Genomic DNA, 57671 nt, shown 5'->3' on the forward strand with positions numbered 1-57671 from the left:
AGGGGATGCCATTCAAACGGCATAAAGCAAGTAAAACGCCCACATATTCCCCACAGGAACCAATGCCCCGCTCTAAAACTATATCTGGTGTATCAATGTAGGGTTTAATACCATAGGACAGTTCATCGTAGACGTAGTTGCGGATGCTGTACATTTTCCGCAACACATTAGTTTCAGTACCAATTGCTTCACGGGCGGCACGGCGGACAATGGGAGTATCCATTGCTAAATCGTCATCATCAACTAGGTAGCGAGTTTGCAATTCTGGTGACAGTTCGGGAATATCTTCTACATCTCTGGGCGTGATGCGATACTTAATCCCGCGAACTTCTAAAAGGGCTTTCCAGCCAAATATGTGACGTTCGCCTGGAGTGAGGGCATCAAATTTAAATACTGCTACACGTTGCCCGTCTATAACTTCTTCGGTAAAGGGTAAACCGATGGGTTCAACGTGTTTCACCTTTTGACGCTCAGTTTCGGATGGAAGGGCAATGCGCCATTCGACTTCTGGTAAATAAACCTCGTCTAAGGGAGCAATTTCCTCAGCATAGGACATTTCAATAAGATAACCATTGGAGAGGGCGTAATGTTTATCTGGCTCGTAATGATAATACAGAGGGTGAATAAAAGTCCGATCGCGGTAAGTTAACTCATGATTTGGGTCTGCATTTGGATTATCCCGGATATAAGGCTCCTCAGAGGCATAAGCGATGTAGAGGCTTTCCTGACTTGTATCGCCATTTCTATGTATCGCTATCCCTGTGGGGGATTCAAACGGCGTCAGAACGCTGAATTTGACTTTTCCAGTTGCTCTATCCATCGCGTAAACTGTTTGTTCTGTGCGATCGCAAATCCAAAGCGTTTCCTGGCTGACTGCTAAATTTTCTACTCCAACTCCAGGAGCATAGAACCTGGTAATTTCTTTTCGAGTATCGCGGTCAAAAACCAGAATGTAACCTAATTTTTGCGAGCTGACGTAGACTGTCGATTCCCAAACAGCAACGCCGTCAGCTAGATAAGGCAATGTAGTAAAATGTTCCAGACCTAAAGCAGTGAGTGTGCATAAATAGACACTTTGATCACGAGTTACCCATAGAGTGTCTTCCCACACTGCTAGTCCAGTGACATCACTAAATTCTTTTACTTGATGGGGATTAATAATTTTACTGTTATCAGAAGTAGGATCAATCTCCAGTAGATGCCCCTTAACACTGTCAATAGCAATGAGCCTATCTTTAATGAAAGCAATGCCACACAGGGTAGCAGCAGTCAGCGGTCGAATTATTTTTTGCCCAAACATTTGGCTGGCAGTCAGACTGGGGGGTGCAAAACTCATATTAAGCATGTTTATTTAACGGTTTAGCACGCCTAAAATTAATTGTGGCATATGCTCTGTAACCAAACTTGAAATTTCTATTACTCACAATTATCGGTACAATGTGTTCCGAAAAACTCCTTCGTGAGAAATAACACTATGTCAAAAGCGGACAAATTTGCAAATGTTAAGAATTACATCAATATTTGTTTAGCTTAGTAACGGCTTTAATGTAACTTTAGTTGATGGTTTTCCATGCATCACTAAATTATGATCAAATTTTGTAACCATTTCCTGTGACGTACACGATGTCTGCTAATTCTCTGCCTGAAGGTGCCGCCGTTTGGCATAGTTTAGAAGTTGATAAAGCGCTAGACCTGCTTGATAGTAATGCAGACAGTGGCTTAACACCCCAAGAAATTCAACAGAGGTTGCAAAAATACGGCCCCAATGAACTAGAAGAAAATGCTGGCCGTAGTACTTGGGAAATTTTGCTCGATCAGTTCAAGAACATTATGTTGTTGATGCTGATTGGCGTAGCTCTAATTTCTGGGGTTTTAGACCTCATGGCTTGGCAAGCGGGCGACTTGAAGCCTGGTGAAGTGCCATTTAAAGACACGATCGCGATTATGGCGATTGTAATTCTCAATGGCATACTCGGCTATGTCCAAGAAAGCCGTGCCGAAAAAGCCTTGGCAGCCCTCAAAAAGCTGACTTCTCCCTTAGTGCGAGTCATGCGCGACGGCAGACTAGTGGAAATAGCAGCTAAGGAATTAGTCCCAGGGGATGTAATGCTGCTAGAAGCTGGGATGCAGATAGCCGCAGATGGACGCTTGATCGAACAGTCTAATTTACAAGTGCGAGAGTCGGCACTAACAGGTGAAGCCGAAGCGGTGAGTAAACAGGCAACGCTAAAATTGCCGGAAGAAACAGATTTAGGCGATCGCATTAATTTAGTTTTTCAAGGAACTGAAATAGTCCAAGGACGAGCCAAAGTTCTGGTGACTAACACCGGAATGACAACAGAACTGGGTAAAATTGCTGCCATGTTGCAGGCGGTGGAAAGTGAACCGACCCCCTTGCAACAGCGAATGACTCAATTGGGCAATGTCCTAGTTACAGGTTCTTTGATTCTTGTCGCGATCGTTGTGATTGCTGGTGTCATCCAGGCAAGAGGTTTTAGCAATATCCAAGAACTCTTGGAAATCTCCTTGAGTATGGCCGTTGCTGTAGTGCCAGAAGGTTTGCCTGCCGTGATCACCGTCACCTTGGCACTGGGAACTCAGCGAATGGTGCGCCAGAATGCTTTGATTCGCAAATTGCCAGCAGTGGAAACATTGGGTTCTGTTACTACTATCTGTTCTGATAAAACTGGCACCCTGACTCAAAATAAAATGGTGGTGCAATCGGTTTTCACCAATAACAGGACTTTTCGTGTCACGGGAGAAGGTTATGCTCCCACAGGGGATTTTCAGTTAGATGGTCAAAAAATAGCCGTAGATGAGCACCCAGAAATTTCAGCTTTGCTAGTTGCTTGTGCTGTTTGTAATGATTCAGTGCTGCAACAAAACAATGGGCAATGGACGATTTTGGGAGATCCTACAGAAGGTGCATTAGTAACACTGGCGGGAAAAGCTGGAATCGAAAAAGACCAGTGGAATAGTAAATTACCCCGCGTTGGTGAGTTTCCCTTTTCCTCAGAACGCAAGCGAATGAGTGTGATTTCTCAGGTGGAGGAAGTAGCGTCAGGTGGATCGCCTTTGACAGCAGTTGACCCTGCGATCGCTGGCTTTTTAGAATCTGAAAAGTACTTAATGTTTACCAAAGGTTCTCCAGAGTTAACTTTGGAACGTTCCGCTAAAATTCATCTGGGCAATCACTCAGTCCCCTTAACCGATGAGCAACGCCAACAAATTCTCGTAGAAAATGAGCAAATGGCGAGCAAAGGGTTGCGGGTATTAGGTTTTGCCTACAAGCCTCTTGCAGAAATTCCGCCGGAAGGTTCGGATGAGACATCTGAGCAAGGCTTGGTATGGCTGGGATTGGTAGGAATGTTAGATGCGCCACGCCCAGAGGTCAGAGCAGCAGTACAAGAGTGCCGGGATGCAGGCATTCGTCCAGTCATGATTACTGGCGATCACCAGTTAACAGCAAGAGCGATCGCTACAGATTTAGGAATTGCCGAGGAAGGCTCACGCGTCCTCACAGGTCAAGAATTGCAACGGATGAGTGACCAAGAACTAGAGCAAAACGTTGACCTGGTGAGCATCTATGCAAGAGTTGCCCCAGAACACAAACTGCGAATTGTCCAAGCGCTGCAACGCCGAGGCAGATTTGTCGCCATGACAGGTGATGGCGTCAACGACGCCCCAGCCCTCAAACAAGCTGATATCGGTATTGCAATGGGCATCACCGGCACAGATGTGAGCAAAGAAGCCAGCGACATGGTGTTACTTGATGACAACTTTGCCACCATTGTCACTGCTACCAAGGAAGGTAGAGTTGTTTACACTAATATCCGCCGCTTTATCAAATACATCTTGGGTAGTAACATCGGCGAAGTGCTGACGATCGCCGCTGCGCCCTTAATTGGTTTGGGAGGCGTTCCCCTAACTCCTTTGCAAATTTTGTGGATGAACTTGGTTACAGATGGTTTACCAGCTCTTGCCTTAGCTGTGGAACCCCCAGAACCAGATGTTATGAAACGTCCGCCTTTTAGTCCCCGCGAAAGTATTTTTGCTAGGGGATTGGGTTCTTACATGATTCGCATTGGCATCATTTTTGCTATCATCAGCATTTCCTTGATGTGGTGGGCTTACAACTATACCCATGCAGCTGGGTATCAAGGTAATCCCGACGCTTGGAAGACAATGGTATTTACTACCCTGTGTATTGCCCAAATGGGTCATGCGATCGCTATTCGCTCCAATAACCGACTAACTATCGAGATGAATCCCTTCTCGAATATCTTTGTATTGGCGGCTGTTGTCGTGACAACTATTTTGCAGCTGATGCTAGTTTACGTCCCACCCCTGAGAAATTTCTTTGGCACTCACTGGCTAAGTCCAACGGAATTGGGGGTTTGTATTGGCTTCAGTTCCTTAATGTTTGTTTGGGTTGAATTGGAGAAGCTATTTTTGCGGTTTATGGGCAAGAAGGCTGTGTGATGGGGCATTTATTGGGCATTGGGGAAAGGGAAAGGGGGAAAGGGGTAAGGGGGAGGAAAAACCCTCCACTTACCCTTTAACCTTTTCCTCCTCTTAAGATTCCCTAGTACCCAATTCCCAGTACCCAGTACCCAATCCCCGCTATGTACCTCAAAACCCTTCACCTCCGACAGTTTCGCAATTACCAAGAGCAAAAGGTTGAGTTTAGTGCTGCCAAAACAATTTTGGTAGGTAATAACGCTCAGGGAAAGTCTAACTTGTTAGAAGCAGTGGAGTTGTTGGCAACATTGCGATCGCACCGGATGGCACGCGATCGCGATTTAGTCAAAGAAGGGGAAGTCATATCCCAAATTAATGCCACTCTAGAACGACAAACGGGTGTTAGTGAACTGACTTTAACTCTCCGCCGTAATGGTCGCCGTAGCGTTGCAATCAATGGCGAATCTGTACGTCGGCAAATGGATTTTCTTGGCGTTCTGAATGCAGTACAGTTTTCCAGCCTAGATTTAGATTTGGTACGCGGTGGCCCTGAAGGTCGCCGCAACTGGTTAGATACCCTACTAATCCAACTCGAACCAGTTTATGCTTACATTTTGCAGCAATATAACCAGGTATTGCGGCAGCGCAATGCTTTTTTAAAACGCCATGTAGAGACGTTGCATGCAACCTCTCTACACTCCGAACAATTAGCCGTGTGGGATGCACAGTTAGCTACCACAGGAACACGAGTCATTAGACGACGCGATCGCGCCATCCAGCGACTAGCTCCCATCGCTACTGCTTGGCACGCCAGTATCAGTGGTAGCACAGAAGTTTTGCAAATCAAATATACACCTAGTATTCCTTTAGAGCAAAATAATCCAGAAGAAGTACAACAAGCTTTTTTGGAAAAAATTCAACAACGAGCCGTTGCCGAACTTCATCAAGGTACTACTCTTGTTGGGCCTCATCGCGATGAAGTAGAATTAACTATTAACCAGACACCTGCACGTCAATACGGTTCTCAAGGTCAACAAAGAACGCTAGTTCTAGCCTTAAAATTAGCAGAATTACAACTAATTGAAGAAGTCGTCAAAGAGCCGCCGCTACTATTGCTTGATGATGTTCTCGCCGAACTAGATCCATCTCGCCAAAATCAATTGCTTGATGCTATTCAAGATCGCTTTCAAACCCTGATCACTACCACTCATTTAAGTTCTTTTGATTCTCAGTGGTTAAACTCCTCCCAAATTCTTTTTGTGAAGGCAGGAGAAATATCACCGAAGTAGTCATTAGTCATTGGTTCATCACAAATAACAAATGATAAAAGACAAATGACAAATGACAATTCATATATACCTAAAATAAATGACATAGTAGATGAAAATGAAATTGCATCACTAGGTGCATCATTACGAGCAATTGAGCAAAATTCACTAAAACAAGGATCTAAAACTGCTACAAAAAGAATTTGGTTTCAAGGTGAAGAACCTTATTTTGATGTTTTCTTGGAATTACATAATAATGAAATAATATGGTTTCAATTTACATTACGTGGTAAATCGCTTTCTTGGGATATTAAAAAACCTGGATGGCAAACAGGTAATACTGACGAATTAAATATTAACGATGTTAGTTTTTATGCAGCTACTAAAACAATTGAAAGTGACAATAAAGTTGATGAAGAATTTATCAAGTTAGTAAAATCAATTCTTCGAACTAGGGCGGAGGAAACAATTTTTTCGAAGATGTTGGTGTTATTTCATTAGTGATTCGTCCTTTGTAAGGATTAACTAATAACTATTGACGTTTTTCTAATCTTTTAAAAACGTTGAGAACTAAATAAGTTAGTACAGCACCAATTAATCCTAACTGCCACAAACCACACCCAGCAGCTATTCCCAAAGCAGCCGAAACCCAAATAGCCGCCGCTGACGTCAGTCCTTTAACTTCAAATTGCTGTGATTGTTGGGAAGAATGGCTTACAATTTCCCCAGCACCAAGAAATCCCACGCCAGCGGCAATACCCTGTATTACACGACTGAGAGCATCAGGACTAGATTGCAATCCATCTATCTGTAGAGGTATAACAGTAAAAATCGCTGAACCAAGACTTACTAGAATATGAGTTCTTAATCCAGCTGGTTTGCGCTTAGCTTCGCGCTCTAAGCCGATAATTGCTCCGATAAGCAACGCAATACACAGCCTGAAACTTATATTCAGCCAATCGTGACTTGAAAGGTAGAAAGTGCTTGACAATTTAGCTTGGTCTGGTACGAAGAAGCCTTAATATTTTAAGTTAATTAGTAATTTATTTCAATAAATACTATAAAAATATTCCTTCCATTTATGGAGTTTACTAAAACAATGTATGTATCTTTTGGATTAATCCCATTGGAAAAAACTTTTTAACGCATGAATCAATCTCCTCAATTTGTTTAATTTTTCTGGTTAAAGGTTTATTTTTGCCAATAAATATTTAAATAAGTCAAGACTTTCAACTTTATTAAAAGGTTTTTTAATCATTTTAAATGATTAACATAAAATATTTTATTTCAAACGGTTAACTTTAATCATACACTCAATAATTAAATACGATATTGCTATGTACAACTTGCTCAAACAACTAAACCACTCATAACAGGGAAGGAGGTGAATAAAGAAAAAAATGTTTGATAAAAGAGTTGAATGACAGTGAGACATCATGTAACTAGCAATTAACCACTAATTAGGTTGACACAATTGAACGTAAATACTGGAAACTCGTCCTAGATAAGGAGTCAGTGGATTGATGGCTGACAATTTACCAGGAGGCAATGGCTGTGGCTACAAACTGACAACTAACAAATTGAGTGGACAAACTTTACTGGCTTGACCAAATTAAACTACAAGACCGCACCGAAGTGGGTGACAAAGCATTTTACTTGAGCAGAATTATGCAGCGTGGCTATCCGGTAGTGCGTGGTTTTGTAGTTCCGGCAGAAATTTTGCGACAATTTCTCGAAAATCTCAACAGTTCAGAGTCATTAGTCGCTGACTTACCATATTCTTCGTTGCACTTGGATGTAGCTAATTGGCGTCAACTTCAACAAGTGGCTGGTCGCTTGCGTCAGGAAATTATCACTGCGAAAGTGCCACAGCAGTGGGTAAATACAATTTTCAAAGCGGCTAGAGAATGGCAAACTGGCTGTTTGATTTTTCGACCTACTGTGGCTGTATCAACAACTACCCAGGTTAAGGCAAATGTATCTGGGTTGTTGGAGTCAGTGTTTTGTCATTGTAATCAGGAAGATATTGCCCTTGCATTAAAGCGTACTTGGAGCCAGCTATTTCGTGCTAGAAGTCTCCTATATTGGCAGCGCACAGGAATTAATCTGCAACAAATTAATTTAGCGGTATTGGTGCAACCTGTTGAAAATGCGATCGCCAGTGGCGTATTTAAAGCTAACTCCTCTAGGTATGAAATTAAAGCTACTTGGGGATTAGGAATAGCGATCGCTCACGGTGAAGTCATACCAGATGTCTACTACATTCAAAATGAAACTGGGGTTGTACAAGAGCAACATCTGGGCAATAAAATGCTGGCTTATCGTGTTGATAATGAGACACAACTGGCTTTTACACAGCATGTATCAAAGCCAGTGTTAACGCCAGATCACACTTGTCTAGTTGCCTACCTACTTGAGGAATCCCAACAAAAACAATACGCTTTACAAGAAGAATACTTACAGCAAGTAATAGCTCTGGGGAATCAACTAGTGAGTGAACTAGGTAAAGAGTTTACCATTAAGTGGACTATCGCTCAGGGAACTCTAAATAATAAGCTTTACATCACACAAGCTCCTGCTCCCCAATCTGTAATTCCCAATAAGCACTTCATCAAGGGATTAGGGGCGGCAGGAGGACGTATTGTAGCGACTGCCCATGTGATAATCAATTCACAACAAAAACCAGAACAACTACCCAAGGGAGTAATTTTAATAATATCAACGATTACACCTGATTGGCTACCGTTACTTCAACAAGTTGCTGGTATTATTACGGAACAGGGAGGATTAACCAGTCACGCTGCGATTTTAGCTAGAGAATTGGGTCTTGTAGCAGTAGTGAGCGCCACATCTGCCACAAGTTTAATTAAAACTGGCGAACGACTGCTAGTAGATGGCGACAGGGGAGAAGTTTATCGGATTAGAGGAGAAGGAAATGGGGAGAGAGGAAGAGGGCGAGATAGGGAAAAGGAAAGAGGGAAAGCAGCAGAGAAGGGAAGAGAGGGAGAAAATTCTCTTTTCCCTTATTCCCCCGCCCTTCCATCTCTCCATCCGATTACTCCTTACCCATCCATGAATGCTACACAATTGCTGGTTAATTTGAGCCAGTCTAACTTGATAGAGCAAGTGCAAAACTTGCCTGTGGATGGTGTGGGATTATTGCGTTCAGAATTAATGGTATTAACTATATTAGAGGGACAACATCCTAATAGTTGGCTCTTAAGCGGGCGTCAGACAGAATTGTTAGAACGCTGGTCAGAGCAGATAATGCAGTTTGCTCATGCTTTTGCACCAAGACCTGTTTTTTATCGTTCTTTAGATTGGCGATCGCAGGATTTACCATCATTGAGTGATATAAAATATTTACCACAGTCAATGTTGGGTGAACGTGGCACTTTTAGCTATTTACGAAATCCCGCAGTGTTTGAGTTAGAATTGAAGGCTTTGGCGACTGTACAGCAAGCTGGCTACAGCAATATCCATTTACTATTGCCTTTTGTTCGGACTGTGGAAGAGTTTGTCTTTTGTCGCCGCAAAGTTGAGCAAGCAGGGTTAAATGAAGTGTCCCAGTTTCAACTGTGGATGATGGCAGAAGTGCCAAGCGTACTATTTTTACTTCCAGAATACGTCAAAGCAGGTGTAGCCGGGATTTCTATTGGTACAAATGACCTGACACAATTGTTGTTGGGAGTAGATCGGGAGCATGGACAACTAGCAAAAGTATTTGATGAACGTCAGCCGGCGGTAATGGGTGCGATCGCCCAACTTATCCAAATGGCGCAAAGTGCGGGGATACCTTGTTCAATCTGCGGTCAAGCACCAGCTATCTATCCAGAAATCATTGATAAGCTGGTGCAATGGGGCATTACTTCTATTTCCGTTGAACCGGAAGCAGTAGCGCGAACATATCAAGCGATCGCTCGTGCCGAACAACGCCTGATTTTAGAAGTGGCGCGACGGGAATTGGGAGAGGGCAAGTGGAAGAGTGGAACAGTAGGGGAGTAATTTAGAATTTTGAGTGTATTTTTACTTGATGTATCCAGTTTCGCGTAAAAATTTACGTAAATCTGCGAAGTATTTAGTACGATCTCGTCCTTTATAAGTTTGCTGTACACGTTGCCAACCATCCTGTCCTTGACCCAGCATATATTTATTTGCCAAGTAAGGAGCTAAAAAGCCCTTGCCGTCATCACCTTGCTTGCGCGCTTCTAAAAAAGTTTGCCATAACTCAGAGGCGTCATTGTAGATTAATTTAGGATAGCGACGGGTAACATCAATCATCTTGCCTTGGCGATACTGCCAAATTTGTAAGGGATAGCCAGAAGCGGCATAGCTACTAAAAGCATAGGCAAAGCGATCGTCTCGACTTTCAAACTCTGGTAAACCGTCCTGATCTAAATCTCTGAGTCGATAGCCACCATTACCCCATTCGTGGCGAATCTTTTGATACTGCTTAGCTTGACTGTTGTAGCGGTAAATTAATGAATAAGTACAACAGTGTGCTCCACCTGTATAGAAATCAGCAATTACTTCCGGTTCTTTATTGCCGTCCAAGTCTAACACTGGCAACTTGTTTTTTTGTTCTTCAAACAATCCTCCCACAGGTCTGTCATATTCATTTTCTTGGGGTAACTTTTGCTCAAAAACACTATTACCTGCTCGAATAATTTTTAACCTAACATTTTTATACTGGTATTCTTGTGGCTGATCGTAGGATATTTCTGCCCGCACATTGCCCGATTGTCCAGTCATTGTTTCTGCTATAGCAGGCTGGCTGAATCTAGCCGCCGCACTCAAAAGAGCTAAACCGATTAGAGATTGACTAATAGAAAAACGAATAGTCTTCATTAGTGGTGTTGTATATAGTACAGTTAAATTTATACAACACCGTCAGAATGTTTAATATCGGAAAATCGCCGCAACGGGTGTGCTATATGGTATTTGTTCTGGTGGAACAGCGTAGACCGTACCACCATTTAGTAAGGTATGAGCGGCAGCAAAATCCAATAAATCCTCATCACCGGTTTCTTTATCCTCATGTAGATAAACCGTTTCCGAACTTGGGTCGAATAAACCCCATTGCTGTTGAGCAACTGCAACCAATAATGAATCTACTCGTTGGTAGTAAGCCGCTGGGATAATTTCTTTGAGATTGTTGGTGGCTTTGCCAGTATCACCGCCAAACAGTTGATGGAAACGCTCTAAAACATCTTGTTGTGACTTTTGGAAATCAGCCTCGACAATGGGCCAAGCTTCGTGATGTAACTCTTGAGCACTGAGAATTTCTGGATTACCAGTAATACCTTCTTCCATTAAATGCTGGTAAGTACTTGCCTGTCTGTATAAAGGTAAGAGATACTCAACTCCAGCCAGCACCAAAGGCGCTTTTTGCTCTCGCAGTTTTTCGTGCAATACGTCATCAATGATATGAAAGAATTCTAGGATGTCTTCTTGGTGCTTGTCCCTGTCAGGGCTTCCCTGTCCATGAAACTCACCCGGTTGTGAAGAAGAACTGGAGGTTCCTCCTCTAGATATTCTGCTCCGAAACTGACCTTCTTTGGCAGTCTCGTCTTTTTGGAGAGCTTCATCTAGACTTTTAGGCAGATTTTCTATCTCCACCTCGTTGATGCTATAGCGTGTTGCTTCAAAAAATCTAACATCTTGTTGACTCAAAGCCAACAGGTAAAAACGACCATCGCCATTTAAAATCGGTAGTAACGGTTTGATGTGAAACCGATCTGTCACCACGACCAACTCTTGAAAATTGAGTGGCATAGTATAGTAGCGAAAAATATCTTGAGAAATAAAAATCGCTAGTCCCAAATCTACCGTTTGCTCCCAAAAATCTTGGGTATCAATTTCATGGGCTTTTTGCAACAATGCGATCGCTTGTTTCTGTTCTAAACCTGCATCAATTAAGCGCTCCTCTGCCTCTTTGACCAAATTCTTAAGCCGAATTGGGTCTTGTCGCACTTCCTGCCCGGCTGGGTGCGTTGACATATAAATTGAAACACAATTTCCTTTTGGCTGTTCTAGTAGTGTCTTTATCTCCTCTCTAGAAATTAATTGCATATCATATCTCTCCTATCAAAGTGACTAGCTAAATCAAACAAGACCCACAATATCAACGGTCTGATAGGACAACGTTATTCTCAAATGATGGCGATTTACGTCCAAGTGTTTGATTTATGTTTATTTCACCTCAAGGAGAGTTTAGTTTCATCTTTCTTTTGATAAGAAATTACCTAGTGTATGTACTATTCTTTAGGTGGAGAAATAGAAGACAGGAGTCAAGGGTCAAACCAATTCGCTGCGGGGCTACTCCTCCCATTTCTAAAATACCAATTCAGTATTCAAGATAGGGGCGAGAAAAAGCGATTATTTCATAGAGACGTTGCATTGCAACGTCTCTACAGTCAACGATAATTGGTTATTTTACCGAAAATAAATCGGGTTTTTACGATTACTGAATCGATGCTCTAGTCCCCAGTCTCCCCTACTCCCCCTTCCAAACTAAATGTATATCAACTTGAAGTGTTTTATGTCGGTCAAATGCTACGAATACATAATATAGTTATAGATGATTTAGCTGTGCTATTTTCTATTGCTTATAAGTTTTGAATTATCCAGCATTCGGGGTATTAGAATTTGCTTGTTGTGTCTTGATAGGATAACTACTTTGTGGTTGCCTAACAAAACCCAAAGTTACTCGTTTCATGATCCAGTACAACCCAACAAGTATCACGAAAGTAATAGCGATAATTACCAATGGCTGTTTACCGAGAATTTCCTCTACACCTCTAGTTAAAACAGCATCGGGTTGAGTAATAAAATCCCAACTGTTAAAACGCAAAAATCGCCCCCAATAAACACCAACAGCACATAGAAAATGGGTAATTAATTCAACCCATAAAATCCATTGGCTCTTGCCAATACGGTGTAAATAGTAACCCCAATTAACTAAGGATATAACGTAAGCTTCAAATCCAGACAGAATTACTACCAAATAAACAGGAATAAGTACCAGTGTAATCATCCACACTGATTGAATTGTGCGGATATCATCTATCAAGTGAATTACATCAGTCAACAAATATGGTGCATTCGGCAAGAAAGCATAGAATACTAAGAATCCCAACCACCACAGCCAAGAACGATTGCGCCTGATGCGAAATAGCCACACACTTAAAGCTAAAGGTATAAAAGCCAGAAATAAATTCCAAGTCATCCAACTCATATTAATTCGCAAGACTTGCAAAACTCTGGCTAGCAATTCTTCTTTCATAGTTACTTACTCTGAATATGTGTGATTTATCTAATTTTGCTCTGTAGTATTTGTGTGGTCAGTGATTAACTAATAAATTTTTTGTGGTCTGTGGGAAATTTATTTGCTCAAACTCTAAACAAGATTTTGTGTCAGTTAAATAGCAAATGCACACTGATATATGTCGGAAACATAGAGTTTTTGGGTGTTTTATAGTGGGGGCTGACATTTATCAATCTGCTTAAGTCACTAGTATAGCCAGAAAATCATTAGGGTAAAATCTACCACAAAAAGGAAGTCTGAGCCGCAAAACTGCTACCGATAACTTCGGGTGGAATTTCCTAACTGGATGTTGCCCTTATCCTAGCTATGATATTAGTTTCATTCTGTCCTGCTTAAGTTCCAGAACTATACAAAGCTTTTGCCTTAAGTTTGAAATAATTGTGCAACCCTTTGTCAACTGATGATGCTACATGACTAACGCAATAGCACTCGGCTGCGAGGGCCGATCGCTTGCTTGGGTAAAGAGGATTTTATACAGCTATTTCCAGAATCCTGTGAACAAACACCCGAAGCAAGCGTTGATGGGTTGACAATCACTCGATTAACTCCAGAAGAATTACTGCGACTCAACTCTATATTGGGTGTAGCAGGCGATAGAGAATTAGATTCAGATGTGTACACTGTAGGCGTTGGTGAAATTAATGTCTGGGATACAGTTTCGGCGATCGCACTATCATTACTAACTACAGGTAAAGGTGTGGGTATGCTACCACCGCCAATTACTGGTGTGGGAGTGGGTGTACTACCGCCAACTACTGGTGTGGGAGTTATGAGAGTTGCAGTTGTAGGTACTTTGATTGTCAATCTTGCCAAGGGGGAGTTAGTCATGTTCAAGGAAGTGACGCTTGGCGAACCTGGGATATCGGACTTGAAATCAAACACTGTGGGAGTTGCACCACCATTGTGATCGCTATATCGCACTCCGTATCCACTCACTTCAAAAGTACCCTGATACTGGTTTCCAGTTTTTGGATCAGTAACAGTTCCAGTGTATAAAGCCTTTGTGAGATTAAATTCATCTTGAACTACTCCTTGAAATGTAGTTCCTGCTAATCTTCCCTGATATTTATAAGGCGTTAATTCACCACCTGAGAGAACTGGTGAAGTGACAACACCATTGAAAGAGACAATAGGAATGCCTTTAAAGTCAACATAGTAATGTAGACTACCATCTGAGCGTGTTCTTACAGCTACATAATCTGACTTGTACACAGGAACGTAATTGGGATTATTTCTAGAACCTATATTCCGCGAGTATGTTCCTGTGGTATCAGTATCTACACGTGTAACGCTCTGATTGAAATTGGGATTAATGCTAGGAAGTTGAATAGTTCCTGACAATGTACCAGTACTTTGAATTGTGATTTGAGCAGAAGCGCTTGCTCCACTTAAACCGATGATGACTGCGACTAAACTGCTGCTGCTAACAACTGCACAACCTAGTTTAATTGATGAATTTAATTTCATGGAAAGTTTGCTCTTTTTATCACTTATGAAAAAAACACGCATGGATTTTTAGGCAAGTTTTCCTTGCTTATACTGCGTGACGCTAGTATTCAACACTGAGTACAGCAGTATAAATCAAGCATATTTTATTACTTTTACACCAGTACAAAATTAAAACCGGAAAGTTGCTCTTAGCGCTCCGACTACTAAAGGCTCATTAGCAGCGTTGTGATCAGGATTGAATATGACGAATACGCCTGGAGTCAAGGCAATATTGTCATTCAACTGAGCGCGGTAAAAAAGTTCTACATGAATTGATGTGTCCCTGCGATCGCCTGCTGTCCCACCATCAGAAAAGTTAGGAAAATTAAATCCTTCAGGTAAAGTACTGGAAGTAATTTTGGGAGGTTGTCCTACGAGAACACCCCCTAAATTGCCAGGACGCAGCAAATTGGGAAAAGCAGCGAACACCAGCCAATTTGTGGTTTCCACACTTCCAGAAAGGTTAACTGCTTGGGAAGAAGAAAAACCACCCCAACCACCCAACTGCAAATTAGGGTTGATCCGCCAAGCAACGGTAGCGCCAACAGCTTGAGTATCGAAAGCTGTTGCATCTGCAAAAGGCGAAAGCAACTGATTATCGCCGATACCAGTTCCTAGTAAGCCATCAGGGGAGTGGGAGTAAAGATAATGCACTCCGACATCAATGTCATTGGTGGGTGCTAAGCTTAGCTGAGCGCCAGCAGTCCATCTACCACCAAATAGACCAGCTTGGTTGCTATTACCTGGAAAACTGGGAATTTCTGCACTATAAACGCCCTGTAGACTGATGCGATCGCTAATTTGCCAGTCAAAACCTATACCACCAGTACCGTTACCAATGCCTAAAATCGGGTTACGCTGACCAAATAAAGAAATTGCGCCGTCGCCAGACCCTTCTAAAGGATTAATACCGCGAAAAGTATTAACTGGGTTGACTCCCGCTGTACCTACAACAACCCCGAAGTTATTTGAGAGTGAAAATCTATAAGACAAGTCACTAATAACTAGATTGTTGTCTGTATTTGACTCGAAACCCAACCGCCCCATATTTGTAGATACTAACGATGCAGTAGAACCCAAATTACCCGCAGATAAGCCTGTTAGCAATAAATCTCGCCCTGTAAACGAAGTTGCTAACGTTAGTTGCACACTATTGGTGAAAGTAAAATTAGTTTCTCCTTTGCGTTCAGGTACTCCATCTCTAGGAAATAAATCTACATCAGTGCTATTAGTTCCTTGCACGCTAAAAATGGCTTGACCAAACAGTCTAGTAGTTGTGGAAAACTGATTCGGCTGTAATTCGTCTGTTCGGTCTTGAACAGTCTCTAAACGCTCCTGTAATTGCTGCAACTCTCCTTGAAATTCGGCTTGCAACCTTTGCAGTTGAATTAAATCTTCATTGTTAACAGTATTAATTTTATTGTTAGTAATAAATTCGTTAATCCTCACCAGACAAGCATTTAAACCAACAGCAAATTCATAACGGCTGATGGTACGGTTGCCTAGATAAGTGCCATTAGGGTATCCAGAAATGCAGCCATAGCGCTCTATTAAAGACTGCAAAGCAGCAAAAGCCCAGTTAGAGGGTTGCACATCTTCAAGTTGCGACACCGATGTAATTTCAGACATCTCGTTGTCTGAGTCTGAATTTATAGGTTGTAGAGAAGAGAATTCTTTTGTGTTTTCTTGATTCTGTGCAACTTCTATTACAGGTTGAGAATTTTTGAATTCAGGTAAGTTAGGAGAACTTTGGAATTGAATTTTTTCTCTACTTTTTTTCAGTATATTTTTGTACTTAGTTTTTATAGCTGATGAGGGAGTTGGGATTCCATCTAGTTGTATGAACTCGGGCGGTGTAATTTCAGCAGGCGGAACGACTTGAGGCAAGTGTTCTTGCGCTGACTGCTGCACCAGCTTATCTGACTGAATTACAGGCTGTTCTGGTAAATTAAGCGCAGATATTGACGCTGTTGTTAGCACACCCGTTATCAGTAGACTCATATCACTCCTGGTATTTCATTTGACTTGCACCAATATTTCTTTTGACAAACAAAGTTGGTGCGCGTCAGGAATATTTCTATAAAATTAGTGATAAAAGTTACTAAGTCCTCTGCATGTGCCAAGAAGTAGAGACGTTGCATTGCAACGTCTCTACATGTTTTATCTGTCACATTCTTGTTTTTAATCGGTATAAAGTCGTCTAAAGACGACTATTAATGGGAATTTTAAATTTTCTGGTATCAAAAAGACGTGAGCTTCTAACGAACGGCATTCGTTAGAAGCTCACGTTAATTTAGCTGAAAGCCTTTATGGATAGGGGGAATACATCAACAAAAGTAAGTATTAACCGATTTCCTAGATGGATTATTCTGGCTGACTACAATATTTATTCAGATCTCTCACTAATACATCCGATCGCTTACCAACAGTTGTGGCTGCTGTTGTCAGTGCTGAGTCAATTTCGGCTCTAGACTTTTGGATTTTTTCCCTACCCGATACTGAGTCTTCGGCTGTTTTAGCTGCGCCCAGAGCCTTAGCCGCCTTGGCGATCGCTTGATAGAGAGTTTCAAAAGCTTTCACAAAACCGTTTTGAAATTCTTTCAACTTGGGATCTTTTAAGTTCAGTTCCTTAATCGATTTAGTAATGTACTCTAAATCCTTAGCCAGTTGAACGCTGGTTACGACCTGCTTTCCTTTATTTGCATCCATCAGAGAAGTTCCTGCATTGACGAGCTTAATTAGTCGCTGACATTGGGAGGCCTTATTATCGTTGCAACTAGTAACCAACAATGCAATGCTCAGACTAACAGGAGCAATAACAGTACATTTACGCGATACAGATGTTAACACTTTAATAGCAGTTATACCTAATTAATAGTATTCAATCTTACGAGCAAAAGTAGTATTTGGGGTAGAGGGCAGGGGGGCAGGGGGGAGAAGAAGGAGCAGAGGGGCAGAAGAAATATATTTTACTGGACTTACGCAAAAACCTTCTCAAACTCTTATTACTTTTCTGCGTTCGCGTAGCGTGTCGTAGACAGACGCTCCGCGAACGTGTCCTTTGCGTCCTTTGTGGTTCGTTATTCCATTAATTTGCGTAAGTCCTAATTTTAGAATGCAACAATGAGTCTTTGATATTCGCGAACGAGTCTTTGATACTCGCCTCCCCTGCTCCCCCTGCCCCTCCCCTGCCCCTCTACCCTCTATCTCCTACCTCTTCACTCTGGCAAAATCACCAGTCTATCGGCAAACCCAACTGGTCTAAAGTATCCCCATCTTGCAAAAGTGACTGAATGTTGCCGTCTATTTGAATGCGACCAGCAGATAGTACCAAAGCACGTTGAGTGACTCTGCCTAACCAATTTAGATCATGGGAGGCAATTAACATTACCTGCACAGGCAACTTTAACAATACCTGCGCCAGGTGACGCCGCCATGATGGGTCAAGACCGTTAGTCGGCTCATCCAAAATTAGAATTGTCGGTTCTAGGGATAAAATCGCAGCTAGGGCAGCAAGGCGTCTTTGTCCACCAGAAAGTTCGTGGGCGGAACGGTTGGCGTAAGCTTCTAAGCCAAAATCAGCTAATAATTGTCGGGCCCGATCAATTGCGATTGCTGGTGGTACGCCATAGTTGCGTGGCCCAAAGGTTACATCTTCTAAAATGGTGGGCATGAATAGTTGGTCGTTGGCATCTTGGAAACTAAAGCCAATTTGACGACGTACTTGGGGCAGAGTTGTAGGTTCTACTGGGATGCCATTAATCCAAATTTTGCCAGTTCGTGGTTGTTTTAAGCCAATCAGGTTCTCCAGCAAGGTGCTTTTTCCAGAACCAGTTGCTCCCATTAATGCTACGCGATCGCCTCTGTTCAACGTAAATGAAATTTCTTGTAATACTGGTTCTTGCTGGGAATAGGCATATCCCAAGTTCTGAACTTCGACCACAGCAGTGTGGGAGTTACCGATTGGAGTTTGGGGATTAGATGTCAAAGATTTCAAGATTCACAACTCAAAATGCACAACTGAGCTAAATTCTGTAAGAAGTTAAGGTCAAACAAGCAGCGATCGCCCAGGCTACTAATATGGCAAGACGCTCTTTTGTTCTGAGGGTGGAATCTATGGGCAGTTGTCCATTGTAACCACGAGTTATCATTGCCGCGTAGACTCGCTCTGCCCGATCTAAAGTACGGAGATACAAGGCTCCAATCATGGCAGCACTAGCGTAACGCAGCCATCCGGTAGTTCCATTCAAACCGCGTAATTGAGCGCTGCGCTGCATTCGCGTTACTTCTGAGAGCAAAATTTCCATATACTGCCCAGTTAAGAGCAAGTTTTCCTTTAAAGGTGCTGGTACTGGTAAGCTCTTGAGGGCAATGCCGAAACTGTGTGGTGGTAAGGTTAACAAAAAACTATTCATAGTGATTAGACAAACAAGGGAACGTACCAGCAAAAAACTGGCTCGTTCCCATCCCAAGGGTAACGCCAGTAATGACAGGAAAATCAATTCTGTACCGAGTAATCCCCCCATACGGCGAATTGGTACGCGCAATAGTGCAACCCATAAAAGAGCGATCGCGCCATAGACACACAAGCTAGACCAAGCATGATACTTTAACAAAGCTGCCCCCACCACAATCACCAGGGACAGTTGCAACCGTAAGGGCAAAGAAAGTTTAAGCATTATTCGGTTTCACAACCTTGGCAATTCCAAAAGCAACGGCAAAGCAAACCGCAGCTCCCAAAAGTCCAGCAATACTAGTGCCAATAGGGCCCAAACCCTCAATACTGTAGTCAGCTAACGGTGTCGGTACAATTACCCGCACTTGCTCAGCTAAGTCGATGAAGCCTAAATTCTCAGCAACTCTTTCTAAGCCATCAGGCCATGCTGAGGCAAACAGTGACAGCACACCTGCAATCAGAAAAATGCTGACAATGGGCACTGACCAGCCGCGAAACTCGTACTGTTCCCCTGGTAACAAATCTGGTCGCGCTGTAGACAGGTAAGTCAGCACACCCCCAGTAATCAAACCTTCGCCAATGCCAATGAGAATATGCACACCAGTCATGGCTGGTAAAACTATGGTTGTGGGCGCAGTTCCAGATAGAACTAACTCAATGGCACAAGCTAAAGCTGCTACCACTACACTCACGCCAGCTGCTATGCCAGCAGCCAAGGGTAAACGCCCTTTAGAACCCCCAAACAGCCGTTGTAAGGTTTGAGTTAACCCCCAGCCAACCCAAACACCAATTACTGCCATGTTTAAAATATTCGCTCCTAAAGCTGTAATTCCACCGTCAGCAAATAGCACAGCTTGAATAATTAAAACCGTGGCAATGCACAACGTTCCCGCCCAAGGACTGCCCAAGATGATCGCTGCTAAGGTTCCCCCCAATAAGTGACCGCTAGTACCTCCTGCTACAGGAAAATTGATCATCTGAGCGGCAAAAATAAAAGCGGTGGTCAGACCTAGTATGGGAGCACGACGGACACCAAAGGCCTGTTGCGATCGCCCAAAGGAGATAAAAAGCGCTGCCGCACTCAATAAACCAGTAGCCGCTGCCACTGGTGGAGATACAAACCCATCAGGTATATGCATAATTCGTCACTTATTTAATATGTTTATTTAGGCAAAATAATACCAATTCTCTGTAAACTTGCACTTCATGATTACTCTTCCATCTTGACGTACTTGGCGTACTTGGCGGTTCGTTAAATAAATATTAAGTACATCCTCATAGCAAATTGGTCTAAGTAATATAACTACGGTATCAAATTAATAACAAACAAGATTTCCCCTCCTTTTGCAATGCCCTACTGGGGGATTTCTATAGTGTTACTTAAGATAGATAGACAATAAAATCTGCGTCAAATAAGATACTTGTCTTTTTTAAAATAAATTTTTATTCATCATATTTTTTGATTGAGCATTCAGCGCTAGAAAATTCAAAAAATAGAAAAAATTGAGATTTCAGTAATTACTTTAAAAGTTGCCTACACTTAATTAAATTTAGTATTTCAGACTTTCGACTCAAAAGTAACGGAACAGACTTAATATTCTCTGCCGCAACCGTTCTAAAACTGGCCCTTCCTCAGCTACTCCTTCAGCAAATAACATCTCATATATCAACGGTACTCCTAGCTGTAAATCTTCAAGAACACCACGTTGAGTAAAAACATCCTGCGGTTTCCCCTCAATTACAAGTTGTCCCCGATCCATAACAAAAATCCAGTCTGCCCAGCGATAAACTAAATCAAGGTCATGGGTTGCCATTAATATTGTTGTGCCAGCTGCATGAATCTTTTTCAAGGTTGCCATTAAGTTACGAGTATGTAACCTATCTAAATATGCCGTTGGTTCATCTAGCAATAGCAATTGTGGTCTTAGCACCATCACATCAGCTATAGAGACTCGCTTTTTTTGCCCTAAACTGAGATGATGTACGGGTCTTTGTGCTAGTTCAATCAGTCCAAATTCAACTAAGGCCTGCTCAACTCGCTGTTTAATTTCTCCTGTAGGCAATCCTAAATTGCACAACCCATAAGAAATATCTTCTTCAACAGTGGAGGCTACTAATTGTTGCTCTGGATCTTGAAAAACTAGCCCGACTTGTTGGCGTAATTTCATCAAAGATTGACGGTCATATTGCAGAGGCTTATCTTGCCATCTCACACTACCTTTATGTGGTTTATATAAACCATTAGCTAATAAAAATAGTGTGGTTTTACCGCAACCATTTTGACCGATTAATGCACATCTTTTATGAGCAGGAATTCTCAGATTTAAACCATTCAACGCTGATTGCTTTGCGCCGGGATAAGTGTAATATACCTGCTCAAATTCGAGTAAAGATTGCTGCATTATACCAATCCACTGCTATTAATATTGCACAGCCGATAATTGCTTCTATTGCATACCGCTTGGATAGATGATATCGATGAGGATGCCAAACCTGAAATTCTCCATTGAAGCCTCTTGATGCCAAACTCAAGGAGATTTGACGGTAGTTCTCTAGAGTGCGCTTGAGTAATTGGCTAATCAACAAAGCTAAACTTTTCATCGCAATATTAAAAGTGCGGTAGCCACCACGAGCTTGTTGAGCAATCCATAACTCGGCGGCTGTATTTAAGAGAACGAAAATAAAACGGTACATCAGTAATAACAGGTCTGTTAAAAGTACAGGTAAACCGATGCAACGTAAAATTTGTAAAAGTTCAGTAAAAGGGATAGTTAATATGATGAAATATAAGCAAGCAAGAGATGCGATCGCTCGTGTCAAAATTGCCAATCCCTGCCCAATGCCGTGAACGCTGATGTATACATAATAAGAACCTACGCTCAGCCCAATTATTGAGTCATGTTGTACTGAATGCAGGTGAGCAATATCTATGCCATTGATAATTAAAGCTGGTAAACTTGTTAACCAGAAAAGAGTAGCAATGTAGACTAATTTTAAATAGGTTTTTGCAGGAATTCCTGCATAGATGATTGTCCAAGCACTAATCCAGATTGCAATCAAAACTTGAGCTAGAGGATGAGTAAAGGCAGTGATGATTAGCAGAGCGATCGCAAATAGCAATTTCTGCTCAGGCGCTAACCACCGCAACCGATTAGTGTAAGCTAGGGTATCTATTTGCAGAGTCATTCCTTATTCCTTTGCTGCTGGGAACGTCCCTTGTACAATCCAATCACATAACCAATAGCTCCAGCCCCTAAAGCAGCTTGAGAGGTAAATAATAAGCTTTCCACTTCACCACTGGGTGGTTCAAACAGTGGCTTAAACCAGGGTTGATATCCGGGTTGCACTTCACTAATTGCTTTTTCGGCTTCGCCATCCGAACCAGTAAATTCCGCCCCACGCACAAATATTAAGGGCACGACTGCTAAAGCTATCACTGCCAATACCAATAGCCAGTTACTCAATCCCTTTTTAGACTGATTCATTGTGTTGAGGTTCCCGTTTAATTAATTTCAATAGTTCTAGTTCTTGAGGTGTGTACGATTGTAACCAGTTCCACACCAGCACAGTCAACAATCCTTCACTAATAGCTAGAGGGACTTGGGTAATTGCAAAAATCCCAGCAAATTTGATAAATGAAGCAATAAACCCACCTACAGGCGAGGGGAAAGCCAGAGCGAGTTGCACTGAAGTAATGAGGTAAGTAAGTAAATCTGCTAAAGCGGCTGCTAAAAATATGGCGATTTTTTGCTTACCAGTTAGTCTCATCATCAGATGATATATCCAGTAAGCGGCAAATGGGCCAGCGATCGCCATCGAAAAAGCATTTGCTCCTAATGTCGTTAAACCACCATGCGCTAAAAGCAACGCTTGAAACAGTAAAACTAGAGTACCTAGCACTGACATCGCTAAAGGCCCAAATAGCACTGCGCCTAATCCTGTGCCTGTAGGATGAGAGCAACTACCTGTGACTGAAGGCAATTTTAATGCTGACAACACAAAAGTAAAAGCTCCCGCCAAAGCCAAGAGTAATTTTAGTTCTGGGTTCGCTTGGGTAATACGAGTTAGCGATCGCAATCCTAAAGCAAAAAATGGTAACGCCACTACCCACCAAAAAAGCGCCCAACTTCCTGGTAAATAGCCTTCCATAATGTGCATTGCATAGGCTGGCGCAGATGCTCCAACGATCAGATAAAAGCTCAGAACCCCTATTAGAATTAGCGATATACGTTTTGATGTGAAAATAATTCTTAACACGCTTTATACCTTTGCAGATACATTTCAACGACTTAGTTTAAATCGGCGGACGCCCTGATAAACAATTCAAAATTAAAAATTAAGAGGATAACTGAATTTACTTTCTTAAGTAACAGATTTATTTAATAATTATTGACAATAGTTTTAGTTCCTTATAATATACACAGAAGTAATTGCAAAACTTTTGCAACTTTTTGCGCTCAGCGTAATTGAATATTATGCCCAATAACTTCGCTCTAGGTAAAGAAAAACTTTGGAGCCGTCGTCAACTAATGAAGCTGGGCTTAGCGGGCACTGGTATGATTGGTGCAGCAGCACTGTGGCAAGTGCTAAATAATTCACAAAGTAAGTCAATAGTCAAAGTGCCACCAATGGACATAAGCACATCAGAAGGCGTTGCTAGCCCCATGATGATGCTTAGAAATTTTGATTATGGGACACTCAAACAAGAAAATGGGCGCACCATCCGAGAATTTGAATTAACTGCTAGTACTTCGATAATTAAACTCAATAGTGCTGTATCTTACAACATTTGGGATTTAAACGGTCGCATACCAGGGCCAACGCTACGGGCAAAGCAGGGCGATCGCGTACGGATATTGTTTCTCAATCGGGCGGGACATTCTCATTCTTTACATTTTCACGGCGTTCATCCGGCGGAAATGGACGGTGTTCGCCCAGTCAGCAACAACAACGCCACAATTTATGAATTTGATGCTGAACCTTACGGCGTCCACTTGTACCACTGCCATATTGAACCAGTTACTCGTCATATTGCCAAGGGGCTGTACGGCATGTTTATTATTGATCCACCGACTCCCCGTCCCCCAGCTGATGAGATAGTACTAGTTATGGCTGGTTATGACGTGAATGACGATAGCCATAATGATTATTACGCCTTCAACGGTCTGCCGCATTACTACATGGATCATCCCGTTCGGATTTATCAAGATCAGTTGATTCGGCTGTATGTTCTCAACATCATTGAATACGATCCAGCAGTGACGTTTCATCTCCACGCTAACTTTTTTGATGTTTATCGCTATGGCATGAGCATGACTGCTAGCGAGAAAACGGATGTAATTACGATGGGTATAGCTGAGAGGCACATCTTAGAATTTGCTTTCCGCTATCCGGGTAAGTATATGTTTCATCCCCACCAAGATGCGATCGCTGAAAATGGTTGCATGGGCCAATTTGAAGTAGTAGCCAACAACGACTCTAAAAATCCTTAGCATCCACCCCACTCAGACTTTGCAGTCGTTATCTTGCTCGGATACTGTATCTGAGTGCATTTCATTTGCGATTCCAAAATATTAATCTTTTGTAAAAGCGACACTCCCCACACTATAGAAATCACAAGCTTGATAGTCATGCCTAAAAGCAGGAGTACCACTATTCTTGTATATTTTTTCTGTTGAGCCAGCCTTTTTTGCTGTTCTGCAAGTCGTGCTTCAACTTCTTTAGCACGTTCGGACTCCAATGCTTGCAATACTTCTCGCCGATCTAATTCTTCACTAGCAGCTAAAAATCGATAATCTAAATTGCTCAAGCTTTTGCCATTTGCCCAAGTTTGGGCATCAATCAAGGCTTGTCTACGCAATAGACGAGATTCATCTTTCTCCTTTGAAGCTACCCATGTATTGAAAGCTTGGTAATAGGGGCGCAAGTAAGCTAATTGTTTTGCAACCCATTCTTGATTAAAAACTTCTTGATAAATTCGGTTTTTGACTTTTAAACAACCTTGCTTTTTGATCACCAAACCAGAGAGCAAAAGTTCTACCTGTTCTCGACTATCGTCTACTAGTACTTCAAATCCTTGGAGAATTTGCTGATAAATTCCCAGTGATCTGGCGGTAGATTGTTCATTTCTGAGAATGCGATCGCGAATTGTCCGCAAATGCTCTGGTTCATCTTGTGATTCCCAGTTATCTATCATGTGCGATCGCACCACATTTTCTATCCAAAATGCTTCCGTGCCAGGGGGAATTTTTAGCTTTCTACTCGCATCAGCTTCAGATAAACTGACAAGCAACCGACACAGCTTTTGAGTAAGAAATGGTTGTCCTTCTGTCCAAGCCAATATTTCTTTCAAAACTTTTTGGGGATCAACGGCAATCACCCCTAATCCCTTGGCTAGTGGTTGAGCTTCTTCAAACGTGAAACCATCTACTTCTATAGCTTTACCAATATTAAACGGGGTAGTATGATTTTGATATAAAATTAAGTCTGATGGTGTAGCAACACCTAAAATTATAAATGTAATTCGACAATATTCTGGGGCGATCGCTCTTTGGTTATAACAGAACCTAATCAAGCTAAAGAAGTCATCGATAGAAAAATCAAGGCTAAGAATACTATCGATTTCATCAATAAAAATGAATAGTCTTTCGTTGGGAAACTGAGCTAAAAGTATTTCTGAAATAAATCGACTAACTTTCTGAACTAAAGAAACATCATTTTGTTCCTGCCACCAAGATTTTAAATTAACTTTTCCTAGCAGTTTAAAACTCAACCATAAATCGCCTAAAACTCCCTTATACCATTGCTCTGGAGTTATATTTTCACAACCAATATTGGTCATATCAACTATGGCACATTTAAAGCCTTCTTGTTGCAAGCGATGCTTTGTTTTTACCATCAAAGAGGATTTGCCCATCTGCCTACAGCTGAGGATATAGCAAAATTCGCCTTGCTTTAAAGCTTCGTAGAGTTCTACATCTGCACGTCGCTCAACATAGCTAGGAGCATCACTAGTGAGCGTGCCACCAACTTGATATCGATAATTCTTCATTTTGCTTTAAATTGATAATTTGTGCTTTGTATAAATACAAATTTGATTGAGACAGGTTACGAAAACACTAGAAACAATCATTATGTATAGCGTTTTCTAGTCGGCTGAAGTACAAATTTATCGGTGTTTATCGGTGTTTATTTGTGGTTAATTACTTCTTCTGTTTCTCTCACTCAACCGAGAATCGCTATAAATATTTAATCCTGTTTGCTAATAACTGATTTTAATTAAATAAATTGCAACCTCTAACCTCCAATTTAAATAGTATTTGGTCAACAGAATTAATCAAGATTAAACTTCTTGCAAAAATGCGAATAATTCAAAAACAAAGCACACATAAACACAGCGAAAAGTATGAGCGCTAACTTTGAGTAATCAAATCTTCAGAAAAATACAGATAATTCGTCTGTAGTTTTATTTGGATAACATCGACTTTTGCAAGAGGTTTATTTTTTGGCAAGTTTTATAATCCTATCTGCTGGCTAAAATAAAGGCGATATAACTCACAACTGGCGCGTGCTCGATTGCCATTGAGTTGAACCAAACCCATGCTTTCTAGCTTATAAGCAGCGATCGCATTTAGCTCTATAATTTCATCAGTTGCAATTACCTGTTGCATAGTAGACATTAATTTTGGTTCTTCTTGGAGTAAGTTCAACAGTTCTAAGAGATGCTGATTGTAAATTCCGGTTGGTGTGGATACAGTTTCTAATAATACCTCTAGCGTCATTTCTCCCTGAGACAGATAATAAAATGCAAGGTTCACTAGATAAGGATGTCCTCCAATCATTGCTTGCAGAGGTACAAGGCGTTTTGCTCCTTCTTTGTTTTTTGCCCAATCTAGTCCATAACCCTGTGCTAAATTTTGTATTTGCTCAAGGGTAAAAGGCGGTAATGTGACGGGTATTCCTACATTAAAAGGTGATTGATTGAGTTTGAGCGGAACATAAATTTCTGTTGTGTGAACCACGACTAACCGCAGTTTTTGCCAAGTCTCATCCTGCTTTGCTTGTTCGTGCCAAAATCGCAGCATAGGCAAGAAGTCTTGAGCAATATTGGGATGTTCAAAAATACGATGAACTTCATTCAAAGCCAAAACTACAGCACTATTATCAATGGATTGCAGCAGATAGGCCTCGAAATAGATTTTGCAGCTTACCTTACTGCCTATTTCTGTATCCCAAAAATCATCCAGACAGGGAAGGAGGTTCAACTGTCTACTAACATTGGTGCAGAACCAACGCAAAAATTTATCAAGCGAAGCGAAAACGTCTTCGTCAGCTTCCTGAAAGTCAAAATAAACAATTTGATAATTCTGCTCTCTAGCATGAGTAATCATCCGATTAAGCAGCGAACTTTTCCCCATCTTCCTGGGTGCTTTGATTCGGATCAAGCAACCAGGGTGTAGAATCTCGTTACAAACAAGTTCTTCCAGTGGAGGGCGATTCATATACAGAGGAGAACCCAGCGGTACAGGGCCGCTAGGAAACTCCATCTTGTCCATTGAAAATAAGCTTGGAAAAACCTTTTGTAATCTAGATTCTCCCTCGAACTTTTTTTGGAGCCTATTCTCCTGCTGACTTATCTTGTCTTGCTGGTATTTACTCAAGACTATATGCAAATTTTTTTTCGTTACTCTTTCGCCAATTGCTTCAGAAAAGTCTTGCCACAACTGAGAGCTAACTTCTTTTATGTAGTCGTTGCCGTAGCCTGATGCTCTTGCCATTTCTGCGTAAGTTTTGCCCAACCATGATTGATAGAGCACAAACTGCTGAATACTAGCAAGAGGCTTGTATTGCAAAATTCTTTCTATAGCTTGTAAAAACTCTTCCACGGTTATTTAGGGTTAAATAGCTAGTAGATTTACTTACGCTCTCTAGCCTAATAATAATATACAACCGAAAAAATACTGGAAAGTAGAAAAAGTCAACATTATATCGATACAATTTTTAACGCGATCACAGTACTACAGTAGTTAAATCTTTTCAAAACTTACGCAAAGGCTTTGGTGTCATGTTGAGCGAAACGTAGTCAATTGAAAAATCATTAAATCATAACAAATTTTGATCAGTTAGTTGATAAAAAGTCTCATTATATGCAACAGTAAAATCTATGACACAGGGTCAAACCTAACTGCTGATAGTAGTTTTAAATGTTTCAATTACTACTTTTTAATTAAGTATCTCGGAGTAAAGATGATAAAATTTCGCTATATCTGTTTAACTGTTGCAACTGCGGCAATAGTAAGCCTAAGTGGTTGTAACAGTACACCTACAGCAGAAAATCCATCTGCACCAGCCGCTAACGCCAACCCCCAGGCTACGGAGGCAGTGAGTCAGAATCACAGCGGTCATGGTGGCAAAGCGATTAACATTAATACTGCTATCTTGTCACAATTAGATAAGTTTGAAGCCAAACTAGGTATCCCAGCTTTATCAAACAAGATTCAGGCGAATCGTCCCTATGCTAGTCCAGAAGCTTTAGTTACGAAAAAAGTCATTACTCAAGAGCAGTTCGACCAAATAAAAGACCAGGTTACTATTCAGGAAGTAGTACTGACAGGTGAAGCAAAAGATGTTGACTACATGACTAAATTGGGATTAATGAAAGGGCATCTTTTTGTAGCACAAGAACTGCTAGATCAGAATCAGCCAAAACAAGCAGAACCCCATATTGGGCATCCAGTTGAAGAAATTTATGTTGATGTAGAAGATCAACTAAATGATCGCAAAGTCAAAGAATTTAAAACAACTTTGGTGAGTTTGCAAGATTTAGTAAAATCCAAGCCCAAGGATGCCAAAGTAAAAGCTGATTTTACCTCTTCGATGCAAGCAGTAGATTCTGCGATCGCAGCTTTACCAGCAGAGCAACGCTCGAAACCGGGATTTGTACTACAGACGATTAATGGGTTGTTAGATGCAGCCAACTCAGAATATGGCGCAGCGATCGCAGATGGTAAAGTGGCCGCACCCATTGAATATCAAGACTCGCGTGGCTTTGTCCTCTATGCTGATGAATTATACAAAGGGGTTTCTAGCCAAGTAGCTCAACAAAATCCCGAAGCACACAAAGCGATCGAGACTAGTATGGCTGAACTAATAAAAGTTTGGCCTTCTGCCATCCCACCGTCTAAAGCAGTCAAGACTCCTAATGATGTTACCAAGCTAGTGACAACCATTGAGCAAAACTCTCAAAAAGTGATCGACTCCACTACCCAAGCCCAACAATAGCAGCCCAACTTAATGGGAAGCTCAGAATAAGAAGTTTAAAATGAGTGATAAGTGAGGAAATAGTTAAGAGTTAAAAGTGAGAATAGTGCCTAGATTCTTAACACCTAGGCGGAGTATAACACCTAACTCTTAACTTAATTGCTCATGACGCTCCATTCGTAAATTGAATTAACAACTAATGCAAGAGCTTGACCAGAAAAAAACCATTGACCTGCTGAACGCGATTATGGAATTTGAACTAGCGGGAGTAGTGCGCTATACACATTATTCTCTGATGGTGACTGGTCCCAACCGCATTCCAATTGTAGGTTTTTTTAAAGCACAGGCGAGTGAATCTTTACTTCATGCCCAACAAGTAGGAGAAATTCTTACAGGTTTAGATGGGCATCCCTCACTGAAAATCGCCCAAATGGAAGAGACTTATAAGCACACAGTCAAAGATATCTTGGCAGAAAGCTTATCTCATGAAAAGAAGGCATTGGATCTGTATAAAAACCTGCTTGAAACTGTCACTAATGCCAGCATTTATCTGGAAGAATTCGCGCGGGGCATGATTGGACAAGAAGAGATGCATAATCTCGAATTGAAAAAGATGTTACGCGATTTTAGCTAATAGTCATTAGTCATTGGTCATTAGTCATTAGTAACTAGCAAATGACTAATGACTAAGGACAAAGCGCAAAGTCTGAGCTAAGGCTTCCTTAGATTCAGACGCCAGTGGCGCTCCTGCGTCGCTACCGCTACGCTAATGCACAAGTCTCTTAACCCGGCCAAGCAACTGGCTCAACTTTGGTAAGAGAGGACAAAGGACAAATAACAAAAGATGAATTTTAGTACAGCCTTACCTACTTTTGTGATTACACTCCGGGAAGGAGTAGAAGCTGCCCTTGTTGTTGGCATTGTGTTAGCTTTGCTGAAAAAAGCTAAACAATCTCGACTCAATTCTTGGGTATATGCTGGTGTCGGCGTTGGCATTATTGTTAGTGCATTTATCGGTGTGCTATTTGGTTGGGTAACTCAAGCACTAGGCAAAGCTTATCCGCAATATGCGGGAGTGATTGAGCCAGCACTGGAAGGTGTATTCAGTGTATTGGCAATTATTATGCTCAGTTGGATGCTAATCTGGATGACCAAACAAGCCAGATTCATGAAAGCTACAGTTGAAGGAGCTGTTAGCAGCGCCTTGACACAAAACGCCAACGCTGGATGGGGTATTTTTAGTTTAATTTTTGTTGCCGTTCTACGTGAGGGTTTTGAAACTGTTCTGTTTATTGCTGGTAGTTTTCAGCAGGGATTAATGCCCACTATTGGTGCTCTTGGCGGTCTTATAGTAGCAGTAGCAATAGGTGTGCTTTTATTTAAATGGGGTATTAAAATTAATATTCGCCTATTTTTCCAAGCAATGGGCGTTTTATTAGTGTTGATTGTCGCTGGTTTAGTAGTTACAGCACTGCAACGGTTCGATGAAGCTGTTGCTAGTGTTGCTCTCAGCAGTCGCGCTTCAGAAAACCTTTGTTTCTATTACGAACGCTTTACTAAAATTCACTCTTGCATTTTGGGGCCAATGGTTTGGAATACTGCCAAAATATTACCTGACGAACAGTTTCCTGGCATTATTTTCAAAGCTTTGTTTGGCTATAGGGAAAATCTATATATCGTCCAAGCAGTGGGATATGTAGTGTTTTTATTCACCGTCGGAGGGCTTTATTTCCGCAGTCTTACTCCTCCTTCTGCTAAAGGCAGAAAAAATACTTCTATTGCTAGAAAACCGATTGGTTCTGCAAAGGATTAAATGACTTCTAATTAAGATTAAGTAGGTAGGTATAATTCAACATCAAATAAAATCCTAGTTCGTAAATGAGATTCATCGCTCAAAACAAGGATTATCAGGACTAAAGTCCTTACCCTTTGGGTTCGTTAGTCGCTCATGGGGAGCCACCCCCTTCGCGTAGCGTCTCGTAGAGAAGACCGCGCTAACTCACTACAAACTTTAGTTTATTTACGCCTAGCTACTTATTATTAAACATCAAATAAAATCCTAGTTTGTAGTGAGTGATTCATCGCTCAAAAATTAGTGGCTGATGACAAAGCTTGTTTAAGCTGCTGACAAGCTTTGTCAATTGCATCTATACTACCAGGATTTACCAAACCAAAATAATCAAAAACATAGACTCGGTTATTTTTAGTCGCTTGGAGTTGCTGCCAAAAAGTTTCTTTCTTCAAGGAATCTAAAAGTCCTGCTTCTGAGTTTCCTTGTGGGGAATTAACCAAAATTATCACCTCTGGATTTGCTTCTAGAACTTTCTCAGCCGAAAGCGTCACATAGCCACTAATAGGGCTTTTTCCTTGTAATTCTGCTGCCAGATTTTTTACCTGGAATTTTGCAAGTAAATCCCCTGCCCAGCTGTTTTTATTTGGCGCTAGAATTGGTTGACGACTAACCAGGACTAAAGCAGAAATCTGAGTTGGTTTGTCTGGTAAAAAATTTTTATAACGGTTTAATAAAGGCTGAGGATTAGCATCAATTGACTTAGCCAGTGTTTTAGTAAGTTCTTCTAGAGACTCCCAGTTATTCACCTTGGTGAGAAAGGTCGGAATTCCTAACTGCTGAAGTTTTTGAATTGGTACGTTAGAAAAACCTTCAGCACCAATAACTAAATCTGGTTTCAATGCCACAATTTTTTCTAAATTTGGAGGACTTTGACCTTCGCTAACGCGAGGAATATCTGTAAATTGTGGGTTATTTTTAAATAATCTACTGCCAGTAATTCCTACAATTTTGGTTTTATCAAGTTGAAAAATAATATCAGCCGATAGTGAGGAAAGAGCAACAACTCTTTTTGCCGAGCCTTTTGGTAATTGCTGAGAGTTCGTGTTAGTCGTTTCAGTAATATTTGCCACTTTTGCTTGTGGCTGTTGAGTGGTTGCAGTAGTGCAAGCAATTAAAACTACACTCAACAAAATTGCTAAAGCTGATAGAATCCAACGGCGATACATAATTTAATTAAATCTTAAGGTAATGCCTCAAATGCTTCAATTCAGCCTGTGGCTATTGTCAAATGCCAAGTCTTCTGGTGTATTACAGTTAAATAACATTTCTGGTTCTGGTAAGGGTAAAACTTCTACAGGATGTTGCTCAAGCCACTGCTGAAACGATCGCCCCCCTTGGTTGATAAACTCTAAGAGTTGTGGCAAACAGCGACGGCGATAAAAACCACACAGAGGTTCCCAGCCTTTAGGATGATGAGCCAAAGCTGCGATCGCTTCATTCCCTACCTTATCAAGTCTAGTTGCCCAATCTTGCAAAACCTCAACCTGCAATCTCGGCAAATCGCAAGCTAACAGTAGCACCCAATCTGTTTTTACTTGCGCTAGTCCTTGAGCAAACCCAACTAGTGGCCCGTGGGTTTGGGGAGAGGGGGAGATGTTCTGCATTCCCACCTCTTCATCTGCTGAGGACAAAGCCACTTCTTGGATAAATTGGCAACTAGAACCAAGTAAGTCTTGATAGCGTTCTGGCCAAGGAGTAATTACATAAACAGTATCGGCACAGCTTTGAGCAATACCACAAACCATTTGCAACAAAGGCACTCCTTGAATGGAAATCAGGGCTTTATCCTGACCCATCCGAGAACTCTTACCGCCTGCTAACACAATAGCGGTTAACTTGCCGGATTCGTCCATCAGTCTCCCTTATCTCCCATCTTGTTACGCTCTAGTTTGACTTTGCTGCACTTGCTGCCACAGCTGCTCTACACTTTCTGCTGGTGCAAGGCACTTCAAACCTTGGCAAACTAACCCAACGCTTCCCTCTGGTAAATCAGAGATTAGGCTGAACACAGCAGTTGGTAAATACTTAGGGATAAGAGAGTTGATTTGCTCTATTGTGCTGCGAATCAAGGTAGAGTTACGATACCAATCCAAGGCTGTAAACAAGCTGGGACAAGCTTGGGGAGCACGATGCATCACACTCCTAAAAGCATTCAAGCCTTGCTCTGCTAAATCCAAATAATCTAAATTATCTGTGAGTAGGGCGAGACGCACAAGGTTTGCGATCGCTACTCCATTAGCTGATGGTGTAGCATTATCTGCATAGCTCCGCTCACGCACAATTAAATCTTGACTGGAATCGCTTGATGTGTTATTATACCCACCTAATTCGACACTCCAAAGAAACTCGTCGAATTCATCTTGAATAGCGATCGCCTTTTCTAACCAAAAAGAGTCCTGATGGCTCAATTGATTCTCATCTCGTATTAATGAAACCTGATGTAAATCCAGCAATGCTTTGATAAACAAAGCGTAATCTTCAGATTGCGCTAAAACGGATGGCTCTCCTTGATAATTGAGTCGATGAAAACGCCCATCTACAAACTGATGATTCAGGATAAAATTTGCTGCCTGCGTTGCTAATTCTAAGTAAAATGGTTTTTTGAATACCCCAGCAGCTCTTGCCAATCCAGAAATCATCAAGCTATTCCAAGCGACAATCATCTTTGTATCTGTCACTGAGGGAATGCGACCTGGCCAATTGTGAGTTTTTGCCTCTTGATTGTTGCGTGCAGGGGGAAAAGTCTCTGGTGAATCAGGTACAACACCATACCGGGCAGTAAACAGCTTGCTCAGTGAAGTTTCTAGCGTTGCACTCAGTTGCCCTTGATAACGCCTTTGCAAAACATTCTGTCCTTCAAAGTTGCCATTAGGGAGCACTGTAAACTGCTGTTGTAATTCCGTTAGTTCATCAGATGTTAACAGTTGTTCTAGTTCGCTGTAACTCCAGACGTAAAAGGCTCCTTCCTCTGGTTCTACTGCGGTGGGGTTAATGAAGCTGTCAGCATCTTGAGCTGCATAAAAGTAACCTTCAGGCGCGGTCATTTCCCGCTTTAGCCATTGCACAGTACCAGCAACCGCTCGTTCAAAAGCTGGTTCTTGTATTTCTGCACTCCACAAATTTGCCAGATACTCCACAATCTGCCCATTGTCGTAGAGCATTTTTTCAAAGTGAGGCACAGTCCACGTAGGGTCAACAGTGTAGCGATGAAAGCCACCGCCCACATGGTCATAAATTCCGCCCAGTGCTAAGTCTAGTCCTCGCTGGGTACAAACATGCTTGCCATCATGCCGGGATTTCTGTTCCCACACCGAACCGGGGAACAAAAACCGAGTTCCCCGCAACACTAATTCTGCATAAGGAATCATCGGGAAGCTATTGCCGTCTTGCCTAGGAATAATTATGCTTGTGCTAGTTTCCCAACCTTTCCAGAGTAATTCATCGTCTTCTAGCTCTGTTGTAGCGCCGTCTTGTAAAACCGCAGACGTCAGCAGCGACTCAATAATTAAGGCTTTGCGTTGCTGTAAGTCCTCTTTTTCCGTGTCGTAGTAACGGCGGAGTGCTTGCAACACTTGCAAAAAGCCAGGACGACCATAGCGCGGCTCCAATGGAAAGTAAGTCCCAGCGTAAAACGGCACTAAATCTTCTGGGGAAAGAAACACATTCAAAGGCCAACCTCCTTGACCACTCATCATCTGCAAAGCCTGCATATAGATGCTATCGAGGTCAGGTCTTTCTTCCCTGTCTACTTTAATAGGGAGGAAGTTGGCATTCATGTACTCGGCAATAGCTTGATCGGAAAAAGCCTCATTTTCCATCACAGTACACCAGTGGCAACTAGAGTAGCCAATGGAGAGAAAAATGGGTTTGTTTTGCCCTCTTGCAGTTGCAAGTGCTTCGTCACACCAAGACCACCAATCAATTGGGTTTTCGGCGTGTTTGCGTAGGTAAAGGCTCTTAGCTTCAGCAAGGCGATTAGTCATGATCAAATGCAAAGTAGTTGCCTTCTTTGCTCAGTCTACCTTGTTCTCAGGAGTGTTAGCCTATATGCCTGTATAGATAGCCAACAAACCCGAAGAGTGATTTAGCTCTTGAGTCGTAGGCTGCCACAAAGGTACAAAATGGTTAGCATTATTAGTTAAATCTGTGCAATTTGTAAAATATTTTTACTGGAAAGGGCGCAACAGCAAGCTAACGATAGGTGTTGACACTTCCGGCACAGGTGATGCTGCCTTTGTTTGAATTCTAGTATTTGGGCTAAGTCCTGCTATCAGGTGGAGTAAGAAGGTGATGATAGCGGCTTGTAGAAATTTTTCCCGCATGGCACGTCTCCTCTAAAAAGATAGCATTTCAAATGCAACTGGTTATTCTAAATACACCTTGTAATGTTGGTTTACCGAAATTCTACAAAAAGAATCGGATAATTGCTTAGGGAAGTACCGAAAAAATGTTTAAAATATTACAAAGATTTGACAAAATCCTACCAGCAATTTGTATTTAGTTATTGGTCTAGTAACCACATTGCCAAAGTTGTGTAGTAAACGCCGAGATACGAAATTACTGACATTGGAGGGTTTTGATTTGTTCCTCCTCAAATAATGTGGATATTCCTTGTAGACTGCTTTTTTGGCTTAAAAGTGCCCTTAAAAATTAAACAAGATTGCACAACTACCTTCTGCAATCTTGTTGAGTTTGTAGGGTGGACATTGCAATGCCCACCCGACTATGGCTTATTCTTATGGAACTAACTGCGATCGCCCTTGATCACCTTCTACAATAAATCCATGATTGGATTTGCCCACGAACAGGAGAAATGCACTCCAGTTTAGGGCTGTCATCGATAAAATGTATTTAAAATAGCTACGTTATTTCCATGATTCCTATCGTTATTGAACAATCGGGTCGAGGTGAACGCGCCTTCGATATCTACTCACGGCTGTTGCGTGAGCGCATCATCTTTTTAGGACAACAAGTAGATAACAATATCGCTAACTTGATTGTTGCCCAACTGCTGTATTTGGATGCTGAAGACCCGGAGAAAGACATTTATATGTACATCAATTCTCCCGGTGGTTCAGTGACGGCTGGTATGGGCATTTTTGACACGATGAAGCACATTCGCCCTGAAGTCTGTACCATTTGCACCGGATTAGCGGCGAGTATGGGCGCTTTCCTCCTCAGTGCTGGTGCTAAGGGGAAGCGGATGAGTCTGCCTCATTCGCGGATTATGATTCACCAACCTTTGGGTGGTGCTCAAGGACAAGCGACTGATATTGAAATTCAGGCGCGAGAAATTCTTTACCATAAGCGGCGGCTAAACGACTATTTAGCTGAACACACTGGTCAACCAATTGAGCGTATTGCTGAAGATACTGAACGTGACTTCTTCATGTCGCCAGAGGAAGCTAAGGAATATGGCTTAATTGACCAAGTGATTGACCGTCACTCTGCTGGTAGCCGTCCAGCAGTTGCAGTTGTCAGCTAATAGTCAATAGTCGTTAGTTGGTGTTGACTATTTGAACCCCACTTTTAACCCCTCCTCGCTTGCGGGGAGGGTTTACAAATAGGGTCGCTACTGTTGTAAATTTTAACGATACATAGCAGAGTGCTGAAGCGCGGATAGCTATGGTTTAGCCCGTCCTGAGTATAAATCCAAGTACTACCCTACGGGAAGCCGCTTCGCGTCTACAAGGCTTTGAGCAATCAACATTGTCCTAACCTATACTTCGACTGCTATAGTTTCTATCACTACAATGACAAATCAAAATCCCGCTACTGGGTCTGGCTGAGATTGGAGGTATTTGAGGAATCCATGCAGTTCCTCTTCGGTCAGCAAAGTGCGCCCTCGCTTACCGTAGGTTTTAATTAAATGCTCTCGTCCTTGTTCTGGTGTCCAGCCTAAGCGCTGAAGTTCGACATCTGTTTTAGCAATTACATCAGATAAATCCACGGGTTCAGTCTTCTTTTTTTTCCTTCCTGTCCCAGTCTGGGTAACTACATCCTCTGGAGGATTATAACTACGTGGCGTAAATGGTGTGACATTACTGGCAGAAGTACTTAGCAGGGATTGAATTTCCAGTTGATTACCAGAGATCATTTCCAAGTTTTCAACTGGGGTGTCGAATTGGGATTCTCGCTTAGCGGTAACAGAAAACTGTTGGTCTAATTCCTGGCTGTAGGTATCGTTTTTATCTACGCTTCGCGTGTCAGGTGTCAATTGCACCACGGGAGAAACTGCTGGCGTGTCTAAGTTATCTGTTGCCATGAAAGCTGGTTTAGTTTTTTGTCCGCTAAAGGATGGTATGGATATTTCTTTGTCACTACTCACTGGCCAAGGACTACTAGCAAAATCCCCATCTTTTGCAGAAGAGTAGGCATCATTCAATTCTAGTTTTGTGCTTGGAGAAGGGTTAAGCTGCGCCTGCGAGCTTGGGTTTAAGGAAGTCACTGATTCCTGTGGCGCATTCTTGATACCTAAAACTGTTAGCGCTCTAGTTCTGGCTTGATCTTCTGCTGCTTCTACTGTTTCTGCCGCTGCCATACCAGTAGCGCGGGTTACACCTTCAATTTGTACACTTGCCCGGACAATATATTTTCCTTGAAAAATTTGCACTAATTCAGAAATAAGACTGCCGTTGGGATACAAGCTCTGGAATTGAGCCAACATAATACTGCCACCAATCTAACTCTGTTTAATTACGGGTCGATGCTATCTGTTTGCCTTAGCTAGGTATCACAGGTTTGTAACATCCTCTCAAACCCAAATTTTAAACGAAGCTTTGCTTAATTTAAAAATAGGTAAGAGATGACTAACTTTGTTCTAAGTGGATACTTAGAGGCTTTTTAATACATCCACTAACTACCCTGTGGATGTAAAAGCTTTTAGCTTTTGTTTATGATGTCGTTAGTTTCCTTGCAGGTGATGAGCTAATGCTCATCAAGGTGCTATTCGTGTCTTGTCCTGTGTCCCAATTGTAGCAGTAGCTCTTTTTTAAAGAAATTTTTAACTAGTGCTGACTTAACTGGGTAGTCTTGCTGATAATGCTATACTAATTACCCAACTCGATATCCAGAACTATTTTCTGGAAGTGCGCTCTAAATCTACAATAATGAAGATAAGGTTCGCCCTCACTGCTTATTGGGCTGCTTACCTAATTGTTACCGATTCTACATATGGGAAAATTGGGTTTACCGGCAGTTTCTCCTAGTTAAACATCAGAGTCTAATGGCGTAAGATTACCTTCAGTCTAGACAATCAAACACCTGTGGTTTCCACGCCACTTGCTCCACTTGGGGAGCCAGCGCCGTGCGGAGGTTCCCTCCGTTGAGGCGACTGGCGTGAGACCCCAAGACCGCAGTGGCTCCCCTACATAACGCTTTTGGAAAGCATGGATTCTCTAAACCCAGCTTCTCAAAAAACCGTTGCATAATTACCTAGTAGGGCGAAATTTTAATCAGGCGTACTTTCTAAGTTTGGTTAGATTAGGGAACTTAAGCGCAGGCGAACTCTGAGAGCGTCGTGCAGTGAGAAGTCCAAGGGTCGGCTTTCTTCTCTTGGAACTTCGGGAGCTTTGCCGCAGGGCAATTCGTTTCCAGTTAGTGTCTGTAAGCCGTGAGGGCATACAGAAAAGAACCAGATAAAACAACGGATACTTTGCAAAGGCGGAGGGAAACCCCCGCACGCAAGTTTTCTCAAAAAATGATGTTTTGACCAAAGGTCGGTTCACTGCATGGAATTTTCAATCGCTACACTCCTTGCCAATTTCACCGATGATAAATTGGTAGCTCGTAAAGTTTTAGAAAAGAAACTTGGTTGCGAGGATGAAGACAGTTTACAAAAACTTCACATTGCCTTGGATGTTCTGGAAAAAATCGGTATTCTAGTAAAAGAACGAGGCAAGTACCGACGTGTCACAGAAGAAGGAATAATTGAAGCAAAACTTCGTTGTTCTAGTAAAGGCTTTTGCTTCGCTATTCAAGATGTGGAAGGAGCTGAAGATATTTACATCCGCGAAAGTCATCTGAGTAATGCTTGGAATGGCGATCGCGTTTTAGTAAGAGTTCTCAAAGAAGGTAGTCGCCGCCGCTCTCCCGAAGGAGAAGTCAAGCTAATTCTAGAACGTTCTAACCACACTTTACTAGCACGGATCAAACAGGTAGAAAGCGGTTTCCGGGCTGTACCTTTAGATGATCGACTACTGTTTGAACTCAAAATTCAGGCCAACGGCGCGAAATTAGAAGAAGCGATTGATCACCTTGCTCACGTAGAAGTCCTGCGTTACCCATTGGCACAATATCCCCCATTGGGCCGGGTAGTCCAAATCCTCGGCAGCGATGCTGAAGCTGCTGCTGATATAGATTTGGTAACATGTAAACATGACCTTTCCCGCAATTTCCCGGATAATGTACTAGAAGCAGCAGCAAAGTTACCCAAAAGATTGCTAAAAGCAGACCTGAAAAATCGTCTGGATTTACGTAATTTGTTTACCCTAACCATCGCAGGGGTGAATGGTGATTCTAAAGTTATAGAAAATGCTTTCAGCTTGGAAAGAACCTCATCCGGAAATTGGCTTTTGGGAGTTCATACCAGCGATGTTTCGCACTATGTTCAACCCGATGAACCCCTAGATAGGGAAGCATTCAAGCGGGGAAAGTCAGTTTATCTGGGTGAGTTAATGCTGCCAATGCTGCCAGATACCGTAGCAGAACGCTGTTCTTTAGTACCTGGAAGCGATCGCTTAACCATCTCTTTTTTAATTACCATTGACCCACAATCAGGACAAGTGGTGGAGTGGGAAATTCAATCCAGCGTCATTAAAGTAGACACAGCACTAACTACAGAACAAGCTCAAGCAATTCTAGTCGGTCAACATAAAGAGAAATCCGCAGAGGTGATTGAAACACTGCAAGACTTGCAAACTTTGCAAAAAGCAGTAAAACAGTCACGGTTAGCTCGTGGGAGCCTACAGTTAAATCTACCACCCAGCCAAAATCCCTACTATGATGAGGGGATTCTGGGAGCCGTGGTAGTAAATGATTTACCTGTGCGATCGCTATTAACGGAGTTCGTGCTACTAGTCAATCAACTGATAGCAAACCACTTAAGCGCCCTAAGTATTCCCGCCATCTGGCGAGTCCAAGGCTCACCGGATACTGAAGATGTCCAAGAAATGCTGAAATTGGCAATCAATTTAGGCGTGGAACTATCACTAGATCCAGAAGTAGATATCCAACCCCTCGATTATCAACAGTTGACCAGAGCTTTTGCAGAATCTCCTTCGGAGCAAGTTCTAACTTACTTGTTGCAAGACACGCTCAAGCCAGCGGTATATACCACTACCAAAGGATCTCACTTTGGTCTGGCACTACCGGAATATACTCACTTCAGCGCCCCCTTACGGCGTTATCCAGATTTACTCATGCAAAGAGTGTTTTATTCACTACTTGAACACGGGCGCGATCGCCGTAATACCCGTGTCAAAGAGCGTGTGAATCTCCGTCACTCCTCCTGTCATGAAGAAATCAACTGGAACGTTTTACCTCCAGAATTGCAACAAGAACTTCAAAACGATTTGACTAGGGTAATTGTCCAGATCAACGACCGGGAAAAAGAAGTCCAAGAAGCCGAAGCTGATTTAGCAGGACTGCAAAAAGCCCAACTGATGAAACAGCGCATCGGTCAAGTCTTTCAAGGCGTGATTACCGGTGTTCAATCCTATGGTTTCTTTGTAGAAATTGAAGTACCAGCAGCAGAAATTGAGTCCAGCGGTAATCCTGGTGTGCCTTTGAGAGTTGAAGGACTAGTACACGTCAGTTCCCTCAAAGACGATTGGTATGAATATCGTGCCAGACAACAAGCACTGTTTGGTCGCAAAAATCGCGCTTCCTATAGATTAGGCGATCGCGTTGCTGTACAAGTTAAAAGTGTCGATTATTACCGTCAGCAAATTGATTTGGTAACTGTCGGTAGCGATGGTGTAGCTAAAGCATCTCTAGGTGGTTCCAATGATGATCCTTCAGATCTCTACTTACCTAATGACATTGAATCTGACGACATAGACCCTTATGGTGAGGATGAGTAAAATCAACTAATATATTCGTGTCAAATAACACTAAACCGCTGATTTTAGGTATATCAGGCGCATCTGGTCTGATTTACGCTGTTCGTGCTCTCAAGTTTCTATTAGAAGCGGAGTATAGGATTGAACTAGTTGCTTCTAAATCAACCTACATGGTTTGGCAATCGGAGCAGGATATCCGTATGCCACCAGAACCCACTGCACAAGAGCAATTCTGGCGAGAACAAGCCGGAGTTGCACTTTTAGGTAAACTACGTTGCCATCCTTGGAGTGATGTCGGAGCCAATATCGCCAGTGGTTCCTTTCCCACTCTAGGGATGATTGTCATGCCATGTAGTATGAGTACAGTGGCAAAGCTAGCAGTTGGCTTAAGTTCAGATTTACTAGAACGAGCCGCAGATGTCCAACTCAAAGAAGGACGAAAGCTAGTCATTGTCCCCCGTGAAACTCCTTTTAGCCTGATTCACTTGCGTAACTTAACAACTTTGGCAGAAACCGGAGTCAGAGTTGTCCCTGCTATTCCCGCTTGGTATCACAATCCCCAAACCATTGAGGATTTAGTTGATTTTGTAGTCGCCCGTGCTTTAGATCAACTCGATATTGACTGTATCCCAATTCAGCGGTGGCAAGGTCATCGTTAAAGTATGAAGTATGTAGTGTGAAGGATGAAGTATGAAGTGGAAAATTTCAGCCTTCAGCCTTTAGCCTTCATTACTTTATTCTTTATCCTTTATCCTTTCCTAATCCTATGGCTGTAATTCGTTTAATTTTATTGGTGGCTGTACTGGGAGGATTAACGCTATTGTTAGTCCAAAATTGGTCACCTACCTTATCGCTAGTATTTTTGGGTATGCGAACTCAACCCTTGCCACTAGCGATGTGGATTTTATTTAGTACTGCCACCGGTGCTTTTACGTCTATAGCGATCGCTACTTTGTTTAAATTATCCAATTATTTTGCAGGAGGGCAACGCCAAACCTTTTATAAATCAACAGCAACTTCATCACGTGCAAAAGCAACTCGTAGAGAAGAACCTACATCCTCTCCTACTAGTCCCCCACCACCAGCAAGTAAAACAAAATACCCTACCAGTGATGAATTTGATGATTGGGAGACAAATAGTAGTGGAGATGATGATTGGAACTTTGATGAAAAGCCCGAACAAGAGCCTACCCCCAGTGCTAAAACTCAACAGGTTAAAGACTCTCAAACCTACGAACGTCAACAAACAGAACCTAAAAGCAGTTCTCAGTCGGGTTCCGTTTACTCCTACAGCTACCGGGAGCCAAAAAACACTGCTGCGGGAAAAACTGAATCAGTTTACGATGCCGATTACCGGGTAATAATTCCACCTTATCAACCACCGACTGCGAATCAAGTGGACGCCGATGCCGATGATGATGATTGGAAATTTTTTGATGATGACGATTCAAAGGATGGAGATGAACGCTCCCGTCGATGAATGCCTATTTGATACCACAGCGCTCTCTGGACTCTTGCTTGACCTTACCAGTCATCGCAGCTTCCTGTAAAGTCATGAAAGCATTAAAATCTTCCAAGTCATAGCGGGTAGTCAACAGTTGTCTTAGTTGATTTTCTGCTTCTACAGTCAAATAGCCAGTTGCTAAAGCTCTTTGTACAACGTCACGAATTCGAGTCATGGTTTGCCATCTCATTCATACTACATTTATTGATTTGGGCTTACTCAGGTGGAATATGCAGTAGTTTTTGTGCCTAAACCATCAAATTGGCAAATATTGCTTGTGCAATGTCGGAAATTGAGTCATTATTTACACCTTTATCGGAAACATTTTGTTGATTAGGGCCTGTTATTACTAAACTTTTAGAAGTTGCACACTGTGCCACTAAAAACACAGTATTTTTTACACCTAAAATTTCCCTACCAGACATAGAGTCTTGGTTGTTTGTGTAGACAGAAATTGTTTGGATAAAGTTTCCAACAAGCTTTGTTAAATTTCCGTTAAGCCTAAAGATACCTAAGCAACAATGCCAAGTCACCTAACGACAGTTACTAAATTCGTTATAAATTTATCGTTTATTTATTCTGGTTTTATAGAAGAATCGTTAATATATTGCCTTAGTTACTTTAAATACATAAATAAACGATAATGGCAACACTTGATTCAAATCAAATAGAAGATGAATTTATCGAAGCTAAAAATAATTGGGAGTTAGAAAAGTTATACGTAGATTTGGCATCTGCAAAAGGAAAAGCCTTGACACCTGTTGAAAAGAAATTCCTCAGAGGTTTACTTTGTGGTTGTAGTCCTGCCGAAATTGCAAACATTGTTTATCAAAGTCGTAGTAGCAGTACTGTTAGAGTTTATCTTTCTAATGGAGTATATAAATACATAGAAGAAATGCTGAGTGCTCAATTAGGCTACTCAGTCAAAGTGAAAAACTGGAGTCGCGTGACTCATTTACTAGAAAAGGCTGGGTATAAAAAAGGTTGGTTGCAAATACAATCAGCAATCACCCCAGTCAAAAATCCCAAAGAAAAAGACACTGATTTAATTCCTAAATCAGTTCAGATACAAGATTGGGGCGAAGCTATTGATGTTAGTGCATTTCACGGAAGGACAACAGAACTAACAACAGTTCAAAAATGGATTGTGCAAGAGCGTTGCCGATTAGTGGTAGTTCTGGGTATGGGGGGAATTGGTAAAACTGCTTTTTCAGTAAAACTGGCAGACGAAAATAAAGATAAGTTTGAGTATGTCATCTGGCGATCGCTACGTCTTGCGCCACCTTTAGAAGTAATCTTAAATCAACTCATAGAAATTTTGTCCTCATCAGAGACAAAAAGTACAGAAACTTTGGACAGCAGAATTTCCCAACTGATTGATTGTTTACGTTCCTCTCGTTGTCTAATTGTTTTAGACCATATTGACTCTATTTTGTGCAATAGCCATGACGATGAAACACCAGAATATTCTGCTATATCAGTTGATAATTCCAGTATAAAAAATGCTTTTTCGCTCGTCCCTCAGATTCAGTATCGTCAAGGTTACGAGGGTTATAGAGAATTAATTAGAAGACTGGGAGACTCACAACATCAAAGTAGCTTAGTGTTAACAAGTCGGGAAAAACCCCCCGCGTTTCAAGCAATAGAAGGAGAAAAATTACCTGTTCGCTCTTTAAAATTAACTGGCTTAAGTCAGTTAGAAAACATCCTCATTCTCAAAGCTAAAGGATTGACCAGCCTAAAAGAAGAGGAATGTAGAGTATTGAACTACTGGTATGCAGGTAATCCATTATTTATAAAGTTAGTTGCTACCACTATTCAAGAATTATTTGGTGGCAATATATATGAGTTTATACAACAGGGTACTGTCGTTTTTGGAGAAATTCGGGCAATTTTAGACCAACAGTTTAGTCGGTTATCTGAGTTAGAAAAGCAGATTATGTACTGGATTGCCCTCAATCAAGATTTTGTCTCAGTACGCGAGTTACAAAAAGACGTTATATCAGGGTTTTCCAAAAGATTATCGCAAAGATTAATCTTGGAGGCTATGGAGTTATTACAAAAGCGATGTCTAATCGACAAGGCTTCTCTACAAGAGGCTTGTCTGCGACACGCTGCGCGTAGCTTGCTTCCCCGTAGGGGTACGCCAACGCCTACGCTCATTGAGAAGGCTCCGCCGGCGCTAATCGAAAACGAAGCATCTAGTTTTACTCAAACCCCAGTATTAGCAGAGTATATAATCGAACGCTTAATTGAAGAAGATTTTAAATTAAGTGAAGCTAAAGATAGCTATTTATTGATGAACAACACAATTTTTACAGCACAACTGAAAAACTACATTCAAGAAAATCGGCTGAATGTGGAAAGGTAAACTAGAGTGAAGAGTTAGAAGTTAAGACAACTTATAACTCAGTACTCATAACTGGAGCAAAGCGACTGGTGAGCAGCTTATTACAAGGAGTCAATCTGTACTTAATTGGCATGATGGGCGCTGGTAAAACGACGGTAGGACGTTTACTAGCGAAACATCTAGGTTATGGGTTTGTGGATACAGATGATGTCATTATCAAAGCAGCAGGTAAATCCATCAATCAGTTATTTGCCCAAGAAGGTGAAGCTGGGTTTCGTCAGTTAGAAAGCGACGTGCTGGCACAAATCTGCGCTTATACAAAGTTGACCATAGCAACCGGTGGGGGTATAGTGTTGCGGCAAGAAAACTGGGGTTACTTGCACCACGGTTTGATAGTGTGGCTAGATGTGCCAATAGAGCTACTGTACAGCCGCTTAGCTGAAGACACTACAAGACCACTCTTGCAAGACGCTGATCCCAAGGGTAAATTGCGATCGCTCCTTGAACAACGAACACCACTTTACTCTCAAGCCGATTTGCGAATCACCGTTCAAGAGGAAGAAACACCTGAAGAAATTACCAAGCGAGTACTTGAGGCAATTCCTAGTGTTCTCAAACCCCAAGTCTCTCATTAAGAAGACTCAAATTACCAAATTTTGACCAATGATTCCTTAATGGTACAGAGCAAGCGAATTGATCCTGGGGTCAATCCAAAATCTGTCTTGGAAAGTTCTGTTCGCCCTACAGCCCTTTGGGCATCCTACGGCAGGCGTTGGCGGAGCCATCGCTATGCGGGTCTTACTACCCAACTGTCTTTTAGAACGGTTGCCTTGTGTCTTCTGGACACAAGGGAGAGGCGCAAAGCCTTGCGCCTCTCGGCAGTGAACAGACCATCGGATAGCGCAGCGTAAAGCCTTCTCTTCTCCTATCGGAGACACTTCGTGAACGAGAGGCTTCGCCAACGGCATGGCTTCGCTTAGAGCGAGTCCGCGAGCGTCGGAAGCCTCCGCACCCTGCGGGAAGCAAGCTACAGACTTTCCGCAAAATCTAAAATCTAAAATTGTCTGACCATCACTTGCTTGTTGTAGTCAAACAAACATACTCAATATCATCAGAGATTGTGAGGAGTTCCAAAGTCTTCTACACTGACTGGAATAGGTTTTAACTCTTAACGGCGGCTCCTCATGACGGTCAACGATACTGAGTACATCAGGCAAGCTGAAGCCACTCGTGTGCGCGTGCTAAGTGAAGCACTACCTTACATTCAACAATTCACCGGTCGCACTGTTGTTGTGAAGTATGGTGGCGCGGCGATGAAAGACAGCACACTCAAAGATCAAGTCATCCGCGATATTGTGTTTTTATCCTGCGTCGGCTTGCGCCCAATTCTAGTACACGGCGGTGGCCCAGAAATTAACAGTTGGTTAGATAAATTGGGAATTGAAGCGCAATTTAAGAATGGTCTACGAGTCACTGATGCCCCCACAATGGATGTGGTGGAAATGGTTTTAGTCGGTCGAGTTAATAAAGAAATTGTCTCTCTAATTAACCAAGCTGGAGGCTTAGCAGTAGGACTTTGCGGCAAAGACGGTAATCTATTTACAGCCCGTCCGCAAGGTCAAGAAGGCATTGGCTTTGTAGGGGAAGTCAGCAATGTAAATATCAAGGTTTTGGAGACTTTAGCTAGTAATGGCTATATTCCTGTAGTGTCCAGTGTAGCCGCCGACGAGTCAGGACAAGCTTACAATATTAACGCCGATACTGTGGCTGGTGAAATAGCGGCAGCATTAGGAGCAGAAAAGTTGATTTTATTGACTGATACTAGGGGTATTTTAAAAGATTACAAAGACTCCTCTACCTTGATTGCGAAAGTAGATATTCGTGAAGCCCGCGATTTGATTGCCAATGGTGTAGTCAGTGGTGGGATGATTCCAAAAGTCAATTGTTGTGTGCGATCGCTTGCTCAAGGAGTACGTGCAGCACACATCATTGATGGACGCATTCCCCACGCCCTGTTACTAGAAATCTTTACTGACGTTGGGATCGGTACTATGATTCTTGGTTCCCAGTTTACTTCTTAGGGGAAGAGGGGAAGAGGGGCAGGGGAGCGGAGGAGCGGAGGAGCGGAGGGGAAGAGGGGCAGGGGGGCAGGGGGAGCACGGGAGGTAGGGAAGATATGTTTTGCAATGCAACAATGAATTTTTGATATTCGCAAACGAACCTTTGATATTCGTGAACGAATCTTTGATATTCACAAACGAACCTTTGATATTCGCAAACGAATCTTTGATATTCACAAACGAACCTTTGATATTCGCAAACGAACCTTTGATATTCGCAAACGAACCTTTGATATTCGCAAACGAACCTTTGATACTTGCCTCCCCTGCTCCCCCTGCTCCCCCTGCTCCTCTACTCCCTTACTCCCCTACCGAGGATAGGTAATGATAACGCGCGATCGCCCCCGATCAAATGGTGTCCGCCGCCAGGAATTATTTATAATCACTGGGTTAACTAGCGTTGAGTCTCGAATTGTCGGATTAATCAAAGTTGGATTAATTAGCGTGGAATTTTTGACGTTTTGTCTTAACTGAGGATAGGAATCGTGGTAATTAGTCCGTCTCGTCGGCATTAGTCCCGTTGCTGGATCTACAGGCATGGGAGCGGGAATCGGACTACCGTAAATAAAAGAACCAACAGCAGGCGATGTCTGACGACAAGCTGCTCCGCAGCTACGGCTGATTCCAGAAGCGCCATCAATCACGATCACAGGCTGGGCAAAAGCTGGGGCAATTGCGCTCATAACTGATAGACTTATGCTTGCTCCCAACAAATTCAGTTGCGAATGCTTGATTTTCAGCATATTTTGCTCACCTGCATTTGATAAATTGGCATAATTAACACCAAAGACCTAGAAAATAGCTGCAACTACTTGGTTAAAATTTTAAAAGTTTATCAACGTTAATATTGCCAGCTTCTAAAAAGATTCCAAAAAGATTGCTGGCATTGGCAAAATTAAAGCAGTGCTGATTTGTGTGCAGAACGTGAGTGCAGAAAGTTTAGAAATTGCCAAAGCTAGCTACCAGACTGGTAAAGTTGCCTTTGAAAGTGGTCAATACCGCGAAGCCGTGGAAAATTTGGAAAAGGCAAGTGCCTTATTGGCTCGCAATTCTCGCCTTGGCGGTGAAGTAGAAATTTGGCTGGTGACAGCTTATGAAGCAGCTGGACGTACGGATGATGCGATCGCTCTTTGCGAAAGACTTAAACGCCATCCTTATTCAGAAACCAGCAAACAAGCGCGGCGGTTGCTTTACATTTTAAAAGCACCGAAGTTGGTAAGACCTAACGAGTGGATGACCGAAATTCCTGATTTAGGCACACTCCCTGACAATGACCTCAAAATCCGTGCAGCTGGCAAACCTACCAAATCTTCTCAGCCGCGGAAACCTGCTGAGCCAGAATTCATTGATCTTAGTCAGGTCAATACCAGAGATAATCGCTTTATCTGGGTGGCGCTAACTGTCATTGGTTTAACCATTTCGTATTTAGTTTGGTTGAGTTTTTCAGGAACCTCTGTCTAACACCAACATTAGGACGCTTCTCTTTACCTGCGGCGACTCCGTTAAAACGTAGAGCCGTTTCATTCTCCCTCAATTCTTCCAAGATTGGGAGACTAGCAAGCTAACTAAAACGTATTGCGTCGCCTAGAGATAGAAGTCAAGATTAGTTAAGATGTTTGACTTTTGGGGAGATTTATAATGTTGAATTTTTCTACTTTAGAAAAGATTTTCGTGTGGTTAATTAAACCATTGAGTTTTGCACTAGCAAAATGGGATTTGCTCACAAGACTGATTCCTAGAAATACAATTAATCGCGTCTCGATTCAAAATCTGCTCGTCCTCAAAACTGTGAAAAGAGATGGAATAAAAATTCCAAAACCTATTTTGTCTCTGGTGCTGTTAATATCTCTGCTGTTGTCTGGCTGTGTCCAGTACGACGTAGGGGTTAACTTTGACAACTCAAATAGTGGTGAACTGGTACAGCATATTAAGTTGGGAGAGCGGCTAACCAGTTTTAGTAGCGATTATGTGTACGAATGGTTAAATAGTATAGAGCGTCGTGCCCGCAAACTGGAAGGCAAAATCCGGCGACTTTCTAAAGAAGAAATTACTGTGACAATTCCTTTCAGTAATGGTCAGGAATTGCAAGAGAAATTCAACGAATTTTTTAACTCCCGTGCTAATCAACCTCCTGAGTCTGTGCAGAGTGAATCTGACTCAGAACTACCAAAAATTGAATCAAACTTACTTTTGGAGCAGAACTTTTTTTTACTTTTAGTACGAAATCGGCTAATTTACGATTTAGATTTGCGATCGCTCTCGCTAATTTCCAACAAAGGTAACGTCCTGGCTAATGCTGGTTCAATCCTGGATTTGGAATTTAGTTTAAAGACCCCTTGGGGAGCCAGGAACATTCAAAAAACTGAAACTGCTATTGAGCCAGAAAAAAATGGCAAACAACTGGTATGGAAACTCCAGCCTGGTGAGCTAAACCATATAGAAGTGGTTTTCTGGCTTCCCAGTCCCCTTGGTATTGGTACGTTGCTGATTATCCTATTTATCTGCGGAGGATTGTACTTGAGATACAGTTTCATGCCAGACCCCAGAATTCAGTTTGCTCCCAAAGCCGCAGCTGCACAGGAACAATAAACTACTAAGCTCCCCAGCGTGGATTACCTTTTTTAGCCATGCTGGCGCATTCTCCATTAAATTTAAAACTCAGCAATACTCAGGGTGATAATCGCTCTATCTTCCAACTACCGTCATTTAAGCGAGTATAAAGCAAGCGATCATGCAGGCGGCTAGAGCGTCCTTGCCAAAACTCAATTTCTGAGGGGATCACTCGTAAGCCTCCCCAATGAGATGGTCGGGGAATCTCCTGGTTTTCATATTTACTCTGGAATTCCTGCAAGCGTTGCTCTAGAACTTCTCGGCTTTCGATCACCTCGCTTTGATTAGATACCCACGCACCCAGGCGACTATTGGCAGGGCGGCTATGAAAATACTGATCTGACTCAGTTTCGGAAACTTTTTCCACATATCCAGAAATTCGGACTTGGCGTTCCAGTTCTGCCCACCAAAAAACCAAGGCCGCTTGCGGATTTTCTGCTAGTTCTTGCCCTTTATGACTGTTGTAATTGGTGAAGAAGACAAAACCCCGTTGATCAAAATCTTTTAGCAACACCATTCTGGCTGAAGGTGTACCTTCTGGTGTAGCAGTGGCAATAGTCATAGCATTGGGTTCCGGCAGTTGCGCCGCTAGTGCCTGATCGAACCATTTTTTAAATTGTATAAAAGGATTAGGGTCAATCTCAGTTTTGCTTAAACCTTCCAAAGTGTAGTCTTTGCGAAGGTCAGCTATGGTTTTGTCCATCGTGATTTGCTTCCTTGTGAGCAGATACTCTTATACACGTCTTTGATAAAATATCTATGATCATGACCAGTGCCAACACCAGTTTTACAAATTCTGTCAAAGAATACCTAAAATAGGTTGCATCAGATGCGCCGTTCAGCCTCCCTTCAACGTTTGTTAATCTATGGTCTGAGCGGCCCGATTATTGCTCTCAATGTCTGGCTGCTGTCTGTACTTTTTCGCTATTTTCAGCATCCCATCACAATTTTGAGCGCTGCTGCGATTCTGGCTTTTCTATTAAATTACCTCGTCAAGTTCTTTGAACGCGCTTTAATTACTCGCACTCAGGCGGTGATTATTGTTTTACTGGCAACTTTAGCCCTGTTGGTTATTCTGGGTGTGACATTAGTGCCGTTGGTAATTGATCAAACCATCCAACTGTTAAATAATATTCCTGATTGGCTAACCGCCAGTCAAGCAAATCTGGAACAGTTTGAAAAATTCGCAAAGCAAAGACGTTTGCCCCTTGATTTGAGGGTTGTGAGTAATCAAATCAATGCCAACATTCAGAATTTAGTACAACAGTTAGCTTCTGGTGCTGTCGGATTTGCAGGGACACTGCTATCAGGATTACTGAACATAGTATTGGTGGTAGTGCTAGCGTTTTATATGCTCCTGTATGGCGATCGCGTGTGGTATGGTCTAATCAATCTTTTGCCGTCTAATATTAGCGTCCCCTTGACCAGATCCTTGCAGCTAAATTTTCAGAAATTTTTCCTTAGCCAGTTGTTGCTGGGGCTATTTATGATGGTGACTCTCACCCCAATTTTCTTGGTGATGAGAGTACCGTTTGCTCTATTATTTGCCATACTCATAGGTCTTTCCGAACTCATTCCTTTTATCGGGGCAACTCTAGGCATTGGTTTAGTGACAATTTTGGTACTATTGCAAAATTGGTGGTTGGCAGTTCAAGTGGCCTTGGCGGCAGTTCTGATGCAGCAGATCAAAGACAACCTGTTAGCTCCCAAGTTACTGGGTAACTTTATCGGACTAAATCCCATCTGGATTTTTGTAGCTATTTTGATGGGGTTCGAGATTGCTGGGTTTTTGGGGACATTAGTTGCTGTTCCGATTGCCGGTACTATCAAAGGTACTTTCGATGCTATCAAAAGTGGCAAATCCGATAATTTTGTATCAACCGTAACTATTGCTCATGACCCACCTGAAAATTAAGACAGAAGTTCAAAAATTAAAGGTAACAAAGCCAAAATTCTTCCTTTGAATTTTTAACTTTGTAATACCATGTGGTTGTCTAATTTAATTGTTGAAACTTGCGCGATCGCCATCTGGCTAATTTCAGAATAAAACAAGCACAAGCGAATGTGCAAAATGTGCAAGCACACGCTCAATCAATTTATTGTTGAATTTATCGTCTTTGGAATCTTATTACTTAACCTAGAACTAGTTGATGGATGCTTCCGAGCTATTAGAAACAATTACACTCCTGATTGAGCAAGCTGAACGGGGGGAAATTGATCCCTGGGATGTCCAAGTAATCGAGGTGATTGACCGTTATTTAGAACTAATGGCACCAGAGGCAACAGAAAGGGGCTATGAAGCCGACTTGTCTCAATCTGGACAAGCTTTTTTGTCAGCATCAATGCTAGTTTTATTCAAAGCAAACACCTTGATGCAATTGTCTTCAGGAGCAGATGCACAAGAAGATGTAGCAGATGATGCAATCTTAGAAAGTGAAGATGGGATATTACATCAGGCTCACCGTCTGCCATTAGAACGACAATTGCGTCGTCGTCCAGCGGCAATGCCACCACCAAAACGCCGCGTCACTCTGCAAGAGTTAATTGAGCAATTGCAGATCATGGCGAACCAGCTAAAGCTTGTACAGAAAGCCAATAAACCAATTCGTCCCAAGCGTCAGCCTAGTGTCCAAACGATGCGGGAAGCACTAGAGTTAGCTCACCAAGAAAATCTGACGGAAGTAGCTGGGGAATTAGAACAGGTATTGTATCTTTCAGCAGGAGAGTTACATTTAGAACAAAATTGGTTAAATCTGGAACAACTTGTAGAGTTGTGGTTAAAAACAAAGCAATCATACCAAAATGGTTCTGGCCATGAATCAAAACACAGTCACCTAGTTAGTGTTTTTTGGGCACTACTACTACTTTCGGCTCAATCCAAAGTAGAGCTATTTCAAGAGGAGTTTTACCATGAGATCAAAATTCGCTTACTTACAGATACAGCTAATACTTACAAGCCCTTCGAGCAACCAATGAACTAAGTAAGTCAGAAGCAGCCCTAGAGATAATTTACAGATTTTTGCTTCAGCCCCAAAATCCGGGTAAATTGAAAAGATAACTGATCGCTTGTCATCTAGCCATATCTAATGGTTGCAATAACCAGCAAATTATCGTTATTCCTATGTTTAGGGATAACTTAGAGCAGAAATAAAAACTGATGATTAAGTATCACTCGATGAAAGTAAACTGGCTTGTGGTTGAGGAATAAACTTTTATGAAAGCGATGATTCTCGCGGCGGGCAAGGGTACTCGCGTTCGTCCGATTACCTATACAACTCCCAAACCGATGATTCCTATCCTGCAAAAGCCAGTGATGGAATTTTTACTAGAACTGTTACGCCAACACGGTTTTGACCAGATTATGGTCAATGTTAGTCACTTGGCTGAGGAAATAGAAAACTATTTTCGTGATGGGCAGCGGTTTGGTGTACAAATTGCCTATTCTTTTGAAGGGAAAATTGATGACGACGGTAAACTGGTGGGGGAAGCAATCGGTTCTGCTGGAGGGATGCGCCGCATCCAAGATTTCTCACCATTTTTTGATGATACCTTTGTGGTGTTGTGCGGCGATGCTTTGATTGACTTGGATTTGACTGCGGCGGTAAAGTGGCATAAATCCAAAGGCTCAATCGCCACTATCATTACAAAATCTGTCCCACAAGAAGAAGTGTCTAGTTACGGTGTGGTCGTCACCGACGAAGATAGTCGTGTCAAAGCTTTCCAAGAAAAACCTTCAACCGAAGAGGCTCTGAGCACTAACATCAACACAGGTATTTATATCTTTGAGCCAGAGGTGTTTAATTACATTCCTTCTGGAATAGAGTACGACATCGGTAGCCAATTATTTCCCAAACTAGTGGAAATTAAAGCCCCATTTTACGCCATCCCTATGGATTTTGAATGGGTAGATATTGGTAAAGTACCAGACTACTGGCGAGCGATTCGTGGTGTGCTACTGCGCGAAATCAAAAACGTGCAAATCCCAGGTCATGAAGTTGCTCCTGGAATCTACACTGGTTTAAATGTTGCCGTAAATTGGGACAAAGTGGATATCACAGGCCCAGTCTACATTGGTGGCATGACCAGAATAGAAGACGGAGCTAAAATCGTGGGCCCAGCCATGATTGGCCCTAATTGCTGGATATGCAGCGGTGCAACAGTAGAAAACAGCGTGATTTTTGAATGGTCACGCCTGGGGCCAGGAGTCCGCTTGGTTGATAAGTTAGTGTTTGGACGTTACTGCGTAGATAAAACTGGTGCTGCAATTGATGTCCAGGCTGCTGCTTTAGACTGGCTGATTACTGATGCCCGTCAAACACCACCATCCCAGACACCACTTGAGCGACAAGCGATCGCTGAATTGCTTGGGACAAATACAAATTAGGGACTGGGGACTGGGGACTGGGGACTGGGTATTAAGACATTTTCCTAACCCCTAGTCCCTAGTCTTTAACTATTTAGATATGTGTATCGTCTGAGGCTCTGCTCGTAGGTTTGCAGTAATCGCTGAGATTCTGCCAGAGTAATGCGCTTTTCCTCCAAAGCTTTCTCGCAACGCTGGCGGATGTTTTCCACCATATCTTCGGAGTCATACTGCACGTAGCTCACGACTTCGCTCATGGTGTCACCTTTGACAACGTGTTCAATCTGGTAGCCTTTGGGGGTCAACTGGATATGAACTGCGTTGGTGTCGCCAAAAAGGTTGTGCAAATTGCCCATAATTTCTTGGTAAGCTCCATTCAGGAACATACCTAAATAATAGGGTTCTCCCGGCTTATAGGGGTGCAGTTCTAAAACTGATTTGACATCGCGCAGGTCAATAAAGCGGTCAATTTTACCATCACTATCGCAGGTCAGGTCGGCTAAAATGCCCCGGCGCGTCGGTTCTTCATCTAAGCGGTGTATCGGCAGGATTGGAAATAACTGGTCGATCGCCCAGCAATCCGGTGCTGATTGAAACACAGACATATTTACGTAGTAAATGGAAGCCATGATTTTTTCTAAGTCTTCCAATTCATCGGGTACGTATTCTTGCTGCCTGGTAATGTCAAGAATTTTTTGACAACAAGCCCAGTAGAGTCGCTCGGCTTTGGCTCGTTCTTTGAGGCGTAAAATTCCTAAATTGAAGCGGCTGATAGCTTCTTCTTTGAATTGAGTGGCGTCGTGGTAGAACTCCTGGTAATTCTCGATGTTAATTGATTGGTAGGTTTCCCAGAGGTAATTAATTACTGGGGATTCTCCCTCTTGCGGTGGTTCTGGTGCATTCAGAGGGACATCACTGGTACTGAGAACGTCAAAAATCAATACTGACTGATGAGAAGCGATCGCTCGTCCACTTTCACTAATCAATGTTGGTACGTTGATCTGCCGCTCAGCACAGGTATCTTTTAACTCTGCCACGATGTCGTTGGCATAGTTCTGCATATTGTAATTTTTCGAGGTGTAAAAATTGGTTTGGGAACCGTCGTAATCTACACCCAAGCCACCACCGACATCCAGGTATTTCATATCTGCCCCCAGCATCGCCAACTCTACGTAGATACGACTAGCTTCTTGGATGGCATCTTTAATCACATTGATAGCAGAGATTTGTGAGCCAATGTGGAAGTGCATTAACTGCAAAGAATCGAGCAAGTCAGCTTCGCGTAACTTGTCAACTGCCTCCATTACTTCAGGCATTGTCAAACCAAATTTAGCGCGATCGCCGCTGGAGGTTCCCCAACGTCCCATGCCTTGAGTACTGAGTTTAGCGCGAACTCCCAAAATCGGCTTAATACCTAACTGACGGTTAGCGGCAATTACCAGATCGACTTCTTCAATCTGTTCTAAAACGATAATCGGTGTTTGCCCAAGTCTTTGGGCTAACATTGCTGTTTCGATGTATTCTTGGTCTTTGTAGCCATTGCAAACTAGCAATGCTCCTGGTGTATCCAAGGTAGCCAGAGCAATCATTAATTCTGGCTTAGAACCGGCTTCTAGACCAAATTGATGTGGCTTACCAAATTTCACTAAATCTTCAATCAAGTGCCGCTCTTGGTTACACTTGACGGGAAACACGCCACGATAGACGCCAGGGTAGTTGTAGCGGGCGATCGCTTTAGCAAAACAAGCGTTCAACCGCTCAATTCGGTTTTCCAAAATATCAGAAAATCGAATCAAGATGGGAAGTCCCAAACTACGCTGCTTCAAAGAATTGACTAATTCAAACAAGTCCAGAGAACCCCCGCGATCGCCTTTGGGGGAAACAGTGACATGACCAGCAGCGTTAATCGAAAAATAAGGCTGTCCCCAACCTTCAATGCGGTACAGGGCTTCGCTATCCTCTATTTTCCAGGAGCGAGGCACATCTCCTGTGGTACTACTAGGTGGTAATAGCTTTTTTTGCTTGTGATTTTTCACTTCAGATTTATGTCCATTGGACGGTACTTTTACCACCTCGTCAGATGTAGCAGTTGACTCAACACCCATTTCTTCCTGACCTCTGTGTTTCACCCACGAATTAACAATTTAGCGCATTCATTTGCGAACGGATATGCACCTAAAGATAATTTCTGAGATAAACTCTGATTGGTCAAGAGTCGTATGTCATTGGTCACTAGTCATTAGTCTGGAGTGTAAAACCCTGAGAAAAAGGACAAAGAACAGAGGACAAAAGACAATTGACCAGATAAAAAATTTATTAAGTTTTGGGAGTTAGCTTTGGAACGCACATTCTTAGCAATTAAGCCTGATGGCGTACAGCGTGGATTGGTGGGTGAAATTATCCGTCGCTTTGAAACTAAAGGCTTTACCCTCGTTGGCTTGAAGTTTCTGAAAGTCAGCCGGGAATTAGCTGAACAGCACTACGATGTTCACCGCGAAAGACCTTTTTTTGGTGGTTTAGTTGAATTTATCACTTCTAGTCCAGTGGTAGCGATGGTTTGGGAAGGGGATGGCGTCGTTGCTTCTGCTAGAAAGATTATTGGTGCGACAAACCCACTGACAGCAGAACCAGGAACAATTCGGGGCGACTTTGGCCTTAATATTGGTCGCAATTTAATCCACGGTTCTGATGCTCAAGAAACCGCACAACGAGAAATTGCTCTGTGGTTCAAAGATGAAGAATTAGTCAGTTGGCAACCGCACTTGACCCCTTGGTTGCACGAATAGTAAAGAGGATGAGGACTGGGGACTGGGGACTGGGAAGATATTGGATAGGTGAACAAGACTAATTGTTATTTCCTCCACTCCTGTACTCCCTTGCTCCCCCTGCCCCTGTGCTCCTGTGCTTTTGTCACTTCGAGACTTCAGTTTTTTCCGGTTCTTCTTGGGGTAATTCGATAACACTACGCTTCGTAAATCCCCACGCTAAGATGAGGCCGATCGCAGTAATCATAAACCATTCTGGTGGGACTAAAGCATCATTCACCACTTTTAATAACAGCCGCAAGCCTACTAAAGCTACAGTTACATAGCCTGCATCCTCTAGGTTTTCAAATTCATCTAGCCATCGGATAAACAATCCCGCCATAAATCTCAGTGTAATAATACCGATTGTTGCACCCGTCAGCACTAGCCACCTTTCTTGAGAAACAGCGATCGCAGTTGTCACGCTATCCAAAGAAAATGCTAAATCTGTAAATGCAATCACGGGGATCGCTTGCCATAGTGAGTTGAAGCGAGGGCCGTGATGATGATCGTCCTCTGTTTCTTGAGAAGTAAAATGTTGGAATACCAGCCACAACAAGTATGCAGCGCCCAAAAATTCAAATTGCCAGAATTTTTGCACCCAAGTTGCAGTTAGAATCAGGGAGATTCGCAGCACATAGGCAACGACCAAACCAAAGTTGAGTGCCTGACGCTCAAGTTTTTTGTCCTCCAGTCCTTGGGCGATCGCAGCGAGGGCGATCGCATTATCAGCGGATAGTACTGCCT

The 57671-nt window shown here is 42.3% G+C and carries 50 protein-coding genes (2 of these 50 cut by a window edge); 21 read left to right on the forward strand and 29 right to left on the reverse strand.

The window, feature by feature from the left end:
* A protein-coding gene (locus tag FNW02_RS13750) for a transglutaminase domain-containing protein (RefSeq protein ID WP_191758100.1) crosses the window boundary here: on the reverse strand, positions 1 to 1336 show its 5' portion. The gene continues 335 nt to the left of window position 1, outside the view; 1336 of the gene's 1671 nt are visible here — the first part of the coding sequence; the start codon lies at positions 1334 to 1336; its stop codon lies beyond the left edge, outside the window.
* A 287-nt stretch (positions 1337 to 1623) separates the two neighbouring features.
* Here FNW02_RS13750 and FNW02_RS13755 point away from each other — a divergent pair, with 287 nt between their 5' ends.
* The 3 genes from FNW02_RS13755 to FNW02_RS13765 all read left to right on the forward strand — a co-directional run bounded on the left by FNW02_RS13755 (position 1624) and on the right by FNW02_RS13765 (position 6230).
* Positions 1624 to 4482 carry a cation-translocating P-type ATPase gene (locus tag FNW02_RS13755; RefSeq protein WP_191758101.1) on the forward strand — a complete coding sequence of 953 codons (2859 nt, stop codon included), beginning with the start codon at positions 1624 to 1626 and terminating at the stop codon, positions 4480 to 4482.
* 143 nt (positions 4483 to 4625) lie between these two features.
* A complete protein-coding gene (gene recF, locus FNW02_RS13760; RefSeq protein ID WP_191758102.1) occupies positions 4626 to 5750 on the forward strand; it encodes a DNA replication/repair protein RecF in 1125 nt (374 codons plus the stop codon).
* 45 nt (positions 5751 to 5795) lie between these two features.
* Positions 5796 to 6230, forward strand: coding sequence for a hypothetical protein (locus FNW02_RS13765; protein WP_225225633.1), 435 nt, complete (start codon positions 5796 to 5798; stop codon positions 6228 to 6230).
* A gap of 31 nt (positions 6231 to 6261) precedes the next feature.
* Here FNW02_RS13765 and FNW02_RS13770 read toward each other — a convergent pair whose 3' ends face one another.
* Positions 6262 to 6660: an MgtC/SapB family protein gene (locus tag FNW02_RS13770; protein WP_431356808.1), complete on the reverse strand. Its 399-nt coding sequence runs from the start codon at positions 6658 to 6660 to the stop codon at positions 6262 to 6264.
* A gap of 653 nt (positions 6661 to 7313) precedes the next feature.
* On the opposite strand from FNW02_RS13770, the gene FNW02_RS13775 reads away from it, so the two are divergent.
* Positions 7314 to 9734, forward strand: a complete 2421-nt coding sequence (locus FNW02_RS13775; RefSeq protein ID WP_191758104.1) for a putative PEP-binding protein — start codon at positions 7314 to 7316, stop codon at positions 9732 to 9734.
* Positions 9735 to 9755: 21 nt separating this feature from the next.
* Here FNW02_RS13775 and FNW02_RS13780 read toward each other — a convergent pair whose 3' ends face one another.
* From FNW02_RS13780 to FNW02_RS13840, 13 genes are all read right to left on the reverse strand, one after another.
* Positions 9756 to 10577, reverse strand: a complete 822-nt coding sequence (locus FNW02_RS13780) for a hypothetical protein (protein ID WP_191758105.1) — start codon at positions 10575 to 10577, stop codon at positions 9756 to 9758.
* 51 nt (positions 10578 to 10628) lie between these two features.
* On the reverse strand, positions 10629 to 11801 hold the full coding sequence (locus FNW02_RS13785; protein WP_191758106.1) for a baeRF7 domain-containing protein: 1173 nt from the start codon (positions 11799 to 11801) through the stop codon (positions 10629 to 10631).
* Positions 11802 to 12351: 550 nt separating this feature from the next.
* Complete coding sequence (locus tag FNW02_RS13790) at positions 12352 to 13014, reverse strand: DUF1361 domain-containing protein (RefSeq protein WP_191758107.1); 663 nt, start codon at positions 13012 to 13014, stop codon at positions 12352 to 12354.
* 456 nt (positions 13015 to 13470) lie between these two features.
* A complete protein-coding gene (locus tag FNW02_RS13795) occupies positions 13471 to 14523 on the reverse strand; it encodes a hypothetical protein (protein ID WP_191758108.1) in 1053 nt (350 codons plus the stop codon).
* 150 nt (positions 14524 to 14673) lie between these two features.
* A complete protein-coding gene (locus tag FNW02_RS13800) occupies positions 14674 to 16545 on the reverse strand; it encodes an iron uptake porin (RefSeq protein WP_191758109.1) in 1872 nt (623 codons plus the stop codon).
* A gap of 363 nt (positions 16546 to 16908) precedes the next feature.
* A complete protein-coding gene (locus tag FNW02_RS13805) occupies positions 16909 to 17394 on the reverse strand; it encodes a hypothetical protein (RefSeq protein ID WP_191758110.1) in 486 nt (161 codons plus the stop codon).
* A gap of 382 nt (positions 17395 to 17776) precedes the next feature.
* Positions 17777 to 18541, reverse strand: a complete 765-nt coding sequence (locus FNW02_RS13810; protein ID WP_191758111.1) for an energy-coupling factor ABC transporter ATP-binding protein — start codon at positions 18539 to 18541, stop codon at positions 17777 to 17779.
* A 28-nt stretch (positions 18542 to 18569) separates the two neighbouring features.
* Entirely contained in the window at positions 18570 to 19223 is a 654-nt protein-coding gene (locus tag FNW02_RS13815; protein ID WP_191758112.1) for an energy-coupling factor transporter transmembrane component T family protein, read from the reverse strand.
* Positions 19216 to 20139 carry an energy-coupling factor ABC transporter permease gene (locus tag FNW02_RS13820; RefSeq protein ID WP_191758113.1) on the reverse strand — a complete coding sequence of 308 codons (924 nt, stop codon included), beginning with the start codon at positions 20137 to 20139 and terminating at the stop codon, positions 19216 to 19218. The genes FNW02_RS13815 and FNW02_RS13820 overlap by 8 nt, the downstream gene beginning before the upstream one ends.
* A gap of 432 nt (positions 20140 to 20571) precedes the next feature.
* A complete protein-coding gene (locus tag FNW02_RS13825) occupies positions 20572 to 21402 on the reverse strand; it encodes an energy-coupling factor ABC transporter ATP-binding protein (RefSeq protein WP_191758114.1) in 831 nt (276 codons plus the stop codon).
* Entirely contained in the window at positions 21377 to 22186 is an 810-nt protein-coding gene (gene cbiQ, locus FNW02_RS13830) for a cobalt ECF transporter T component CbiQ (protein ID WP_191758115.1), read from the reverse strand. Before cbiQ ends, FNW02_RS13825 begins: the two co-directional genes overlap by 26 nt.
* Entirely contained in the window at positions 22183 to 22485 is a 303-nt protein-coding gene (locus tag FNW02_RS13835; RefSeq protein WP_191758116.1) for an energy-coupling factor ABC transporter substrate-binding protein, read from the reverse strand. Before FNW02_RS13835 ends, cbiQ begins: the two co-directional genes overlap by 4 nt.
* On the reverse strand, positions 22472 to 23158 hold the full coding sequence (locus FNW02_RS13840) for an energy-coupling factor ABC transporter permease (RefSeq protein ID WP_225225634.1): 687 nt from the start codon (positions 23156 to 23158) through the stop codon (positions 22472 to 22474). The genes FNW02_RS13835 and FNW02_RS13840 overlap by 14 nt, the downstream gene beginning before the upstream one ends.
* A 317-nt stretch (positions 23159 to 23475) precedes the next feature.
* Between FNW02_RS13840 and FNW02_RS13845 the strand changes: the two genes are divergently transcribed.
* Positions 23476 to 24492, forward strand: coding sequence for a multicopper oxidase domain-containing protein (locus tag FNW02_RS13845; protein ID WP_191758118.1), 1017 nt, complete (start codon positions 23476 to 23478; stop codon positions 24490 to 24492).
* Here the strand turns inward: FNW02_RS13845 and FNW02_RS13850 are convergent.
* Together FNW02_RS13850 and FNW02_RS13855 are read right to left on the reverse strand one after the other, a co-directional pair.
* On the reverse strand, positions 24489 to 26051 hold the full coding sequence (locus FNW02_RS13850; RefSeq protein WP_191758119.1) for an AAA-like domain-containing protein: 1563 nt from the start codon (positions 26049 to 26051) through the stop codon (positions 24489 to 24491). The two genes, FNW02_RS13845 and FNW02_RS13850, sit on opposite strands and share 4 nt — an antisense overlap.
* Positions 26052 to 26514: 463 nt before the next feature.
* Positions 26515 to 27852: an AAA-like domain-containing protein gene (locus tag FNW02_RS13855; RefSeq protein WP_225225635.1), complete on the reverse strand. Its 1338-nt coding sequence runs from the start codon at positions 27850 to 27852 to the stop codon at positions 26515 to 26517.
* 394 nt (positions 27853 to 28246) lie between these two features.
* Between FNW02_RS13855 and FNW02_RS13860 the strand changes: the two genes are divergently transcribed.
* The 3 genes from FNW02_RS13860 (at position 28247) to FNW02_RS13870 (ending at position 31073) form a co-directional block, all read left to right on the forward strand.
* Positions 28247 to 29281, forward strand: coding sequence for a ComEA family DNA-binding protein (locus FNW02_RS13860; protein ID WP_191758120.1), 1035 nt, complete (start codon positions 28247 to 28249; stop codon positions 29279 to 29281).
* A 178-nt stretch (positions 29282 to 29459) separates the two neighbouring features.
* On the forward strand, positions 29460 to 29894 hold the full coding sequence (locus FNW02_RS13865; protein WP_191758121.1) for a ferritin-like domain-containing protein: 435 nt from the start codon (positions 29460 to 29462) through the stop codon (positions 29892 to 29894).
* A 210-nt stretch (positions 29895 to 30104) separates the two neighbouring features.
* The gene (locus tag FNW02_RS13870) at positions 30105 to 31073 is read left to right on the forward strand and encodes an FTR1 family iron permease (protein ID WP_191758122.1); all 969 of its coding nucleotides are present in this window, start codon (positions 30105 to 30107) and stop codon (positions 31071 to 31073) included.
* 272 nt (positions 31074 to 31345) lie between these two features.
* Here the strand turns inward: FNW02_RS13870 and FNW02_RS13875 are convergent, their stop codons facing one another.
* The 4 genes from FNW02_RS13875 to FNW02_RS13890 form a co-directional block, all read right to left on the reverse strand.
* Positions 31346 to 32278, reverse strand: a complete 933-nt coding sequence (locus FNW02_RS13875) for an ABC transporter substrate-binding protein (protein ID WP_191758123.1) — start codon at positions 32276 to 32278, stop codon at positions 31346 to 31348.
* 36 nt (positions 32279 to 32314) lie between these two features.
* Positions 32315 to 32965: a molybdenum cofactor guanylyltransferase gene (locus FNW02_RS13880; RefSeq protein WP_191758124.1), complete on the reverse strand. Its 651-nt coding sequence runs from the start codon at positions 32963 to 32965 to the stop codon at positions 32315 to 32317.
* A 24-nt stretch (positions 32966 to 32989) separates the two neighbouring features.
* Complete coding sequence (locus FNW02_RS13885; RefSeq protein ID WP_191758125.1) at positions 32990 to 35095, reverse strand: thioredoxin domain-containing protein; 2106 nt, start codon at positions 35093 to 35095, stop codon at positions 32990 to 32992.
* A gap of 183 nt (positions 35096 to 35278) precedes the next feature.
* The gene (locus tag FNW02_RS13890; protein ID WP_191758126.1) at positions 35279 to 35434 is read right to left on the reverse strand and encodes a hypothetical protein; all 156 of its coding nucleotides are present in this window, start codon (positions 35432 to 35434) and stop codon (positions 35279 to 35281) included.
* 551 nt (positions 35435 to 35985) lie between these two features.
* On the opposite strand from FNW02_RS13890, the gene clpP reads away from it, so the two are divergent.
* Entirely contained in the window at positions 35986 to 36597 is a 612-nt protein-coding gene (gene clpP, locus FNW02_RS13895; RefSeq protein ID WP_191758127.1) for an ATP-dependent Clp endopeptidase proteolytic subunit ClpP, read from the forward strand.
* 276 nt (positions 36598 to 36873) lie between these two features.
* On the opposite strand, the gene FNW02_RS13900 is transcribed toward clpP, so the two are convergent.
* On the reverse strand, positions 36874 to 37779 hold the full coding sequence (locus FNW02_RS13900) for a hypothetical protein (RefSeq protein ID WP_191758128.1): 906 nt from the start codon (positions 37777 to 37779) through the stop codon (positions 36874 to 36876).
* 575 nt (positions 37780 to 38354) lie between these two features.
* Entirely contained in the window at positions 38355 to 38540 is a 186-nt protein-coding gene (locus FNW02_RS13905; protein WP_191758129.1) for a hypothetical protein, read from the reverse strand.
* Between the two features lie 302 nt (positions 38541 to 38842).
* Between FNW02_RS13905 and FNW02_RS13910 the strand changes: the two genes are divergently transcribed.
* The 3 genes from FNW02_RS13910 to FNW02_RS13920 all read left to right on the forward strand — a co-directional run bounded on the left by FNW02_RS13910 (position 38843) and on the right by FNW02_RS13920 (position 42653).
* Positions 38843 to 41194, forward strand: a complete 2352-nt coding sequence (locus FNW02_RS13910; protein ID WP_191758130.1) for a ribonuclease R family protein — start codon at positions 38843 to 38845, stop codon at positions 41192 to 41194.
* Between the two features lie 17 nt (positions 41195 to 41211).
* Positions 41212 to 41832: a UbiX family flavin prenyltransferase gene (locus FNW02_RS13915; RefSeq protein WP_191758131.1), complete on the forward strand. Its 621-nt coding sequence runs from the start codon at positions 41212 to 41214 to the stop codon at positions 41830 to 41832.
* A gap of 107 nt (positions 41833 to 41939) precedes the next feature.
* Positions 41940 to 42653, forward strand: coding sequence for a LapA family protein (locus tag FNW02_RS13920; RefSeq protein WP_191758132.1), 714 nt, complete (start codon positions 41940 to 41942; stop codon positions 42651 to 42653).
* Between the two features lie 4 nt (positions 42654 to 42657).
* Here the strand turns inward: FNW02_RS13920 and FNW02_RS13925 are convergent, their stop codons facing one another.
* Both FNW02_RS13925 and FNW02_RS38635 read right to left on the reverse strand, forming a co-directional pair.
* A complete protein-coding gene (locus FNW02_RS13925) occupies positions 42658 to 42852 on the reverse strand; it encodes a hypothetical protein (RefSeq protein ID WP_191758133.1) in 195 nt (64 codons plus the stop codon).
* A 73-nt stretch (positions 42853 to 42925) separates the two neighbouring features.
* On the reverse strand, positions 42926 to 43210 hold the full coding sequence (locus FNW02_RS38635; RefSeq protein WP_225225636.1) for a hypothetical protein: 285 nt from the start codon (positions 43208 to 43210) through the stop codon (positions 42926 to 42928).
* Positions 43211 to 43320: 110 nt separating this feature from the next.
* On the opposite strand from FNW02_RS38635, the gene FNW02_RS13935 reads away from it, so the two are divergent.
* The 3 genes from FNW02_RS13935 to argB all read left to right on the forward strand — a co-directional run bounded on the left by FNW02_RS13935 (position 43321) and on the right by argB (position 47108).
* Complete coding sequence (locus FNW02_RS13935) at positions 43321 to 45048, forward strand: NB-ARC domain-containing protein (RefSeq protein WP_191758135.1); 1728 nt, start codon at positions 43321 to 43323, stop codon at positions 45046 to 45048.
* 68 nt (positions 45049 to 45116) lie between these two features.
* Positions 45117 to 45662: a shikimate kinase gene (locus tag FNW02_RS13940; RefSeq protein ID WP_191758136.1), complete on the forward strand. Its 546-nt coding sequence runs from the start codon at positions 45117 to 45119 to the stop codon at positions 45660 to 45662.
* Positions 45663 to 46211: 549 nt separating this feature from the next.
* Complete coding sequence (gene argB, locus FNW02_RS13950; RefSeq protein WP_191758138.1) at positions 46212 to 47108, forward strand: acetylglutamate kinase; 897 nt, start codon at positions 46212 to 46214, stop codon at positions 47106 to 47108.
* Between the two features lie 347 nt (positions 47109 to 47455).
* Here argB and FNW02_RS13955 read toward each other — a convergent pair whose 3' ends face one another.
* Positions 47456 to 47890 (reverse strand): hypothetical protein, encoded by a 435-nt coding sequence (locus tag FNW02_RS13955; RefSeq protein WP_191758139.1) that lies wholly within the window; start codon positions 47888 to 47890, stop codon positions 47456 to 47458.
* A 181-nt stretch (positions 47891 to 48071) separates the two neighbouring features.
* Here FNW02_RS13955 and FNW02_RS13960 point away from each other — a divergent pair, with 181 nt between their 5' ends.
* Both FNW02_RS13960 and FNW02_RS13965 read left to right on the forward strand, forming a co-directional pair.
* The gene (locus FNW02_RS13960; protein ID WP_191758200.1) at positions 48072 to 48608 is read left to right on the forward strand and encodes a tetratricopeptide repeat protein; all 537 of its coding nucleotides are present in this window, start codon (positions 48072 to 48074) and stop codon (positions 48606 to 48608) included.
* Between the two features lie 180 nt (positions 48609 to 48788).
* Positions 48789 to 49736 (forward strand): DUF3153 domain-containing protein, encoded by a 948-nt coding sequence (locus FNW02_RS13965; RefSeq protein ID WP_431356809.1) that lies wholly within the window; start codon positions 48789 to 48791, stop codon positions 49734 to 49736.
* Between the two features lie 79 nt (positions 49737 to 49815).
* On the opposite strand, the gene pdxH is transcribed toward FNW02_RS13965, so the two are convergent.
* Complete coding sequence (gene pdxH / locus FNW02_RS13970; protein WP_191758141.1) at positions 49816 to 50460, reverse strand: pyridoxamine 5'-phosphate oxidase; 645 nt, start codon at positions 50458 to 50460, stop codon at positions 49816 to 49818.
* 126 nt (positions 50461 to 50586) lie between these two features.
* Here pdxH and FNW02_RS13975 point away from each other — a divergent pair, with 126 nt between their 5' ends.
* The 3 genes from FNW02_RS13975 to FNW02_RS13985 all read left to right on the forward strand — a co-directional run bounded on the left by FNW02_RS13975 (position 50587) and on the right by FNW02_RS13985 (position 54141).
* The gene (locus FNW02_RS13975) at positions 50587 to 51672 is read left to right on the forward strand and encodes an AI-2E family transporter (RefSeq protein ID WP_191758142.1); all 1086 of its coding nucleotides are present in this window, start codon (positions 50587 to 50589) and stop codon (positions 51670 to 51672) included.
* A gap of 235 nt (positions 51673 to 51907) precedes the next feature.
* Positions 51908 to 52738 carry a segregation/condensation protein A gene (locus FNW02_RS13980; RefSeq protein ID WP_191758143.1) on the forward strand — a complete coding sequence of 277 codons (831 nt, stop codon included), beginning with the start codon at positions 51908 to 51910 and terminating at the stop codon, positions 52736 to 52738.
* 233 nt (positions 52739 to 52971) lie between these two features.
* Positions 52972 to 54141, forward strand: coding sequence for a sugar phosphate nucleotidyltransferase (locus tag FNW02_RS13985; RefSeq protein WP_191758144.1), 1170 nt, complete (start codon positions 52972 to 52974; stop codon positions 54139 to 54141).
* A 65-nt stretch (positions 54142 to 54206) separates the two neighbouring features.
* Here the strand turns inward: FNW02_RS13985 and speA are convergent, their stop codons facing one another.
* Positions 54207 to 56225, reverse strand: coding sequence for a biosynthetic arginine decarboxylase (gene speA, locus FNW02_RS13990; RefSeq protein WP_191758201.1), 2019 nt, complete (start codon positions 56223 to 56225; stop codon positions 54207 to 54209).
* A gap of 231 nt (positions 56226 to 56456) precedes the next feature.
* On the opposite strand from speA, the gene ndk reads away from it, so the two are divergent.
* Positions 56457 to 56906, forward strand: a complete 450-nt coding sequence (gene ndk / locus FNW02_RS13995; RefSeq protein ID WP_191758145.1) for a nucleoside-diphosphate kinase — start codon at positions 56457 to 56459, stop codon at positions 56904 to 56906.
* 124 nt (positions 56907 to 57030) lie between these two features.
* Here ndk and FNW02_RS14000 read toward each other — a convergent pair whose 3' ends face one another.
* On the reverse strand, positions 57031 to 57671 hold the 3' portion of the coding sequence (locus tag FNW02_RS14000; RefSeq protein ID WP_191758146.1) for a TerC family protein. It continues 82 nt past the right edge of the window; the window shows 641 of its 723 coding nt (coding positions 83-723); its start codon lies beyond the right edge, outside the window; its stop codon occupies positions 57031 to 57033.

The sequence above is a fragment of the Komarekiella delphini-convector SJRDD-AB1 genome (assembly GCF_014831675.1).
GTDB lineage: Bacteria > Cyanobacteriota > Cyanobacteriia > Cyanobacteriales > Nostocaceae > Komarekiella.

Coding starts and splice junctions, on each gene's coding strand:
- FNW02_RS13755 (WP_191758101.1), top strand. CDS start 1,624: ATGTCTGCTAATTCTCTGCCTGAAGGTGCCGCCGTTTGGCATAGTTTA.
- recF (WP_191758102.1), top strand. CDS start 4,626: ATGTACCTCAAAACCCTTCACCTCCGACAGTTTCGCAATTACCAAGAG.
- FNW02_RS13765 (WP_225225633.1), top strand. CDS start 5,796: ATGACAAATGACAATTCATATATACCTAAAATAAATGACATAGTAGAT.
- FNW02_RS13780 (WP_191758105.1), bottom strand. CDS start 10,577: ATGAAGACTATTCGTTTTTCTATTAGTCAATCTCTAATCGGTTTAGCT.
- FNW02_RS13785 (WP_191758106.1), bottom strand. CDS start 11,801: ATGCAATTAATTTCTAGAGAGGAGATAAAGACACTACTAGAACAGCCA.
- FNW02_RS13790 (WP_191758107.1), bottom strand. CDS start 13,014: ATGAAAGAAGAATTGCTAGCCAGAGTTTTGCAAGTCTTGCGAATTAAT.
- FNW02_RS13795 (WP_191758108.1), bottom strand. CDS start 14,523: ATGAAATTAAATTCATCAATTAAACTAGGTTGTGCAGTTGTTAGCAGC.
- FNW02_RS13800 (WP_191758109.1), bottom strand. CDS start 16,545: ATGAGTCTACTGATAACGGGTGTGCTAACAACAGCGTCAATATCTGCG.
- FNW02_RS13815 (WP_191758112.1), bottom strand. CDS start 19,223: ATGCTTAAACTTTCTTTGCCCTTACGGTTGCAACTGTCCCTGGTGATT.
- FNW02_RS13820 (WP_191758113.1), bottom strand. CDS start 20,139: ATGCATATACCTGATGGGTTTGTATCTCCACCAGTGGCAGCGGCTACT.
- FNW02_RS13825 (WP_191758114.1), bottom strand. CDS start 21,402: ATGCAGCAATCTTTACTCGAATTTGAGCAGGTATATTACACTTATCCC.
- cbiQ (WP_191758115.1), bottom strand. CDS start 22,186: ATGACTCTGCAAATAGATACCCTAGCTTACACTAATCGGTTGCGGTGG.
- FNW02_RS13835 (WP_191758116.1), bottom strand. CDS start 22,485: ATGAATCAGTCTAAAAAGGGATTGAGTAACTGGCTATTGGTATTGGCA.
- FNW02_RS13840 (WP_225225634.1), bottom strand. CDS start 23,158: ATGCACATTATGGAAGGCTATTTACCAGGAAGTTGGGCGCTTTTTTGG.
- FNW02_RS13845 (WP_191758118.1), top strand. CDS start 23,476: ATGCCCAATAACTTCGCTCTAGGTAAAGAAAAACTTTGGAGCCGTCGT.
- FNW02_RS13850 (WP_191758119.1), bottom strand. CDS start 26,051: ATGAAGAATTATCGATATCAAGTTGGTGGCACGCTCACTAGTGATGCT.
- FNW02_RS13860 (WP_191758120.1), top strand. CDS start 28,247: ATGATAAAATTTCGCTATATCTGTTTAACTGTTGCAACTGCGGCAATA.
- FNW02_RS13865 (WP_191758121.1), top strand. CDS start 29,460: ATGCAAGAGCTTGACCAGAAAAAAACCATTGACCTGCTGAACGCGATT.
- FNW02_RS13870 (WP_191758122.1), top strand. CDS start 30,105: ATGAATTTTAGTACAGCCTTACCTACTTTTGTGATTACACTCCGGGAA.
- FNW02_RS13875 (WP_191758123.1), bottom strand. CDS start 32,278: ATGTATCGCCGTTGGATTCTATCAGCTTTAGCAATTTTGTTGAGTGTA.
- FNW02_RS13880 (WP_191758124.1), bottom strand. CDS start 32,965: ATGGACGAATCCGGCAAGTTAACCGCTATTGTGTTAGCAGGCGGTAAG.
- FNW02_RS13885 (WP_191758125.1), bottom strand. CDS start 35,095: ATGACTAATCGCCTTGCTGAAGCTAAGAGCCTTTACCTACGCAAACAC.
- FNW02_RS13890 (WP_191758126.1), bottom strand. CDS start 35,434: ATGCGGGAAAAATTTCTACAAGCCGCTATCATCACCTTCTTACTCCAC.
- clpP (WP_191758127.1), top strand. CDS start 35,986: ATGATTCCTATCGTTATTGAACAATCGGGTCGAGGTGAACGCGCCTTC.
- FNW02_RS13900 (WP_191758128.1), bottom strand. CDS start 37,779: ATGTTGGCTCAATTCCAGAGCTTGTATCCCAACGGCAGTCTTATTTCT.
- FNW02_RS13905 (WP_191758129.1), bottom strand. CDS start 38,540: ATGCAACGGTTTTTTGAGAAGCTGGGTTTAGAGAATCCATGCTTTCCA.
- FNW02_RS13910 (WP_191758130.1), top strand. CDS start 38,843: ATGGAATTTTCAATCGCTACACTCCTTGCCAATTTCACCGATGATAAA.
- FNW02_RS13920 (WP_191758132.1), top strand. CDS start 41,940: ATGGCTGTAATTCGTTTAATTTTATTGGTGGCTGTACTGGGAGGATTA.
- FNW02_RS13925 (WP_191758133.1), bottom strand. CDS start 42,852: ATGACTCGAATTCGTGACGTTGTACAAAGAGCTTTAGCAACTGGCTAT.
- FNW02_RS13935 (WP_191758135.1), top strand. CDS start 43,321: ATGGCAACACTTGATTCAAATCAAATAGAAGATGAATTTATCGAAGCT.
- argB (WP_191758138.1), top strand. CDS start 46,212: ATGACGGTCAACGATACTGAGTACATCAGGCAAGCTGAAGCCACTCGT.
- FNW02_RS13955 (WP_191758139.1), bottom strand. CDS start 47,890: ATGCTGAAAATCAAGCATTCGCAACTGAATTTGTTGGGAGCAAGCATA.
- pdxH (WP_191758141.1), bottom strand. CDS start 50,460: ATGGACAAAACCATAGCTGACCTTCGCAAAGACTACACTTTGGAAGGT.
- FNW02_RS13975 (WP_191758142.1), top strand. CDS start 50,587: ATGCGCCGTTCAGCCTCCCTTCAACGTTTGTTAATCTATGGTCTGAGC.
- FNW02_RS13980 (WP_191758143.1), top strand. CDS start 51,908: ATGGATGCTTCCGAGCTATTAGAAACAATTACACTCCTGATTGAGCAA.
- FNW02_RS13985 (WP_191758144.1), top strand. CDS start 52,972: ATGAAAGCGATGATTCTCGCGGCGGGCAAGGGTACTCGCGTTCGTCCG.
- speA (WP_191758201.1), bottom strand. CDS start 56,225: ATGGGTGTTGAGTCAACTGCTACATCTGACGAGGTGGTAAAAGTACCG.